This is a genomic window from Nocardia sp. NPDC041819, assembly GCF_055590505.1.
Map to the genome: position 1 here is coordinate 168,191 of NZ_JBVJAP010000012.1, position 55,229 is coordinate 223,419.

General features: G+C 69.4%; 57 protein-coding genes (2 of these 57 running past the window's edge). 25 read left to right on the forward strand and 32 right to left on the reverse strand.

Going from position 1 to position 55,229, the window contains the following annotated elements; all coding sequences use genetic code 11:
* Nucleotides 1–1,075, reverse strand: partial view of a flavin-containing monooxygenase gene (locus tag ACZ6DL_RS28575; protein WP_466055703.1) — the 5' portion only. Its footprint begins 431 nt before the window's first position; 1,075 of the gene's 1,506 nt are visible here — the first part of the coding sequence; it begins with the start codon at nt 1,073–1,075; its stop codon lies off the left edge, out of view.
* Between the two features lie 70 nt (nt 1,076–1,145).
* On the opposite strand from ACZ6DL_RS28575, the gene ACZ6DL_RS28580 reads away from it, so the two are divergent.
* The 4 genes from ACZ6DL_RS28580 to ACZ6DL_RS28595 all read left to right on the forward strand — a co-directional run bounded on the left by ACZ6DL_RS28580 (nt 1,146) and on the right by ACZ6DL_RS28595 (nt 5,528).
* Complete coding sequence (locus ACZ6DL_RS28580) at nt 1,146–2,183, forward strand: AraC family transcriptional regulator (protein WP_466055705.1); 1,038 nt, start codon at nt 1,146–1,148, stop codon at nt 2,181–2,183.
* Nucleotides 2,184–2,319: 136 nt separating this feature from the next.
* Nucleotides 2,320–4,260 carry a UvrD-helicase domain-containing protein gene (locus tag ACZ6DL_RS28585; RefSeq protein ID WP_466055707.1) on the forward strand — a complete coding sequence of 647 codons (1,941 nt, stop codon included), beginning with the start codon at nt 2,320–2,322 and terminating at the stop codon, nt 4,258–4,260.
* Nucleotides 4,261–4,367: 107 nt separating this feature from the next.
* Complete coding sequence (locus tag ACZ6DL_RS28590) at nt 4,368–4,742, forward strand: hypothetical protein (protein ID WP_040865226.1); 375 nt, start codon at nt 4,368–4,370, stop codon at nt 4,740–4,742.
* A 57-nt stretch (nt 4,743–4,799) separates the two neighbouring features.
* Nucleotides 4,800–5,528, forward strand: coding sequence for a VIT1/CCC1 transporter family protein (locus ACZ6DL_RS28595; RefSeq protein WP_357126099.1), 729 nt, complete (start codon nt 4,800–4,802; stop codon nt 5,526–5,528).
* Nucleotides 5,529–5,608: 80 nt separating this feature from the next.
* Here ACZ6DL_RS28595 and ACZ6DL_RS28600 read toward each other — a convergent pair whose 3' ends face one another.
* From ACZ6DL_RS28600 to ACZ6DL_RS28610, 3 genes are read right to left on the reverse strand one after another with little or no spacing between them, the layout of a single operon-like run.
* A complete protein-coding gene (locus ACZ6DL_RS28600; protein ID WP_084498963.1) occupies nt 5,609–5,782 on the reverse strand; it encodes a CsbD family protein in 174 nt (57 codons plus the stop codon).
* A gap of 9 nt (nt 5,783–5,791) precedes the next feature.
* Nucleotides 5,792–5,947, reverse strand: coding sequence for a DUF6131 family protein (locus ACZ6DL_RS28605; RefSeq protein ID WP_085994835.1), 156 nt, complete (start codon nt 5,945–5,947; stop codon nt 5,792–5,794).
* 23 nt (nt 5,948–5,970) lie between these two features.
* Nucleotides 5,971–6,411 (reverse strand): hypothetical protein, encoded by a 441-nt coding sequence (locus ACZ6DL_RS28610; RefSeq protein WP_357043031.1) that lies wholly within the window; start codon nt 6,409–6,411, stop codon nt 5,971–5,973.
* A 113-nt stretch (nt 6,412–6,524) separates the two neighbouring features.
* Between ACZ6DL_RS28610 and ACZ6DL_RS28615 the strand changes: the two genes are divergently transcribed.
* Together ACZ6DL_RS28615 and ACZ6DL_RS28620 are read left to right on the forward strand one after the other, a co-directional pair.
* Nucleotides 6,525–6,719, forward strand: a complete 195-nt coding sequence (locus ACZ6DL_RS28615) for a heavy-metal-associated domain-containing protein (RefSeq protein WP_062971665.1) — start codon at nt 6,525–6,527, stop codon at nt 6,717–6,719.
* Between the two features lie 733 nt (nt 6,720–7,452).
* The gene (locus ACZ6DL_RS28620; protein ID WP_466055710.1) at nt 7,453–7,893 is read left to right on the forward strand and encodes a hypothetical protein; all 441 of its coding nucleotides are present in this window, start codon (nt 7,453–7,455) and stop codon (nt 7,891–7,893) included.
* A 43-nt stretch (nt 7,894–7,936) separates the two neighbouring features.
* Here the strand turns inward: ACZ6DL_RS28620 and ACZ6DL_RS28625 are convergent, their stop codons facing one another.
* Nucleotides 7,937–8,941: a DUF418 domain-containing protein gene (locus tag ACZ6DL_RS28625; RefSeq protein WP_466055712.1), complete on the reverse strand. Its 1,005-nt coding sequence runs from the start codon at nt 8,939–8,941 to the stop codon at nt 7,937–7,939.
* A gap of 118 nt (nt 8,942–9,059) precedes the next feature.
* On the opposite strand from ACZ6DL_RS28625, the gene ACZ6DL_RS28630 reads away from it, so the two are divergent.
* Nucleotides 9,060–9,548 carry a MarR family winged helix-turn-helix transcriptional regulator gene (locus tag ACZ6DL_RS28630; RefSeq protein WP_466055714.1) on the forward strand — a complete coding sequence of 163 codons (489 nt, stop codon included), beginning with the start codon at nt 9,060–9,062 and terminating at the stop codon, nt 9,546–9,548.
* On the forward strand, nt 9,548–9,928 hold the full coding sequence (locus ACZ6DL_RS28635) for a DUF5313 family protein (protein WP_357126088.1): 381 nt from the start codon (nt 9,548–9,550) through the stop codon (nt 9,926–9,928). Before ACZ6DL_RS28630 ends, ACZ6DL_RS28635 begins: the two co-directional genes overlap by 1 nt.
* A gap of 41 nt (nt 9,929–9,969) precedes the next feature.
* Here ACZ6DL_RS28635 and ACZ6DL_RS28640 read toward each other — a convergent pair whose 3' ends face one another.
* Both ACZ6DL_RS28640 and ACZ6DL_RS28645 read right to left on the reverse strand, forming a co-directional pair.
* Entirely contained in the window at nt 9,970–11,061 is a 1,092-nt protein-coding gene (locus tag ACZ6DL_RS28640; RefSeq protein WP_466055716.1) for a calcium:cation antiporter, read from the reverse strand.
* A 70-nt stretch (nt 11,062–11,131) separates the two neighbouring features.
* Nucleotides 11,132–11,527 carry a nitroreductase/quinone reductase family protein gene (locus ACZ6DL_RS28645; RefSeq protein ID WP_466055718.1) on the reverse strand — a complete coding sequence of 132 codons (396 nt, stop codon included), beginning with the start codon at nt 11,525–11,527 and terminating at the stop codon, nt 11,132–11,134.
* Nucleotides 11,528–12,072: 545 nt separating this feature from the next.
* On the opposite strand from ACZ6DL_RS28645, the gene ACZ6DL_RS28650 reads away from it, so the two are divergent.
* Nucleotides 12,073–12,735 (forward strand): phosphate signaling complex PhoU family protein, encoded by a 663-nt coding sequence (locus ACZ6DL_RS28650; RefSeq protein WP_466055720.1) that lies wholly within the window; start codon nt 12,073–12,075, stop codon nt 12,733–12,735.
* 48 nt (nt 12,736–12,783) lie between these two features.
* Entirely contained in the window at nt 12,784–13,704 is a 921-nt protein-coding gene (gene mmuM, locus ACZ6DL_RS28655; protein ID WP_466055796.1) for a homocysteine S-methyltransferase, read from the forward strand.
* Nucleotides 13,705–13,737: 33 nt separating this feature from the next.
* Here mmuM and ACZ6DL_RS28660 read toward each other — a convergent pair whose 3' ends face one another.
* The gene (locus tag ACZ6DL_RS28660) at nt 13,738–14,598 is read right to left on the reverse strand and encodes an RNA polymerase sigma factor (RefSeq protein ID WP_357126076.1); all 861 of its coding nucleotides are present in this window, start codon (nt 14,596–14,598) and stop codon (nt 13,738–13,740) included.
* A 64-nt stretch (nt 14,599–14,662) separates the two neighbouring features.
* Nucleotides 14,663–15,535, reverse strand: a complete 873-nt coding sequence (locus ACZ6DL_RS28665) for a haloalkane dehalogenase (RefSeq protein ID WP_466055722.1) — start codon at nt 15,533–15,535, stop codon at nt 14,663–14,665.
* A gap of 680 nt (nt 15,536–16,215) precedes the next feature.
* On the opposite strand from ACZ6DL_RS28665, the gene ACZ6DL_RS28670 reads away from it, so the two are divergent.
* Nucleotides 16,216–16,938: an HNH endonuclease family protein gene (locus ACZ6DL_RS28670; RefSeq protein ID WP_466055724.1), complete on the forward strand. Its 723-nt coding sequence runs from the start codon at nt 16,216–16,218 to the stop codon at nt 16,936–16,938.
* Between the two features lie 3 nt (nt 16,939–16,941).
* Here the strand turns inward: ACZ6DL_RS28670 and ACZ6DL_RS28675 are convergent, their stop codons facing one another.
* Nucleotides 16,942–17,961, reverse strand: coding sequence for a zinc-dependent alcohol dehydrogenase family protein (locus ACZ6DL_RS28675; protein WP_466055725.1), 1,020 nt, complete (start codon nt 17,959–17,961; stop codon nt 16,942–16,944).
* Nucleotides 17,958–18,401, reverse strand: coding sequence for a hypothetical protein (locus tag ACZ6DL_RS28680; protein ID WP_466055727.1), 444 nt, complete (start codon nt 18,399–18,401; stop codon nt 17,958–17,960). Before ACZ6DL_RS28680 ends, ACZ6DL_RS28675 begins: the two co-directional genes overlap by 4 nt.
* Nucleotides 18,402–18,487: 86 nt before the next feature.
* Between ACZ6DL_RS28680 and ACZ6DL_RS28685 the strand changes: the two genes are divergently transcribed.
* Nucleotides 18,488–19,279 (forward strand): helix-turn-helix domain-containing protein, encoded by a 792-nt coding sequence (locus ACZ6DL_RS28685; RefSeq protein WP_466055729.1) that lies wholly within the window; start codon nt 18,488–18,490, stop codon nt 19,277–19,279.
* A 168-nt stretch (nt 19,280–19,447) separates the two neighbouring features.
* On the opposite strand, the gene ACZ6DL_RS28690 is transcribed toward ACZ6DL_RS28685, so the two are convergent.
* The 4 genes from ACZ6DL_RS28690 to ACZ6DL_RS28705 all read right to left on the reverse strand — a co-directional run bounded on the left by ACZ6DL_RS28690 (nt 19,448) and on the right by ACZ6DL_RS28705 (nt 24,288).
* Nucleotides 19,448–20,650 (reverse strand): FAD-dependent oxidoreductase, encoded by a 1,203-nt coding sequence (locus ACZ6DL_RS28690; protein WP_466055730.1) that lies wholly within the window; start codon nt 20,648–20,650, stop codon nt 19,448–19,450.
* Between the two features lie 179 nt (nt 20,651–20,829).
* Nucleotides 20,830–21,474, reverse strand: coding sequence for a PadR family transcriptional regulator (locus tag ACZ6DL_RS28695; protein ID WP_466055732.1), 645 nt, complete (start codon nt 21,472–21,474; stop codon nt 20,830–20,832).
* A gap of 62 nt (nt 21,475–21,536) precedes the next feature.
* Complete coding sequence (locus tag ACZ6DL_RS28700; RefSeq protein WP_466055734.1) at nt 21,537–23,570, reverse strand: MDR family MFS transporter; 2,034 nt, start codon at nt 23,568–23,570, stop codon at nt 21,537–21,539.
* Nucleotides 23,571–23,625: 55 nt separating this feature from the next.
* Nucleotides 23,626–24,288 carry a TetR/AcrR family transcriptional regulator gene (locus ACZ6DL_RS28705; RefSeq protein ID WP_466055736.1) on the reverse strand — a complete coding sequence of 221 codons (663 nt, stop codon included), beginning with the start codon at nt 24,286–24,288 and terminating at the stop codon, nt 23,626–23,628.
* 160 nt (nt 24,289–24,448) lie between these two features.
* On the opposite strand from ACZ6DL_RS28705, the gene ACZ6DL_RS28710 reads away from it, so the two are divergent.
* From ACZ6DL_RS28710 to ACZ6DL_RS28725, 4 genes are all read left to right on the forward strand, one after another.
* Entirely contained in the window at nt 24,449–25,861 is a 1,413-nt protein-coding gene (locus ACZ6DL_RS28710) for a lipase family protein (protein WP_466055738.1), read from the forward strand.
* A 113-nt stretch (nt 25,862–25,974) separates the two neighbouring features.
* Nucleotides 25,975–26,850, forward strand: coding sequence for an oxidoreductase (locus ACZ6DL_RS28715; protein WP_062971698.1), 876 nt, complete (start codon nt 25,975–25,977; stop codon nt 26,848–26,850).
* A gap of 253 nt (nt 26,851–27,103) precedes the next feature.
* Complete coding sequence (locus tag ACZ6DL_RS28720) at nt 27,104–27,571, forward strand: transcriptional regulator (RefSeq protein WP_466055740.1); 468 nt, start codon at nt 27,104–27,106, stop codon at nt 27,569–27,571.
* Nucleotides 27,572–27,633: 62 nt separating this feature from the next.
* Nucleotides 27,634–27,933, forward strand: coding sequence for a DUF3817 domain-containing protein (locus ACZ6DL_RS28725; protein WP_245659928.1), 300 nt, complete (start codon nt 27,634–27,636; stop codon nt 27,931–27,933).
* Nucleotides 27,934–27,954: 21 nt separating this feature from the next.
* Here ACZ6DL_RS28725 and rdgB read toward each other — a convergent pair whose 3' ends face one another.
* From rdgB to clpS, 10 genes are all read right to left on the reverse strand, one after another.
* A complete protein-coding gene (rdgB, locus tag ACZ6DL_RS28730; protein WP_466055742.1) occupies nt 27,955–28,566 on the reverse strand; it encodes an RdgB/HAM1 family non-canonical purine NTP pyrophosphatase in 612 nt (203 codons plus the stop codon).
* Entirely contained in the window at nt 28,566–29,336 is a 771-nt protein-coding gene (gene rph, locus ACZ6DL_RS28735; RefSeq protein WP_466055744.1) for a ribonuclease PH, read from the reverse strand. Before rph ends, rdgB begins: the two co-directional genes overlap by 1 nt.
* 454 nt (nt 29,337–29,790) lie before the next feature.
* Nucleotides 29,791–30,555, reverse strand: coding sequence for a cyclic nucleotide-degrading phosphodiesterase (locus ACZ6DL_RS28740; protein ID WP_391469655.1), 765 nt, complete (start codon nt 30,553–30,555; stop codon nt 29,791–29,793).
* Nucleotides 30,556–30,624: 69 nt separating this feature from the next.
* Nucleotides 30,625–31,347 (reverse strand): rhomboid family intramembrane serine protease, encoded by a 723-nt coding sequence (locus tag ACZ6DL_RS28745; protein ID WP_466055746.1) that lies wholly within the window; start codon nt 31,345–31,347, stop codon nt 30,625–30,627.
* Between the two features lie 58 nt (nt 31,348–31,405).
* Nucleotides 31,406–32,368, reverse strand: coding sequence for a cysteine synthase (locus ACZ6DL_RS28750; protein ID WP_466055748.1), 963 nt, complete (start codon nt 32,366–32,368; stop codon nt 31,406–31,408).
* Nucleotides 32,369–32,376: 8 nt separating this feature from the next.
* Entirely contained in the window at nt 32,377–32,649 is a 273-nt protein-coding gene (locus ACZ6DL_RS28755; RefSeq protein WP_063051456.1) for a MoaD/ThiS family protein, read from the reverse strand.
* 33 nt (nt 32,650–32,682) lie between these two features.
* Complete coding sequence (locus ACZ6DL_RS28760) at nt 32,683–33,102, reverse strand: M67 family metallopeptidase (protein WP_466055750.1); 420 nt, start codon at nt 33,100–33,102, stop codon at nt 32,683–32,685.
* A 110-nt stretch (nt 33,103–33,212) separates the two neighbouring features.
* A complete protein-coding gene (locus tag ACZ6DL_RS28765) occupies nt 33,213–34,277 on the reverse strand; it encodes a P1 family peptidase (protein ID WP_466055751.1) in 1,065 nt (354 codons plus the stop codon).
* Nucleotides 34,278–34,338: 61 nt separating this feature from the next.
* Nucleotides 34,339–34,908 (reverse strand): oxidative stress transcriptional regulator AosR, encoded by a 570-nt coding sequence (gene aosR, locus ACZ6DL_RS28770; protein WP_393236689.1) that lies wholly within the window; start codon nt 34,906–34,908, stop codon nt 34,339–34,341.
* A 22-nt stretch (nt 34,909–34,930) separates the two neighbouring features.
* Nucleotides 34,931–35,281 carry an ATP-dependent Clp protease adapter ClpS gene (clpS, locus tag ACZ6DL_RS28775; protein ID WP_039796380.1) on the reverse strand — a complete coding sequence of 117 codons (351 nt, stop codon included), beginning with the start codon at nt 35,279–35,281 and terminating at the stop codon, nt 34,931–34,933.
* A 123-nt stretch (nt 35,282–35,404) separates the two neighbouring features.
* Between clpS and ACZ6DL_RS28780 the strand changes: the two genes are divergently transcribed.
* The 3 genes from ACZ6DL_RS28780 (at nt 35,405) to ACZ6DL_RS28790 (ending at nt 39,516) form a co-directional block, all read left to right on the forward strand.
* Entirely contained in the window at nt 35,405–36,715 is a 1,311-nt protein-coding gene (locus tag ACZ6DL_RS28780; RefSeq protein ID WP_466055754.1) for a nicotinate phosphoribosyltransferase, read from the forward strand.
* A 128-nt stretch (nt 36,716–36,843) separates the two neighbouring features.
* On the forward strand, nt 36,844–37,410 hold the full coding sequence (locus tag ACZ6DL_RS28785) for a nicotinamidase (RefSeq protein ID WP_466055755.1): 567 nt from the start codon (nt 36,844–36,846) through the stop codon (nt 37,408–37,410).
* A gap of 57 nt (nt 37,411–37,467) precedes the next feature.
* On the forward strand, nt 37,468–39,516 hold the full coding sequence (locus ACZ6DL_RS28790; RefSeq protein WP_466055757.1) for an ATP-dependent DNA helicase: 2,049 nt from the start codon (nt 37,468–37,470) through the stop codon (nt 39,514–39,516).
* A 74-nt stretch (nt 39,517–39,590) separates the two neighbouring features.
* Here ACZ6DL_RS28790 and ACZ6DL_RS28795 read toward each other — a convergent pair whose 3' ends face one another.
* The 4 genes from ACZ6DL_RS28795 to glgP all read right to left on the reverse strand — a co-directional run bounded on the left by ACZ6DL_RS28795 (nt 39,591) and on the right by glgP (nt 44,854).
* Nucleotides 39,591–39,983, reverse strand: coding sequence for a RidA family protein (locus ACZ6DL_RS28795; RefSeq protein ID WP_466055762.1), 393 nt, complete (start codon nt 39,981–39,983; stop codon nt 39,591–39,593).
* Nucleotides 39,984–40,115: 132 nt separating this feature from the next.
* Nucleotides 40,116–40,649, reverse strand: a complete 534-nt coding sequence (locus ACZ6DL_RS28800) for a DoxX family protein (RefSeq protein ID WP_466055764.1) — start codon at nt 40,647–40,649, stop codon at nt 40,116–40,118.
* A gap of 160 nt (nt 40,650–40,809) precedes the next feature.
* Nucleotides 40,810–42,171, reverse strand: a complete 1,362-nt coding sequence (locus ACZ6DL_RS28805) for an NCS2 family permease (RefSeq protein WP_466055766.1) — start codon at nt 42,169–42,171, stop codon at nt 40,810–40,812.
* Between the two features lie 109 nt (nt 42,172–42,280).
* The gene (gene glgP, locus ACZ6DL_RS28810; RefSeq protein ID WP_466055768.1) at nt 42,281–44,854 is read right to left on the reverse strand and encodes an alpha-glucan family phosphorylase; all 2,574 of its coding nucleotides are present in this window, start codon (nt 44,852–44,854) and stop codon (nt 42,281–42,283) included.
* A gap of 292 nt (nt 44,855–45,146) precedes the next feature.
* Between glgP and ACZ6DL_RS28815 the strand changes: the two genes are divergently transcribed.
* The 4 genes from ACZ6DL_RS28815 to glgB all read left to right on the forward strand — a co-directional run bounded on the left by ACZ6DL_RS28815 (nt 45,147) and on the right by glgB (nt 50,637).
* Nucleotides 45,147–45,590, forward strand: coding sequence for a hypothetical protein (locus ACZ6DL_RS28815; protein WP_466055769.1), 444 nt, complete (start codon nt 45,147–45,149; stop codon nt 45,588–45,590).
* A 152-nt stretch (nt 45,591–45,742) separates the two neighbouring features.
* Nucleotides 45,743–46,384, forward strand: coding sequence for a LysE family translocator (locus ACZ6DL_RS28820; protein WP_466055771.1), 642 nt, complete (start codon nt 45,743–45,745; stop codon nt 46,382–46,384).
* Nucleotides 46,385–46,483: 99 nt separating this feature from the next.
* Complete coding sequence (locus tag ACZ6DL_RS28825) at nt 46,484–48,487, forward strand: alpha-1,4-glucan--maltose-1-phosphate maltosyltransferase (protein ID WP_466055773.1); 2,004 nt, start codon at nt 46,484–46,486, stop codon at nt 48,485–48,487.
* A complete protein-coding gene (glgB, locus tag ACZ6DL_RS28830) occupies nt 48,484–50,637 on the forward strand; it encodes a 1,4-alpha-glucan branching protein GlgB (RefSeq protein ID WP_466055775.1) in 2,154 nt (717 codons plus the stop codon). Before ACZ6DL_RS28825 ends, glgB begins: the two co-directional genes overlap by 4 nt.
* A gap of 54 nt (nt 50,638–50,691) precedes the next feature.
* Here glgB and ACZ6DL_RS28835 read toward each other — a convergent pair whose 3' ends face one another.
* The 3 genes from ACZ6DL_RS28835 to ACZ6DL_RS28845 all read right to left on the reverse strand — a co-directional run bounded on the left by ACZ6DL_RS28835 (nt 50,692) and on the right by ACZ6DL_RS28845 (nt 53,861).
* Nucleotides 50,692–51,540: a tetratricopeptide repeat protein gene (locus tag ACZ6DL_RS28835; protein WP_466055798.1), complete on the reverse strand. Its 849-nt coding sequence runs from the start codon at nt 51,538–51,540 to the stop codon at nt 50,692–50,694.
* A gap of 61 nt (nt 51,541–51,601) precedes the next feature.
* Nucleotides 51,602–51,970, reverse strand: coding sequence for a DUF3817 domain-containing protein (locus tag ACZ6DL_RS28840; RefSeq protein ID WP_062971737.1), 369 nt, complete (start codon nt 51,968–51,970; stop codon nt 51,602–51,604).
* 712 nt (nt 51,971–52,682) lie between these two features.
* Nucleotides 52,683–53,861 (reverse strand): acetyl-CoA C-acetyltransferase, encoded by a 1,179-nt coding sequence (locus tag ACZ6DL_RS28845; protein WP_466055777.1) that lies wholly within the window; start codon nt 53,859–53,861, stop codon nt 52,683–52,685.
* A gap of 128 nt (nt 53,862–53,989) precedes the next feature.
* Here ACZ6DL_RS28845 and mce point away from each other — a divergent pair, with 128 nt between their 5' ends.
* A complete protein-coding gene (gene mce / locus ACZ6DL_RS28850; RefSeq protein ID WP_309247347.1) occupies nt 53,990–54,463 on the forward strand; it encodes a methylmalonyl-CoA epimerase in 474 nt (157 codons plus the stop codon).
* Nucleotides 54,464–54,549: 86 nt separating this feature from the next.
* Nucleotides 54,550–55,229: the 5' portion of a coiled-coil domain-containing protein gene (locus ACZ6DL_RS28855; protein ID WP_062971743.1), read on the forward strand. 322 nt of this gene lie beyond the right edge of the window; the window shows 680 of its 1,002 coding nt (coding positions 1–680); the start codon lies at nt 54,550–54,552; its stop codon lies beyond the right edge, outside the window.

Genomic DNA, 55,229 nt, shown 5'->3' on the forward strand with positions numbered 1-55,229 from the left:
AGGCCAGCAGTTGCAGCCCGGTAGCGGTGATCACGACGTCCGCCTCGAGCACCCGGCCGGACTTCAGCCGGATGCCCTCCGGCACGAACGTGTCGATGTGGTCGGTGACGACCTCGGCCTTGCCCTTCTTCATCGCCTTGAAGAAGTCCGCGTCCGGGACGGCGCACAGCCGCTGGTCCCAGGGGTTGTAGCTGGGTGTGAAGTGCTCGGCGACGGCCTGGTCGTCTTTCAAGATGCGGGTGGTGAGACCGGTGAGCAGCTTGCGCGCCGCTTCCGGACGGCGCCGGCAGTACTGGTAAAAGCCGATGCCGAACAGGATGTTCTTGGTTCGGATCAGGCGGTGCGCAGGCCGCGGCGGCAGCAGCTCGCGGATCTTGTCGGCCACTTTGTCCCGGCCCGGAACGGCGCTGATCCAGGTCGGCGACCGTTGCAGCATCGTCACCAGGTGCGCTTGCTCCGCCATGGCCGGGACCAGCGTGACCGCGGTGGCGCCGCTGCCGATCACCACGACGCGCTTGCCGCGATAGTCGAAGTCCTCGGGCCAGAACTGCGGGTGCACCACGTCGCCCGCGAACGACGAGATGCCGGGGAACTCCGGCGCGTAGGGCCGGTCGTAGTCGTAGTACCCGGCGCAGGCGTAGAGGAAGCCACAGGTGAGCGTGCGCGTCTCGGTGGCGCCCGATTCGTCGCGCTGCTCGAGGGTCAGCGTCCAGCGCGCGGCGCCGCTGTCCCAGTCGGCGGCGATCACCTTGGTGCGGTAGCGGATGTGCCGGTCGATGCCGTGCTCGGTCGCGGTCTCGGTGATGTAGCGCAGGATCGACGGACCGTCGGCGATCGACTTGGCGTCACGCCACGGCTTGAACGGGTAGCCGAGGGTGAACATGTCCGAGTCCGATCGGATACCCGGGTACTTGAACAGGTCCCAGGTGCCGCCCAGGGTGTCGCGAGCCTCCAGGATGGCGTAGGTCTTGCCCCGGCACTCGGCCTGCAGCCGGTAGGCCGCGCCGATGCCGGATAGTCCGGCGCCGACGATCACGACATCGAGGTGGTCCGGGGCTGCGGCGGCTTCGGTCATGTCTCCAGTGTGCGAGCCGAGCGCGGCCGCATTCTTGACTTTGCGCGACAAGTATTTGATCCTCGACGACATGTCGGTGATTCGCTCCGCGGGGTTGCGCGGATTTCGCGCGACGGTCGCCGAGCTGGGCGGTGACGCGGAGGCACTGGCCACGGCATGCGGCCTGCCGGTGGCCGCCCTGGACGCCGACGACCTGCTCGTGCCCGACGAGTCCGTCGCGGCGGTGCTGGAACTGGCCGCGCACCAGCTGCGCTGTCCCGACCTCGGCTTGCGGATCTCCCATCGGCAGGACCTGGACATGCTCGGCCCGCTGGCGCTGGCCATCCGCAATTCGGCGTCGCTGGCCGACGTGCTCGAGTGTTCGTCGCGATACCTGTTCCTGCACGCGCGGTCGCTCAGCTTGACGCTGGAGCCCGACCCCTATGGCGATCGCGGCGTGATCGCGCTGCGCTACGGCATGCGGCCCGGACTTCCCACACCCGTCCAGGGCACCGACCTCGGGCTGGCATTCGTGCATCGCACCATTCAGCGCTTGGTGGACGACCGCTACGGGCTGCGCTCGGTCGAGCTGCCCTATCACCCGGCGGCGGCGGTCGCCGGTTACGAGAAGTTCTTCGGCGCGCCGGTGCGGGTCGAGCGGCCGTTCGCGGCGCTGCGGGTGCCGAGCAGCCTGGCGAGCAGGCCGCTCACCGGCGGTGACGAGAACCTGCACCGCCTGGCCATGGCGTTCCTGGCCGCGCAGTCCGGTGACGCGGCGGCGGCGATCGCCCCGCAGGCACGCGCCGCGGTGCAGCAATTGCTCGGCACCGCCGCACCCGAGATCGGTGCGGTGGCAAGGCTTCTCATGGTGCACCCACGCACCCTGCAACGACGTCTCGCCGCCGAGCACACCTCGTTCGCCGCGATCCTGGACGAGGTCCGCAGGGACGCGGCGCGCCGGTATCTGACCACGACGGACATGCCGATGAGTCAGGTGGCCTCGCTGATCGGGTTGTCCGAGCAGGCGACGTTCACCCGATGCGCCCGAAGATGGTGGGGCACAACGCCCAGCGCCGTGCGTCGTACCGGCGCGCAGGCAAGAACCCAGCCGCACAACACATTCGGGTGACGCGGCGACAACATTCCGGCGTCCGATCCGTCCGTTTCGATAACGGTTGCCCCCGAAAGCCCTCGACCCATTCCCTCCTCCACGCCGTGTCTTTACCGTCGAAGACGGGGTAGGTGTGCACCGGAAGGGGGACTCCATGAACACCTGGCTTTCGCTTGTCACCGATGCGCTGACCCGCATCCCCGGCTACCCATCACACCAGCGGACGTTCTTCGCCGAGGCGCTGGCCGAGCCGGGGCGGTACCTTCTCGTCCACCGGGATCCGGTGCCCGCCGACCATGCCCACGCGCTGCTGATCTGCCGCACAGGGCTTTTCGCGTTTCGCTTCGCCGAGGACATCCCCGCCGAACTCGACGGCATCCGCCGCCATGTCGAAGCGACGTTCGGCAGATTGCAGTTCGGGCGCGAGAAGATCGTCGCCCATGACGCGCAGATCGTTCTGCTCGTACCCGGCGAGATCCGGCGGCGCGGGGACGGCCGGTTCGCCGTCGCCGGGCCGGGTGAACTCGATCGGGTCATCCGCGCACGCCACCGGCAGTTGCGGCCCACCCGGGTACAGGCCATCGCGAACACCGTCGCCCACCAGTCGGCCCGGGAGTACGACCTGCTCGAGATCGAGGACGCGTCGCCGGACGCACCGGATCCGACCCTGCTCGATCGGTCGGAAGTGCTGTCGCCGCAGCGCGATGCGGCCCTGGAGATGCCGTTCCAGCACTGGATGACCTTCCTGGATCCCGAACAGGAGGTGCTGGTCTCGCGCACCTACACCGGCCCCGCCCGGATCGCCGGTCCCGCGGGCACCGGCAAGACGGTGGTCGCGCTGCACCGCATGGCCAGGCAGGCGAAGCGGTCCACCGGTCGTCAGCTGTACACGACGTTCGTCAAGACGCTGGCGAACTGCCAGGAGACCTATTTCCGGCGACTCGCGCCGGGGACCGAGGGGCGCGTCCAGTTCGCCGGCCTGCATTCCTGGGCCATGGATTTCCTCGGGCAGCGGATCGCGGCGCCGAAGCTCGACCCGCGGGGAGCCGACCGGGTGTTCGGCCGAGTCTGGGAGCAGGCGAGAGCCGTCTTCGAGGATATCGAGCCGCACGAAAGCTATTGGCGCGAGGAGATCGACCGGGTCATCAAGGGCCGTGAGATAGACGATCTCGACGTCTATCAGCGCGCGGAGCGTCACGGACGCAACGGCATTCGTCTCGACGACGACCGGCGTGCCGAGGTGTGGCACGAGCTCTACGTCCCGTACGTGAGCGAGATGCGCGAACGAGGGATCTCCGATTACAGCGACGTCATCGCCATCGCCCTGGCCGAGATCCGCAACGAACCGCTGCCCGAACCGTACGACGCGGTCGTCGTCGACGAAGTGCAGGACATGACGCTGGCCGGCCTGCGGCTGGCCCACGCCATCGCGGGCGGCGACGGGTCGAGCCCGCTGCTGCTGCTGGGCGACGGCCAGCAGCAGGTGTACGCCGGAGGCTGGCGCACGGCCGACGCGGGCATCGACCTGCGCGGCCGCGGCGAGGTCCTGCGGGTCAACTACCGCAACCGCCGTCGCGTCTGGGAGAACGCCGCCGGGATCGATGCGGTGAACGAGCTCGGCGATTTCGACGACGCGCCCGGCGTGCTGCTGCGCGACGCCGACGTCACCCTGCCCGACGGTGTGGTGCGGATCTGGCGCGGACCGGATCACTACCTGGAGTCGGCGCTGGTCGACGGCATACGCGAATGCGGGAAACCGTTGTCCGACATCGCGGTACTCACCCGGACGCGGCAGGAGGCCACCCGGCTCGCCGGGGCACTCGACGCCGTCGGCATCGCGACGCTGCCCTTGGAGGGCTACGACGGGACGCCGCACCCCGCCGTCAAGGTCGGCACGGTGCACCGCGCCAAGGGGCTCGACTTCGCGGCGGTCTTCCATCCGAGCTGGTCCGGTGGCGCGGGGCCCCGAACGGGCGCGAGCCGCGAACGAGCGCGGCTGTCCGAGCGCCAGAAGCTGGTCGCGATCACCAGGGCACGGGACTTCGCGTGGCTCGGCATCCGTGACGACCGTTCGGAGATCGAGCGGCCCTCGTAGTCGTCCGAGGGTGCGGCAGCGGCCCGCACGGCGTCGCCCGCTCGAATCGCCGCTGGGAAGGCACGATTCGGCCGCTAGACTCTCCGATCGACTGGGAAGGGGGCCGCATGGACGCGGTTATCAAGGAGGTCGCCGAGGAGGGCAAGCGGCTGATCGACCGGGCCTGGCTCGGCGAACTCAGCCGCGACCAGGCGGTGCACATGTTCGTCCAGGTCGGCGACGGCATGGTGCGCTACGAGACGGCGCTGACCATCATCGACGACGGTGTGCAGCGGCTGAGCGCCAACGCCAGGCGGTTGCGGATCCTGCGCTGGTGCGCGGTGCTGGAGTTCCCGGTATTCGGCGCGTTCGCCGTACTCGCGGTGCTGGCGGGGGATTTCGCCACCGCGGGGCTTTCGGTGCTGTTCCTGCTGATCCTCCAGGTCATCCACCGCACGATGCTTCCGCATCCGCTCGCGGTTCCCCGCCCGCCTCGCACGTAACCGCGCCCGGGTCGTGGTTCCCGCCCGCGCGGCGCAGGGTGATTAAGGTGCGTTTTCATGGACCGCACGACCGGCGCCTCCGGCGCACATCCGCACGAACCGCACGGCAACGGCTTCGCATCCAAGCTCAACTGGCTGCGCGCGGGGGTGCTCGGCGCGAACGACGGCATCGTGTCCACGGCGGGACTGGTCGTCGGCGTCGCGGCGGCGACCACCGACACCCAGGCCCTGTTCACCGCGGGCATCGCGGGTCTATCGGCGGGGGCGATCTCGATGGCGGTGGGCGAATACGTCTCCGTAAGCACCCAGCGCGATTCGGAGCGGGCTCTGCTGGCGAAAGAACGCAGGGAATTGCGCGACGAACCGGACTACGAGCTGGCCGAACTCACCGGGATCTACCGGGCCAAGGGCCTGACGCCCGAAACGGCGCGCAAGGTCGCCGAAGAACTCACCGCGCACGACGCGTTCACCGCGCACGCGGAGGCCGAACTGGGGTTGAATCCCGCCGAACTGACCAATCCGTGGCAGGCGGCGTTCTCCTCGGCGGTGGCCTTCACGCTCGGCGCGCTGCTGCCGTTGCTGGCCATCTTGCTACCGCCGGTTACCGCCCGCATCCCGGTGACGTTCGGGGCCGTGCTAGCCGCGCTCGCGCTCACCGGGTCGGTCAGCGCCCGGCTGGGTGGTAGCTCCCGTGGCCGGGCGGTGATCCGGGTGGTGCTCGGCGGCGCGCTGGCCATGGCCGTCACCTACGGCATCGGCCAGCTCACCGACGTCGCCGGCATCTGACTCGAACGCAGGGCACTGCTCGGAACACGCCGATGCCGGGCGAAGGCCGATGGCCTTCGCCCGGCACGGGCGGTGCGCGGTCAGCGCTTGAAAGCGTCCCGCAGTTTGTCCGCGGCGCGCTTGACGTTGCCGCGGCCCTGCTCACGCCGTCCCTCGGCCTCCAGCCGGGGGTTGCCGGTCGCTCGGCCGAGGAATTTCTTCACGCTGCCCCTGGTCGCTTGCACTCGGTGCGCGAGGCGATCTTCGAACTTCATGAGCAATCCCTAGTAATACCAGCGGCGGCCACCCACCGGACGGCCCACCGAGCCGGCCACCAGCAGCACGAGCCCGATGATCAGCACGATGATGCCCGCGGTGGTGAGCAGCGAAATTCCGAGCAGCCAGCCCAGGACCAAGAGGATGAGGCCGAGAATGATCATTGTCGTATTCCTTTTCTTCTCAATTACTTCGCGGTCACAGGTTTCGAAGTCGAGACCGTCGCGCCGCGATCGGTCCGGGCAGTACCCGAACGGGGGGTGTGCAGCCACCGCCGCCAGGCCGGCTCCTGCTGAGGAGCCCGCGCCGCCGGTGCGGAAGTGTCCGCCGTCAGATCACGCCGCACCGCCGCCATCTCGCGGCGAGACTTCGCGAGTTCACGACGCGCGACCACGCCGCGACGGGTCACCCGCCAGGCGCCGGACAGCACGAGGGCCAGTCCGAACATCCCGATCGCACCGAGGGTCACTCCGTAACCGAACAGTGCTCCGGTGGAACCGTGGAAGTGATAGTCGAATACCGCGAAATCGCTCGTCAGTTGCTGAGCGGAGCCGGTGTTGCCCACTACGGCGGCAACTCCGACGATCACGGCCGCGATCAAGGCGATGAGCCCGATAATGATGATCATGGCAATCCCTGTTGCGTCGAGTCGTTTGACAACTCCGCTATTCCCGGGCCCCCGGCAGTCAAACGCGACAAAAAGGAAAGTTTGAGCGGATCGAATCGGTCAATGCGATTTGCATGACGTACACAGTTACCCTGCACAACGTTACGCGCGAGTCCGCGTCGGCGATCGAATCGGCGCTGCGCGGCGTCAACGGCATCGACTCCGTCGACATCGACGTGTCGTCGGAGCGCGCGCTCGTGAACTCGACGACGATGACCTACGGCGAGGTTCTCGACGCGATCCGGCAGACCGGAGCCTCCGCCTCCTGATCGACGTTCGCCCGCCGCACGGCTGCCCGGGACCTCCGACCTGCGCGAAGCCCCGGTAGGCACCCCGCGGGGGCCTGGCGCCGCGGACTCCACATCCTCCGGTTTCCGCACCGGCACCGAGCGGGTGACGGACGTGGTCGAACGCCGGGTCTCCACCGCATCGGTGGCCGACACTCCAGCGCATGCGTGCGCAGGTCGTGCCTCGCATCGCCACGCCCGAAAAGGCCGTCGACACCGAGCGAGCCTCGAGGCACTGACACCGGAAGCCCTCGCGGGCAGACGATTCGACGGTGCCGCCGTCGGTGGAGCGATCACGCCCCGCGTCACCGCAAGATGATCACCGGGCGCGACCATCTCGAAACCCGCGGTCCGCCAAGGGCATCGAGCCTCGGCGTCCTCGTCTACGGCACACGCACCCGCTCATGCGACACGCGGTCCGCCCTGTCCTGCGCGCCGCTTTCGAACCCGTCCACATGCGGAGCGATAGGGCGTTCGCGGCAAATGCCTGAGAGATCGTCTGGCGCTGCGGTTCCGGTATCGCCCACGGGCGGGCCGTGCGACGCCGAGGAGATGGGGCGAGCGACGATGATCGCCCCACCTGCTACCGCTCTCGGGCGCCGAACCCTTCGCAGTCACTCACCCTTCGGGGCGACCACAACGGCGTGCGCAGGCGGAGCACGCACGAGTATGATCTACGCCACATGCCCTGTCAACCACAGGAGACAACGCTGCCATGGGGGAGGAATTACACCCGTTCACGCGGGCGCTCAACACGCTCATCGACGGAATGCACCCGCCCACCGGGAACGACGGGCGGCCGCACCGGATCACCCACCGCGCGCTGGCCGCGGACATCCACCGCGCCACCGGCGCGCGCCTATCCGCCAACTACCTCTGGAAGCTGCGCACCGGGCAGGCGGTGAACCCCTCCTACGAAACGCTGGAGGTGTTCCGCGGTTACTTCGGGCTCGCCAGCCTGGACCCGTTCACCGAACCCCGGCTGGCGGCGACGCGCGGCAGCGAACTGGCATTGATCAACGCGCTCAAGGGAAACGCCGCGCACGAGGCGCTGGAACCGGTGCTGCGCGACGGGCTGCGACAGGGCACGGTCCGCGCCGAGTCGGTGCTGGCGATGCTGAATGTCCTGCGGCGCATCGAGAACGAGCAACGCTGAACAATCCGGATAGCGCCGAGGCCCCCGTCGGCGGCGGCCGAGTTCAATACGGGCGGCTCGGCATGCGCACCCGCCGGATCGGCGCCACCGTCCACCAGGTGACGCACCGCCACACCCATTCCAGCGGACCGTATTCGAACAACCGCAACCACACCGCACTGAACACCGCCTGCACCAGGATGATCGCGACCGCCAACCCCAGCACCGGCGCGTAGTCGCCGGAGCCGTATAGACCCAGACGCGGTGCGGCGAGCAGGATCAGCGCGGTGGCGCCCACGTAATTGGTCAACGCCATGCGGCCCAGCGGCCGCAACACCTCCGCCAGGACCTGACCGGGCTCGACGCGCAGCAACAGCAGCAATCCGGTGACGTAGGCCAGCGCACCCAGCAGGCCCGCCACGGCCATGGCCGGCGTAGACCACAGCTCCAGATACGGTGTGCGGTACTCCCACATTCCCGCCACTATCGCGGCGGGCAAGGCGAGGGCGAACACGGCGCCGATCTGCCAGACCCGCTCAGCCAGGGTGTCTACGATTCCGGCGCGCGCGGTGGCCAGGCCCAGCAGGAACAACCCGGGCGCCAGGGCCAGCCCGCCGCCCAGGGCCAGCGCCACGCCGAACGTGCCCGCGAGTCCGGCCACCAGCACCACCCAGTTCGGCAACGCCGAGGCGGGCAGCAGGATCACCAGCCCGGCCAGCGCGTACGGAAGCAGCGCCTCACCCGGCTGGAACAGCTGATGGACCGCGCCGATCACCCCGAGCGCCAGCAAGCGGCGGATCAGGACCAACCGGGGGCGCTCGCCGCGCTCCGCGGCCTTGTCCAGCAGTAATGCGAAGCCGATTCCGAACAGGAACGAGAAGATCGGGAAGAACCGCCCCTCGAAAACCACCGACAGCACGTGCCGGATCGGTATCAGCACGCCCGATTCATCCGTGGCCGCCATGTCGGCGATCCGCCAGATATCCACCACCAGGATGCCGCACAGCGCGAAGCCACGAACCGCGTCCAGTTCCTGAATGCGTGGATCGGCCCCGCGTCCGTAGTGCATGGATCTCACGGTATCCAGCGGCGGCCCAGGAGCCGGGATCTCGCACCGAGATGTCGCGCACATCGATTAACGCACTAACTATTAATGCGCTAACTTGGAGCGCGGACAAGGAGGACCGATGGAGCCCGAGATCGATGATCCGCTGCGCCTGGACCGCCAGGTGTGCTTCGCGCTGGCGGTAGCCAATCGTTCCGTGCTGTCCGTCTACCGGCCGCTGCTGGAGCCGCTCGGCCTGACCCACCCGCAGTATCTGGTGATGCTGGCGCTGTGGGGTGCGGCGCCGATGTCGGTCAAAGCGATCGCCGAGGCCGTCCAGCTCGACTCTCCGACGCTGTCCCCGCTGCTCAAGCGCCTGGAAGCGGCCGGGTTGATCAGTCGCGAACGCGACAGCCGGGACGAGCGGAACCTGGTGGTGAACCTGACCTCGGACGGAGCCGCGCTGCGCGCGAAGGCCGAGCAGATCCCGCCCGCCGTCGTGCAGCGCCTCGGCGTGACCATGGCCGACCTCGAGCAGCTGCGCGACGCCCTCACCCGGGTGAACGAGGCGGCCCGCCGGTCGGTGCTCGCGGAGGCCGACGACCCGTCCCCCCACCGAGGAGCCCGGTAGTGACACGAGAACGACGGCGGCCTCACCCGATCCAGTGGATCGGCTACGCCTTCGGACGCCGCCTGCCCGATTCGATGCGCGAGTGGGTGCGCGACGACCTGACCGGCAGGTTCGCCGCCACCCGGCACGTCCTGCGCGGGCTGGTGCCGTTCACACCGCTGTTCGCGGCGTTCCTGCTGTTTCCCGGCGAACTGTGGCTGCGCGGCGCGATGGTCCTGCTTGCGCTGTTGCTGGCGCTGTTCTACACCGTCGCCTTCATGCCGATGAACCGCGCGCACCGGCTCGCGAAGCACGGATTGCCCGCCGATCTGAAGAACCCGCGACAAGCCCAGCGGGAAGCGCGGGAACGCGCCAGATACGCCGCGCAGCACCCGCACTGACCGCTGCGGCCCCCGAGTGCGCAGGCCGCGAGAAACCGACGCTAGGGGCTTGCGGCCAGGCCGACGAAAGCCGCGAACACCGCCAGGTGGACGCCCCCTTGGAGGAGGGTCGCGCGTCCGGGGACGATCGTCAGGCCGCCGACGACGACGGTCAGGGCCAGCAGCACCATCTGGGTCGCGCCGAGGCCGAGCACCAAGGGGCCGTCCAGCCAGATGCTCGCCACCGCGATCGCCGGGATGGTCAGGCCGATGCTCGCCATGGCCGAACCCAGGGCCAGATTGAGACCGATCTGCACCTGGTCGCGGCGCGCGGCCCGGATCGCGGCGAGCGTCTCGGGCAGCAGCACCAGCAACGCGATCACCACGCCGACCGCCGACTGCGGCAGTCCCGCCGACTCCACCGCCGACTCGACGGCGGGCGAGACCACCTTCGCCAGCCCCACCACGCAGATGAGAGCGACCAGCAGCAGAGCCAGGGCGGCAAGAGCGGTACGCACGCTGGGCGACTCGATGTGCTCGTCGCCGTCGGCGACGGTGCCGCCCACCTCGACCGGCAGGAAGTCGTCCGGATGACGCACCGTCTGCACGAGCACGAACAAGCCGTACAACGCGAGCGAGGCCACCGCGGCGAAAGCCAGCTGCGCGGGTGAGAACTCCGGACCCGGCTTGCTCGTGGTGAAGGTCGGCAGCACGAGACTGAGCGTGGCCAGCGTCGCCACGGTGGCCAGCGCCGCACCGGTGCCTTCCGCGTTGAACACCGCCACCCGCCGCCGCAACGCGCCCACCAGCAGGCAGAGACCGAAGATCCCGTTGCAGGTGATCATCGCCGCGGCGAAGACGGTGTCGCGGGCCAGAGTCGCGGTCTTGGCACCGCCTTGGCCCATCAGGGTGAGGATGAGCGCGACTTCGATCACGGTCACCGCGACGGCCAACACCAGCGAACCGAACGGTTCACCGACGCGGCGCGCGACAACCTCCGCGTGGTGCACCGCCGCGAGCACCGCCCCGATCAACGCCACCACCACGATCGTCACCGCGACACCGGGCAGACCGCGGCCCCAGGTGGCCGCGAGGGCGAGGACGGCCAGCAGCGGTACCACTACGGTCCAGCGGGCGAGCAATACACGGATCATGCACACCATCGTCCCAGCAAACTATTCGCATCCCGGTCGGGTGATCGGCATCCCCGCCCCGGTCGCGGGCTCAGTCGTCCAGATCGATGCGCAAGGTGAGCAGGTCGGTGCCGACGAGCCGGACGGCCGCGCTGTTGGCGCGCGGCAGGGCGGCCAGGCGGGCACGCGGGTCGTCCTCGGGCAGCAGATGGGCGGTGCCGGTGTGCCAGCGCCCGTGCAACCGCAGCCGAACCCGGTTGTCGGCCTTGATGTTCCGGACATACTGCGAACGCTCGCCGAACTCGGAGACCAGCCAGAACTCCCGCCCGACCCGCCGCCCGCCGATCGGGGTGGTCCGCGGCTGCCCGCTGACCCGGCCGGTGGTCTCCAGGAGGGTCTGCCCGGGCAGCGTGCTGAGCAGCGGATTGCCCACGCGGCGCTGGAACGCTGTCACCACCCGATGCTGGATGTCGCGCAAGTTCGGCATGCCGCGACGGTAGCACCGGTCACACCTGTCGGCAGGCCGCGCCGCGGCCGCGTTTCGGGCGTCGAACAGGGCACGAGCCCGCATACGGTGCGCTACGGCACTGTCAGGCATCGGGGCGCAAACGGCCGCACCTCGCATCGCACAGTGCCGATCCGTCGTGCCGCCGCACCGGACCGCGTGGGGCATGCGGGGAGCAATCGAGCGAGGACCCTTGCACACCAATATCTTTGTGTGATGCGGGACACAAATCAGCCGTCTCGCAATATCTCTCCCCGAATCCGCTGAGCTCCCGTCGACCAGCAGCCCGTTCCGGGCGATCGGCCCCCGGTCTCCAGATCTCGCGCGCCGGTTTCGCCGCAGCGCGATGCGGCTCCGAAAAGTCCGCTGGACCTGCGGCTTTCAGCCGCGCTCACGGCTTCGCGATGGGCGATCTCCGGTGTCGCCCTCCGCGCGGCCGACCGGCCGGTCGGCCGTGGCGATGCCGTTACCGAAGAACATCCGGCAAGGAATCGACCCCGCGCCCCTCCATGGGTGAGAATTTGGCGGTGCGCACCCAGTTCACTGCCGAGCTCATCGCGTTGACGAATGATCTGACGCTGATGTGCACGCTCGCCCACGACGCCGTCGAGCGTGTCACCGACGCGCTCGTCGACGCCGATCTCACCGCGACCTACGAGGTCTTCGCGCTCGACGAGCAGTTGCAGAAGATGTACGGCGCGTGCGAGGCGCGCACCGTGGTGCTGCTGGCATTACAGGCGCCGGTGGCCCGCGACTTGCGGCACGTGGTGACGGCGATCCAGATCGCCGGTGAACTGTCCCGCATCGGCCGGCTCGCCAGCCGCGTCGCCGACAAGGTGTACCAGAGTCATCCCGGACACGCGGCGGAGCAACCGATCCTGGACATCCTCGCCGCGATGGGCAAGCTGGCGGCCGAGCGCACGGCGCTGGCCGGGCAAGCGGTCGCGGGCCACCACCCGCTGCCGGAGGAGGAGACGCCCGCCGGTCGCCCGATGGAAACGCTGCACCGGCAGCTGCATTCCGCGCTGCGCGAACCAGCGACCCAGCCGTCCACCGAGGTAGCGATCGATATCGCCCTACTGGGGCATCACCTGGAACGCTGCGTCGACCACACGGCACGCATCGAGCGGCTCATCCGCTTCCTCGACACCGGCGTGCCACCGACCGCCCAGCCCAGCGACGACGAATAAGCCGCGTCCTACAGTGGAACCGTGCTGTACGACCCCGCGGCGGGGGCACTGATCTCGGACGGTGGATTGGCCACCGAGCTGGAGGCGCGCGGCCACGACCTGTCCGGCGCGTTGTGGTCGGCGCGCCTGCTCGTGGACGAACCCGCCGCGATCGAGGCGGTGCACGCCGCCTACTTCCGCGCGGGCGCCGACATCGCGACCACCGCGACATATCAGGCTTCCCTCGATGGTTTCGCCGCGCGCGGGCTGACCAGGACGGAATCGGTGCGGCTGTGGCAGCGCGGCGTGGCGCTGGCCCGCGCGGCGCGCGATGCCCGCGCCGGCGATGGGCGGCGCCGGTGGGTCGCCGCCTCGGTCGGCCCGTACGGCGCCGCGCGCGCCGACGGATCGGAATATCGCGGCCGCTACGGCCGCACCGTGGCCGAATTGCGAGCATGGCATCGGCCGCGTATGGAGGTGCTCGCCCAGGCGGGCGCGGACCTGCTGGCCGTGGAGACCGTTCCCGATATCGATGAGGCCGAGGCACTGGTGGAGTTGGTGAACGAGTTCGGGGTGCCCGCATGGCTCAGCTACACCATCGACGGCGACCGCACGCGTGCCGGTCAACCGCTCGCCGACGCCTTCGCGGTGGCCGCGGACTCGGCCTCGATCGTCGCGATCGGCGTGAACTGTTGCGCGCCCGCCGATGTCTCGGCCGCGGTGGAACTCGCCGCCCGCACCGGCAAGCCCGTGGTCGCCTACCCCAACAGCGGCGAAGGCTGGGATGCGGCGCGCCGTCGCTGGACCGGTCCCCCACAGTTCACGCCGGGACAAGCCCGCGACTGGTACGCGCGGGGCGCGCGGATCATCGGCGGATGCTGCCGTGTCGGCCCGGCCGACATCGCCCATCTCGCAAGGGAACTACGAGGAACTTCTCTCTTCGCCACCCGGACTGCCACCGGCTCGTCCGGCCCCGGAACGCCCGGCTGAGCGATTCGGCCGCGACGCGAGCCGCCGTTCGGGTCATGTCTGCTCGAGCATGGGAAAACGGCCGGAACCGAGCAGCCCCGCGATCGCGTCCATCTTCGCTTGCGGCGCGGCGTAGTCCGGATGAGCACGCAGCACCGACGCCGCGTCGTGCAACCGGATCATCTGCCGTTCGGCCTCGGCCGCGGTACGACCGCCCGCGCTGACCGGATGGCGCGCGTACACCGGGCGGCGCGGGTCGACCCGTCCCGAGGCGAGCGCTCGGTCCACCCGGCGCGAGCAGCGGCAGAACGCCGCGGGATCGACCAGGCCGCAGGTCGCGTTCAGGAAGTTCCCGAGCCGCTTCTTGGCTCGCTGCAAGCGCTTTCGATAGGCGGCCGGGGTGACCTCGAGGATCCAGGCGGCCTCGGCGGAACTCAGCTCGAAGACCTCACCGAGCACGAAGGCGATCCGTTCGTCGCGGGCCAGGCATTGCAACATGCCCTGGCTACAGGTGAGCCGCACCTCGGCGGTCAGCAGCACCGCTTCCGGCCCGCGGTGATCCGCCTCCGACAATCCGTCGGCCAGCCCGTCCCGGAACGAGTCCAAGCTCAGTTGCGCGGCCTCCTGCGGGGATTGCCGCCGCAGATTCAGCAGGTGATTGACGCCGATGCGATAGGCCCAGGTGAGCAGTTTCGCCTCGGCGCGCCAGCTGTGCAGATGGTCGAGGACGCGCACCATGATCTCCTGCGTCGCGTCCTCGGCCTCCGCGGGCCGCCAGACCATGCGCAGGGCCAGCCGATACAGCGGGTCCTGCAACAGGCGCACCACCTGGGCGATGGCGTCCCGGTCGCCCGCGACCGCGCGGGCGACCATGGCCTTCTCCTCCGCCGCGACCCGGTCGTGCTCGGTGCTCATCCGGCCATCATTCGGCTTGCGTCGCGGTCGGCGCAAGCACGCCCCGGTCACACCGGGCACGAGGTCACGCGCGAGCGGCCGCACCGGCCAGGGCGTGCCGGTCGAGCCACTGCGCGACCGCCCGGCCGATCTCGTCCGGCCGGTCCTCCGGCGCGTGGTGGCCCGCGGGGCCGATCGGCGCGACCTCGGCGCTCGCGAAGGTGCTCGCGGCCCAGTCGATCGCCTCCGCCGCACCCAATCCGACGCCGTTCTCCAGCGCCATCAGCAATTTCGGCACCTCGGGAGTGGCGGCCGCCCACTCGCCGTAGTTCCGCACCAGCGCGACCACGTCGGCGGGCTCGCCGTCCAGCGGGAACTCACGCGGCCACACCAGCAGCGGCTTGCGGGTGGCCGGGGTGGGGTACGGCGCCCGGTACACGTCGTGATCCTCGGCGGCCAGGTCGGCGACCCCCTTCGGCAGGTTGAACTCGATGAAGGTGTTCTCCTCCAGAATCATCCGCTCGCCCTCCGGCGAGCGGAACTTGCGGAACAACTCGGCGCCCAGCGCGGGCAGTTCGTCCCAGCGCATCGGCCGCAAGAAGGTCTCGATCAGCGCGATGCCGCGCACTCGGCCCGGATGCCGCGCGGCCCAGTCCATGCCCAGCGCGCCGCCCCAGTCGTGCCCGACCAGCACCACCCGGTCCAGGCCGAGCGCGTCGAACCAGGCGTCCAGGTAGGCGGCGTGGTCGGTGAAGCGGTAGCCGCTGTCCGGCTTGCCGGATTCCCCCATCCCGATCAGATCCGGCGCCAGCGCCCTGGTTCGATCGGCGACGTGCGGGATCACGTTGCGCCACAGGTAGGACGAGGTCGGATTGCCGTGCAGGAACACCACCGGGGTGTCCCCCACTCCGGTGTCGCGGTAGTTGATGAAGGAGTCGAGAACGTCGACGGTCGGCATGATGTGGTCCTTTCAGGTCGGGCTCGCTTGCCCACACCCGTTTCGACACACGATTCGCTTGCCTGTGACGCGAAGTGATCATCGTCACACGGGCCAGGCGGACGGTGACTCCGCACCGCACTGTCATCTCCTGTACACATCCGTACTCATGCAGTAGATGTGTGGCTGAAACTGAAGATCGGCTGAGAAATCTTTCGATCCTTCAGAACGAACTTGCCAATCGCCACGCATCCTATCTACTGTCTTGATACGTAGGACCAAGTGAGATCGAGATGGAGCGGATGCGTGCTGGCGCCCTACCCGGTAGGGACTTTCCCTGGTCACCCCCCTGATCTCGATCACCCCTGATCGTCACGAGTGAGTCCGGAGCAGGCGCGGCTCGACACCTCGGGACCTCCCCCTCATCAGCCCCGTGGTGTCGTACCAGTGCGGTTTTCGGAGTGGACAACCATCCGCACAACCGCGCGGCTCCCCAGGACTCCTCGTGATAGACCGCCCCCGAATCGGCGCCGGCACGGCGATTCGGGGGCGGGCCCACTCCTGTCCGATCGCTCTGGCGCATCGCCCGTTAACGGCCGGCTGTGCCGAATCTCATACGCGCCGTTGGGTTGGGCGAACCCTGCCACTGGATACCTTGTCGCCGGTTACAGTTTCAAGTGGGTTCGGCGTTAGGAAGTTCGATGAAGTCCACAACGCGGCGGCTGGCTCTGATCGGCATCATGGTGGCGACTTCCATCGGACTGATCTCCTGCTCCTCGGTTCACCCCAGCCAGTCGACGGCGGCGGGATGCGGTTCGGGCGGCCGGGCGTGCGCCGACGCCGCCGCCCCGATTCCCGGCCGCGACGCTCTCGCCCTGCTCAACTCCCTGCGCGTGGCGGAGCGCGCACCCAAAACCGGCTACAGCCGGGACGAATTCGGGCCGCCCTGGTCCGACAACGTCTCGGTGCCCGGCGGCGGCAACGGCTGCGACACCCGTAACGACATCCTCCAGCGCGACATGACCGACGTGACCTTCAAGTCGGGCAAGTGCATCGTCGCCACCGGGACGCTCGCCGACCCGTACACCGGCAAGACCATCGCCTTCAAGCGCGGCACGAAGTCCTCCGACGACGTGCAGATCGATCACGTCGTCGCGCTGTCGGACGCCTGGCAGAAAGGCGCACAGCGGCTTTCCGCCGAACGCCGCCGCGACCTGGCCAACGACCCGCTGAACCTGCAGGCCGTCGACGGCCCGACCAACCAGTCCAAGAGCGACTCCGACGCGGCCGAGTGGCTGCCGCCGAGCAAGGGCTACCACTGCGCCTACCTGACCAGGCAGATCCAGGTGAAGGCGGCCTACCAGCTGTGGGTCACCCCGGCCGAGAAGGACGCCATGGTGCGGATCCTGACCGCCTGCCCCTGAGCGCTAGGGAATCTCGATCACCACCTTCCCGAACGGATCACCGGTGCGGAGATACCGGTAGGCCGCCTGGGCTTCCTCGAACGCGCACACCCGGTCGATGACGGGACGCATCCGATGGACGGCGATCGCTCGGTTCATCGCCTCGAAATCCGTTCGGCTGCCCACCGCGATGCGGCGGATCGACAGATACGACGCCCCGAATGGATTGCCCGCGGGCGGGTCGGTGGCGGGCATCGCGCCGATCATCGTGATCCGCGCGTTGTACGCGCCCGACCGCACGGATTTCGCCAGTGTCGGCATGCCCACCGCGTCGAGGACGTGGTCGACGCCGGCACCGCCGGTGCGGTCCAGCACGGCGCTTTCCCAATCCGGCGTCCGGCTGCGATCGATCACCTCGTCGGCTCCGAGCGCGCGTAACCGCTCGGCTTTGCGATCGTTCGAGGTGATCGAGATGATCTCGGCGCCGTGCATTTTCGCGTGCTGTACGCCGAAAAGCGCCACCGATCCGCTGCCGACGGTCAATACGGTCTCGCCCGGCCGCACCGGCGACGGCGTGCTCAGCGCGGCCCACGCCACCACCCCGGCGCAGGTCAGCGTCGCGGCTTCCTGGTCCGTGAGGTGACCGGGCACGTGCACCACCGAATCCTCCTCCAGCACGGCATAAGTGGCGAGCATGCCGGGATAGGTGGCGCCGTACTGTTCGACGACGTGCGACTGACGCTGCGGACCGTCGACCCAGCGGACGAAGTAGGTGGCGGTCACCCGGTCGCCCACCGCGGCGCGGATCACGTCGTCACCCACGGCGATCACCTCGCCGACGCCGTCGCTGAGCGGGACGACGCCGGGGATGGCGGGCAGTGGGTACGTACCGTCCACCAGCATCAGATCGCGACGATTCAGCGACGCCGCCCGCACCCGGATCACCACCTGCCGTGGGCCGGGCACCGGCATCTCCTGCGGTGCGGCGGTCAGCGCGTCCGCGCCGCGCGAGGGGTCGAGATGGTAGGCGACGGCTTGCCTCATGCGACGCCGATGTACTGGTGATCCCACCGGATCCGGCCGTCGTCGTCGAGGGCGATGACGTCGTATCCGCCGCCCACGACGGCGCCGTCGGCCTTCGTCACCATGTGCCAGGTCAGGCCGATCAGGTTCACCGAGAGGCGCACCGCCTGCCCCTCGGCCACGAACACGTGCTCGCCGGGAGCGACGAACTCGTCGTACGCCCGGTCGACGCGGCGGTCCAGCGCTTCATAGCCACGGATCTCCACGGTCGGGATCGGGAAGGACAGCGCGGCCAACGCTTCCCGCATACCCTGCGGCGGATCCACCAGGACCTGGGCGCCGTCCTCGGACCACAGCTGCCTGATCCGCTTGCGCCTGGCTTCGGCGTCGGGCTCGTTCCACAACGCGATGTACCGTTCGGCGAATCGCGAGAGTTCTTGCTCATCCACTTTGTTGCTCATGCGGCAGAGTTTTGCCGCCGTTCGAAGTCTGTGCGATTCCCAGCAGGGTATGGCGAGCCCGCTGCCCGCCCGCCGATACTGCTGCTATGACAACGGCGATCGAGTCCACCGGGTTCGCCCGGCAGCTCAAGCATTGGCGGACGCTGCGCCGGGTCAGCCAGCTCGACCTCGCGATCCGCGCCGACACCACGCAACGTCATCTGAGCTTCCTGGAGCAGGGCCGCTCCCGCCCCGGCCGCACCATGGTGGTGCGGCTGGCCGAATCACTGGAGCTGTCGCTGCGTGAACGCAACGGACTGCTGCTGGCCGCGGGATACGCGCCGATCTTCCCCGAATCGGAACTCGACACCGGGGAACTGGCGCCGGTGCTGGAGGCGTTACGCGCCATTCTGGACGGCCATCTGCCCTACCCGGCACTGGTCGTGCGGCCCTACGGCATCCTGGTCGCCGCCAACGCCGCCTTCGACGTGCTCACCGAGGGCGCCGCGCCGTGGCTGGTGGAACCACCGGTCAACGTGCTGCGGCTCGCGCTGCATCCGGACGGCTTGGCCGCCCGCGTGGTCAACCTGCCCGAATGGGGAAGGCACGTCACCGAAGCGCTGCGCAACCGGATCGCCCGCAGCCCCGATCCCGTCCTGGACGAGCTGATCGACGAGCTGGAGACCTATCTGCCGTCCACCGAGCCGGGGCCGGAGCACCTGGGTTTCGCGGTGCCGTTGCGCCTGCGCTGCGCCGAAGGGGAATTGCGTTTGATCACCACGCTCACCTCGTTCGCCACCGCGGTGGACGTCACGCTCGCCGAGCTGCAACTGGAGGCGTTTCTGCCCGGCGACGAGCAGACCACGCGAATTCTGCGTGACCGCGCGGCACGACGCTGATCGGGGCTCTCGCGCCCGCCACGACCAGCCGATGCTGGACCGGCTCGCCATGCGGGCGGGGCGACGATCAGGAACCGTGTCGATCCGGCGGTCCGATCGCCGCCGCCGAATCGCCGCTCGCCCGAGGATCAGTCCCGCAGGTCGGCCCTGCGGGACTTCACCATCGACTCACACCGCCGCGAGTTCGCGCTCGGCCGGTGCCTCCCAATCGATCCGGTAGCGCTGTTCGGGTCCCATGGTCTTCTCCGGTTTCATCACGGTCTTGGCCATCAGCGGCATGAGCAGCTGCATGAACTTGCGTCCCACCGGCCCCGGCGTCTTGCTGTGGTTGATCTTCGCCGCGCGGGCCGCGACGCCTTCCACGCGCTCGCGCCGCAGCCGCTCGTAGACCGCGAACGCCTCCGGAGCGGGCAGATCGCGCAGGCACCTGGCCAGCTGCACACCGCTCTCGATCGCCAGCGACGCGCCCTGGCCGGAACTGTTGGAGGGGGCGTGCACGGCATCGCCGATCAGCACCATGCGTCCGCGATGCCAGTGCGGCACCGGCGGCATGATGTGCAGCGCGCCCACCACTTCCAGCTGGTCCTCGGTGGTGCGGCGAGCGAGTTCGGCGCCGGGGCTGTCGTCGCGGTAGGTCTCGCGCAGGATCTTCAACCAGTGCGCGTTCGGTACCGCCCGCGCCGCGGTGAGCGACAGGTACTCCTTGTGCGGCAGGTTCGCACCCCAGGCCACCCGCCCGTCGCCGAGCGGCCAGTACAGGTAGTACGCCCGCTTGCCGAACGCGAAGGTCATGGTGTCGGCCGGGATCTCGGCGTCGCACTCGGTGGTCGCGCCGAAGCCGAGCATGCCGGTGTAGCCGGGACCGGGGGCGTTCGGGTCGATCAGCGTGCGCACCCGCGAGCGGATACCGTCCGCGCCGATCAGCACGTCGGCGGTGGCCGTGCTGCCGTCGGCGAACCGGGCGGTGATGCCGGATTCGTCCTCGTGCACGTCGACCAGGCGCTTGTCGTACTCGAACGGCACCCCCGCCGCGGTCGCGTGCCGGTGCAGCGCTCGATGCAACTCGCTGCGGTCGACCAGTTGCAGCGGCGGCACATCGGAGAGGCCCGGCAATGCCAGCACCTTGTCTCCGACTGCCATGTTCATCTTCGTGACCGGCAGCGCGATCTCGCGGACCGGATCGCCCGCTCCGATGATGTCGAGGGCGGCGATGCCGTTGGGCGCCAGCGCGAGTCCACTGCCGATGCCGTAGGAAGGGCCGGGGTAGGCCTCGTAGACGCGGGCTTCGATGCCCGCCTTGCGCAGGGCCGTCGCGACGACGGGGCCGGCGATGCCGCCACCGATCACCAGGGCGGTACGTGTTGTGGACATGGGTGTCTCCAGGATTCGTGCGATACGGGTTTCGGTTCCCGGACCGACCCACGCGCCACCCACCCGGTTATCCTGTGGTTGCCAGCCTTGTAGCCGGGTGCGCGTTCGCGGGCGCGGTTCGAGACTGTTCGATCGGGCCCGGCGGCGGTGTTGCCGCACCACGCCGGGTCCGGTTTCGGCTAGTTCTCGGTCATCCCCCTCTCCACCAGCTCGGTGACCTCCGACGGCAACGCGCCGCGCTCGTGCCACTCACGCCATTGCGCCAGTCCCGGGAAGGTGCCCTCGGTCAGCTCGTCACGCAGCGAACGTGTCCACGCCGCCTCGGCTTCCAGCATCGCCAGCCCGAACTCGGACTCGACGACGAACAGCCGCGGCAGCGCGGCCGCGAGTTCGCCGAGTTCGCGGCGAACCGTCCCGATGGTCTGTTCCAGCGCTTCGAGCCGGGTACCGAGCAGTTCGACCACCTCGGCGGGCGGGAGAACCGCGAGAATGGACAGACCCGCGACGAACCGGTGATGTTCCGGTTCCGGAGTCGACAGCAGCTCCCTGGTCCAATCGGCCATCTCGGCGCGACCCGCGTCGGTGATCCGGTAGATCACCCGCTCCGGTCGCGCGCCCGCCCTCTCGCTGCCGACCACCTCGAGGAAGCCGACCTTGGCCATGTTCTGCACGACCGTGTAGAGCGAACCCCACTTGATCGCCATGTCGTGGTCTTTGCCCCGGTCGCGCAAGGTCTGCGCGATCTCGTACCGGTGCATCGGGCGTTCGATGATCACGGAGAGCACCGCGAGCGCCAGCAGGTTGTCGACCTTGCGTTTCTTCATCGCGGGCACCTCCTTATACTCGTGTACGAATATACGTCTACGAGTAATAAGCCGCAAGCGGTTCAGGCGGGCACCGTCTGCTGCTCCCGCGCCTGCTCTTCGAGCAACTTCGTGGCGATGTTCGTCAACGCCTGATCCAGCAGCGCGCGATCGGCGGGATCGGCTTCGTTCCAGTCGTCGAGCCTGCCGTCGAGCCAGCGCCGCCAGGCCGCCTTGATCCGGTCCAGCTCGGCGGTGCCGGAGTCGGTGAGCCGCAACCGTTGCCCCTCCCGCATCAGGTACCCCTCCGCGCCCACCTGGTCGTAGATCGGCTCGATCACCTCCTCCGGCAGTCGGTGCTCGCGCGCTATCTCGGCCAGCGTGGCGTGGCCCCGCAGCCGGTCGCGCAGATACACCTGCCCGAGTGCCCATGCCTCCCCGCGGGTGAGGTCGCTGTCCGCGTCGGCGAGGATGCGCGGGCCGATCGGATCCCCCTCCCGAGCCCTGCGCATGGTGCCCGCGATGGCCCTTTCCAGCTGCACCAGCCGATCGGGTGAGTCGGGTACCGAGAACCCCTCGCCGACATCGCCCGCGCCCGCCCGCGCGCTGTCGCGCAGCGGCACCTCGGGCAGGAACCACGCGATCACGAATCCGGCCAGCGCGACCGGCACGACCCAGAAGAACACGTGGTCGATGGAGTCCGCGTACGCGTCGATGATGGGCGCCGACTGTTCGGCGGGCAGCGCGCGCAGCGATTGCGGGTCCGCCGCCACAGCCGGTGTCACCACACCCACGCGGACCAGCGCGGCGGCGAGGTCGGGGCCGATCTCGTTGCTGTAGAGGGTGCCGAAGATCGCCGTGCCGAAGGCGCTGCCCAGCGTGCGGAAGAAGGTGACGCCGGAGGTCGCCGTGCCCAGCTGCGCGTAGGGCACGGTGTTCTGCACGACGATGGTGAGCACCTGCATGGCCAGTCCGATGCCCAGGCCGAGGATCAGCATGTACAGCGACTCCAGCCACGTGCCGGTGGTCCGGCCCATCGTCGACATCAGGTACAGGCCGAGGGCCATGACCAGCGTGCCCGCGATCGGGAAGTACCGATAGCGCCCGGTCTTGCCGACCACCTGCCCGGACAGGATCGAGGTGGTGAACAGGCCTGCCACCAGCGGCAGGGTGCGCACGCCCGACATGGTGGCCGAGACCCCGTCCACGTATTGCAGATACGCGGGTAGATAGGTCATCGAGCCGAGCATCGCGAAACCGACGATGAAACTGAGGATCGAGCACACCGTGAACACCCGGCTGCGGAACAGCCCCATCGGCAGCATCGGTTCCGCGGCTCGCGACTCCACCGCGACGAACGCCGCGAGCAGCAGCACCGCCCCGGCGAACAGGCCGATGATCGTCGGCGACCCCCACGCGTATTGCTGCCCGCCCCATTCCAGGCCGAGAATCAGGCAGGAGACGCCCAGCGCCACCAGGCCGATTCCGGCGTAGTCGATGATCGGCTTGGCGGCGGCCCGCACCCGCGGGATCGTCCGCGCCGCCAACACGATCATCACCACGGCGACCGGCACGTTCACGTAGAAGCACCAGCGCCAGCTGGCATGGTCGGTGAACAGGCCGCCCAGCGTCGGACCGATCACCGTGGTCACGCCGAACACCGCTCCCAGCGCACCCTGGTACTTGCCACGCTGCCGCAGCGGGATGATGTCGGCGATCAGCGCCATCGAGGTGACCATCAGTCCACCCGCGCCGAAGCCCTGGATGCCTCGGGCGAGCACCAGCAGCAGCATGCCGTTCGCCAGGCCCGCCACCATCGAGCCCACGATGAAGATCACGGCACTGACCTGGAATATCAGCTTGCGGCCGAACAGGTCGCCGAGTTTGCCCGCCAGCGCCGTCGCCACCGCCTCGGCGAGCAGGTACGAGGTGACCACCCACGCCATGTGCCCCGCCCCGCCGAGGTCGGCGACGATGGTGGGCAGCGCGGTGGACACGATGGTCTGGTCCAGCGCCGCCATCAGCATGCCGAGCACGATGGTGCCGAACACGATGTTGGTCTTGGCCCTGCCCATCGGGGCACCGGGGTCCGCGGCGACAGCAACCGAACCGGCCATCAGCCCAGTATGGGACTTCGCCACTTGGATGGATATCCAGCGACACGACAGCGAATCAGCCGGGCAGGTCCTCGGACGCCGTCTCGTCCGCCCGCTCGATCAGCGACATCGCGATCGGGACCAGCAGATCCACGAGCTCGGCCACCGTCGGACGCGGGTCGGCGAGCACCCACTCGTGCGCCAGCCCGTTGATCGCGCCGATCAAGGCGCTCGCACCCCACCCCGGCGCGCCACGCACCCGCGAACCCGGAGCGACCACCGGCACCACGTGCGACTCCAGCATGGACGCCCACCTGTGTCGTCGTTCGCGACGGTGCCGCTCCATCCGGTCGCTCACCCCGACCACTTCGATGAACGCGACCTTCGCGCGGTAGGGATCGGAGCCGATCGAGGCCAGGTAGGCCGTCACGACGGCGGTCATCGCGGCGGGCAGGTCGAAGCGGGGGTCGAGATCACCCAGCCGCCCCAGCACGGCGGCCGCGGCCTCGTCCTGGATCCGGTCATAGGCGGCGACCAGCACGTCCTCTCGGGCCTGGAACTCCTCGTAGAACTGCCGCTTGGACAAGCCCGCGGCGGCGCACACGTCGGCCAGCGAACAATCGGCGTAGCCGCGCTCGGCGAAGATCCGGGTGGCCGCGTCGAGGAACCGCTGACGCCGCTCGGCTTTCCGCTCCACGACGGCACGCCCGCCGTATTGCCTGCCCACTGTCGCCGTCACATCTCTCACCGTAGCGAAATCGCGGCGACCGCGAACCATGCTTCCCACCGGGGCCGGAGATATCCGTTCTTGTGATCCGCGCCATGACACCGCATACTCGAGCGCAGTCTGAAACCGATGGGGCTCACATATGTGGCTCGCCGAACGAAGAGGTTCTCGCATGGCCCTTTCCCGCAAGCACGCACCGAAGCTGCTCGCGGCACTCGCCGCGGTGGCCGTGGGGCTGCCCGTCCTACCGGCGGGGCCCGCGGCCGCGGAGCCGCCGCCCGACAACCAGGTGATCCAGCCCGCGCTGCCGTTCCCGGTTCCGCCGCTACCGCCGGGTTTCGACCCGGCGTTCTATCGGCCGCCCCTGGAGACCTACGCCGATCTGGCTCCCGGCCGGATCATCGCCGCACGCCAGGTCAATCTGGCCAACTTGTCGCTGATCCCGCTGAACGTGGACGCCTGGCAGCTGTCCTACCGCTCCACCAACTCCCGTGGCGAGGCCATCCCCGCCGTGGCCACGGTGATCAAGCCGCGCGGCTACGCCGCCGACCGGCCGCTGTTCTCCTATCAGATCGCCGAGGACTCGACCGGCAACTACTGCATGCCGTCGTATCAGCTCCAGATGGGCAGCATCCCCGCGACCTTGACCGGATCCACCCTGGTGGCCGCGCAGTTCCTCGAGGTGCAGGCGGCGCTGGCCCAGGGCTGGGCCGCGGTGATCCCGGATCACCAGGGACCGGACTCGGCATACGCCGCAGGGCCTTTGGCCGGCCGCATCACTCTCGACGGCATCCGCGCCGCGGAGAACTTCGCGCCGATGCAACTGCCCGGGACCCGGACCAGGGTCGGGATGATGGGCTACTCCGGCGGCGCGATCGCCACCGGCTGGGCCGCCGAGCTCAAGCGCGACTACGCGCCCGAACTGAACGTGGTGGGCGCCGCCGAGGGCGGCATCCCCGCCGACCTGTCGGCCGCACTGCGGATGGCCAACGGGAATCTCTCCGCGGGGCTGATCTTCGCGGGCGCGCTCGGCGTCTCGCGGGAGTATCCGGAGCTGCGGAAATTCCTCGACGACAACGCGAACGGCCTGGGCAGACTCATGATCGCGGGCAAGGAGCAACTCTGCGCGAGCTACCAGGCCGCGCTGTTCCCGTTCGCGGACAACCTGGGGATGCTGGCGAAGAACCCGTTCACCGACCCCGCCGTCGTCGAGGTGCTGAACAAGACGAAGCTGGGCCGAGCCGTGCCGGACATGCCGATGCTGATGTACCAAGCCAACGCCGACTGGCTGATCCCGGTCGGGCCCGTCAACGAGCTGGTCGGAACCTACGCCCAGGACCCGGGCGCGCGGGTCGAGTACATCCGCGACCATTTCAGTGAGCACCTCACCCTCGACCCGATCGCGGCGCCGCGCGCGCTGTTGTGGCTGAGGGACCGGTTCGCGGGTGCGCCGGTGGCCGAGGGGGTCACGATCACCGATGTGGGCTCGATGACGCTGGATCCCGCCACCTGGCAGGTGTGGGGCGATACGGTGGGCGCCGTCCTCGCGGCCGCATTCCAGCAACCCATCGGCAGTGGCCGCTGAAAAATCGGGTGAGAGCTCGTGTCGCGGGTATGTTCCGCGACACGAGCATCCGCGTCTGAGACGATCGATCCGAAACCCTTCCCCCGGAACTTACTCCAAAGTAAGGTTGACGCATGGCGTGGAAACCAACTGAGATCCCGGACCAGACGGGACGCACCTTTGTCATCACCGGCGCGAACGGCGGTCTCGGTGCCGTCGCCACGAAGGTCTTGGCGGCCAAGGGCGCGACCGTGATCATGGCCTGCCGCAACGCGGTCAAGGCGAAAGAGGTCGCCGGCGGCATCGACGGCGACGTCCGCGTGGCCGAACTCGACCTCGCCGATCTGGCCTCGGTGCGCAAGTTCGCCGACGCAGGCGGCGAGTTCGACGTCCTGGTCAACAACGCGGGCCTGATGAACATCCCGTTCTCGCGGACCAAGGACGGGTTCGAAACCCAGTGGGGCGTCAACCACCTCGGGCACTTCGCGCTCACCGGCCTGCTGCTGGACCGGATCAAGGACCGGGTGGTCACCCTCTCCAGCATCGCGCACAAGCAGACTCCGAAGCTGTGGATCGACGACCTCGACTACGAGAACCGTCGCTACCAGCGCAATCTCGCCTACGCGCAATCCAAGCTGTGCAATCTGATGTTCGCCCGCGAATTGCAGCGCAGGCTGCGGGAATCCGGCTCGGACAAGCGCTCCTACGGTGTGCATCCCGGTGTCTCGGCCACCGACCTCTTCGCCCACACCGAGACGCCGCTCGATTACGTCTCGAAGCCGTTCATCCGCCTGATCGGGCACTCACCGGCCAAGGCCGCGCACTCGACTCTGTTCGCCGCGACCATGCCCGACGCCGATCCCGAGATCTACTGGGGGCCGACCCGCCTCTTCGGTAGCCAGGGACCGGTGCGGCCCTCCTCGTCCACCCGTTTGTCGCAGAACCGGGAGCTGTGGCAGCGGCTGTGGGCCGAGTCCGAGCGCAAGACCGGCGTCATCTACCCCTTCTGAGCCGGGCACAGTCCGGGGGCCGGTCACGCGCGAAGCGGGCGGCTCATCGCGGGGGCACCGGCGGACCGCTCGCTCGCAACGGCTCATCCGTGGCGAGCGGTCCTTACATGCCCAAGAGCCGACCGCCCGGGTCGAGCGGCCGCGCACCCGGCCGACAGCCGCCCCGACGTTGGACCGGAGCACAGTCCCAGCCTGCGTAGGACGGCGCACCTGGCTCTACGGCCCGCGTAGTAGAACGGGTACCGTAGAAGCCGTGTCCGCCTCTCCCCGCCGCTCGGCACACAACCGCCCGGCCCTCATCGCGCTGGTGATCGTCGCCGCGCTGGGCTGCCTGGCGCTGGCCTGGTGGCAGTGGGAGCGGTACGAGTCCGCGAGCGGCACCGCCCAGAACCTCGGATACGCGCTGCAATGGCCCCTGTTCGCGGGGTTCGCCGTCTTCGCGTACTTCCGGTTCGTCCGGCTCGAGCGCGAGGCCGGCGCGGAGAAGAACGAGTCCACCGCGGCGGCGCGGCGCGCTTCCACCGCGGCCGGGCACGCCGCGAAACCGGTCGCGCCCACGGAGCTGCCGGCCGGTCTGCTACCCGAGCGCCCGAAGGCCGTCCGGGACGAGGATCCCGTGCTCGCCGAGTACAACCGGTACCTGGCCGCTCTGCACGCCCACGACATCGATGACCAGGTCCGCGCGGCAGGCCTGCACACCAGCGAGAGGAGCGCCGGTTGACCACCAGCGAGAATTCCACCGAGACCACCGCCGTCCCGGCCCCGGCGGGCAACGCCGCCAAGATCCGCCCGGCGCTGCTGCGCTACCGGGCGCTGGCCTGGATCACCGGTCTCTGGCTGCTGCTGCTCACCGGCGAGATGATCGCCAAGTACGGCTTCGACGTGCACACCCCCAGTTGGATCGCCGTCGTGCACGGCTGGGTGTACTTCGTCTACCTGCTGGTCACCGCCGACCTCGCGGTCAAGGTCCGCTGGCCGGCCCTGCGCACCGTCGGCACCCTGCTCGCCGGCACCATCCCGCTGCTGTCGTTCTTCGTCGAGCACGTCAACGCCAAGCAGGTCAAGCAGGACTTCGGCGTCTGAACCGACCGATCGCCGCTCGCGTCAGCCTTCGGCGAGCGCCGCCAGGGCGGGCGTCAACCGAGCCAGCGCCCGCCCGCGATGCGACACCGCGTCCTTCTGGGCGGGCGTCAACTGAGCGGCCGTGACATCGCCCCCCGCCGGGATGAACAGCGGGTCGTAGCCGAAACCGCCGTCGCCCACCGGCTTGCGCCCGATCGAGCCGGGCCATTCGCCGCGCACCACGGTCTCCGCGCCGCCGGGCACCACCAACGCGCAGGTCGACACGAACCGGCCGCCGCGACGCTCGTCCGGCACGTCCGACAGTTGCGCCAGCAACAGCGCGTTGTTGGCCGCGTCGTCACCGTGCCTGCCGGACCAGCGCGCCGACAGCACACCGGGCATCCCGTTCAGCGCGTCCACCTCGATGCCGGAATCGTCGGCGACACAGGCCAACCCGGTGGCAGCGGCGCCGTCGCGGGCCTTGGCCAGCGCGTTCTCCTCGAATGTCGCGCCGGTCTCGGGCGCCTCGTCGTACGGGGGAACGTCGTCCAATCCGAGGATCTCGATCCCGGCGATACCCGCCTCGTCGAGGATGCGGCGCAGTTCGTTCAGTTTTTTGGCGTTGCGGCTGGCCACCAGCAGACGGCGGGTCATCACTTCTTCTTCGCCTCGGCGGGCTCCGGCAGCACGCCGGGATACGGCAGCGCCAGCGCCTCCTTCTGCACGACGAACAACTGCTCGCAGCCCGCCAGCGCGGCGTCCAGCAGCTTGTCCAGCGTCGAGCGGGGGAAAGTGGCGCCCTCGCCGGTGCCTTGGATCTCCACCAGCGTTCCGGTGTCGGTGGCCACGACGTTCATGTCCACCTCGGCGCGCGAATCCTCCTCGTACGGCAGATCCAGGCGCACCCGGCCGTCGACCACGCCGACGCTCACCGCCGCGATCGCGCACGAGATCGGCTGCGGGTCGGCCAGCGCGCCCGCCGCGCCGAGATAGTTCACGGCATCCGACAGCGCCACATAGGCGCCGGTGATGGCGGCCGTCCTGGTACCGCCGTCGGCCTGGAGCACATCGCAGTCGATCGCGATGGTGTTCTCGCCGATCGCGGCGAGGTCGATGCAGGCGCGCAGCGACCGGCCGATCAAGCGGCTGATCTCCTGGGTGCGTCCGCCGATCCGGCCCTTCACCGATTCCCGCCCACTGCGGGTATGCGTCGCGGCGGGCAGCATCGCGTATTCGGCGGTGAGCCAGCCCAATCCGGAGTCGCGTCGCCACGGCGGCACCCCCTCGGTGACGCTCGCGGTGCACATCACCCGCGTCTGCCCGAACTCCACCAGCACCGAACCAGCTGGGTGCGTGGTGAAACCACGGGTGATCCGGACCTCGCGGAGCTCATCGTCCGCCCTGCCATCGGCTCGTCTCGACACGGCCACAGCCTACTGTGTTTGTTTTGCCGCGCCTTCGGCGCGGCGTGTTCGCGGCCCCCTTATGGCTCGCGTTCGCGCGACCGCCGCTTGCTCCTTCGTCGCGTACGCGGCGGTCGCGCGAACGCGAGCCGGGCCGCGAACGGCGCATGCTCGATCTCGCTGCGCTCGAAACCGGGAGTAGAGGTTCGGCTGGGCGCGTCCGGACGCGGACTCTGGACATCGTGCACACGGCTCGCAGTGGCCGGTGGTCGTCCTGATGACCGGCGCTCAGTGGCGGCCACGCGAACGCGAGCCGGGTGCTGCTTGTTGTGCTCGTCGATGGTTTCGGGACTGCTACGGGCACACTCCGATGCGGGCTTATCACCCGCATAGCCGAGCGGATCTACGGCCTTCAGCGGCAGTTATCTGCGTCGAGGAGACCTATGGTCTGGCCCTCGCCCTGAAACGGGTTCGGTCAGATATCGAAGGTTTCGCCGGGGGCAACCGCGTGTACGGGGCCGGTGAACTGGGCTTTCGCCTCGGCGATCACGTCCTCGCGTGAGGTCCACGGGGGGATGTGGGTGAGCAGGAGTTCCTTCACGCCTGCCTCGGCGGCAATCTGGCCTGCCTCGGTACCCGAAAGGTGAATGCCGGGGGGACGATTCGCCGGGTCGTGGGTCCAGGAGGCCTCCGCCATCAGGACGTCGGCGCCCTGCGCGAGTTCGTGGACCTGGGGGCACAGTGCGGTGTCGCCGGTGTAGACGAAGGTGCGTCCGCTCGCGGTGACGATCCGCAGGCCGTAGGACTCCGGAGGGTGGAACATCCGGCGCGCGGTCACGGTGTGGCCAGGGCCGAACGTGATCGGCTCGCCTTCCACCCAGGGCCGCATGTCGATCACGTCGGACCAGTCGTCGCATTCTCCGCCGACTTCCGCGGAGGCGTTGCCGATGCGCACCGAGGTGTCCGACGGGCCGCGCACGATCGCCTTCCCCTCCGGCGGAGTGGGATGGTAACGACGCCATACCAGCAAACCGGGCAGGTCCAGGCAGTGGTCGGCGTGCAGATGGGTCAGGAAGATGTCGACTTCACCGGGATCGGCGTGACGCTGCAACGCGCCGAGCACTCCCGGGCCGAAATCGATGACCGTCGGCCGCATGTCCGGGCCGGTCAGCAGGTAACCCGACGCAGGAGAGTCCGGGCCGGACACACTGCCCGAGCACCCGAGGACGGTTAGGCGCATTCCCCCATGCTGCCACGCGGATTTCTCACTCAAGAAAGGATCCCCCACATTCTCCGGCGGGCCGCGCGCTCACCGCGGCGCCGCGCCGATTCCGGCTCGGGCTCCGCGGCGGCTTCGTCGTGCATCTCCAGAGAGTACCCAGCTGGCCAGCAATCCACTCAACGCGCCGAATAGATGCCCCTGCCAAGAGATTCCGGGCTGCCCTGGCAGCACACCCCACAGCAGCGACCCGTAGAGGATAAGCACGACGAGACCGAGCACGATCTGCCCTACGTTGCGGGCGAACCAGCCGCGGGAGATGAGGAATGTCAACCAGCCGAATACCAGCGAGGACGCACCGAGGTGCACACTGCCGGTAGCTCCGGTGAGCCAGACGCCGAGCCCGGCGAGCAGCCAGATGATCGCGGTCGCGGCCAGCCCGCGCCCGAGGCCCGCCAGCAACACGAGGAAGCCGAGCACCAGCACCGGGAGCGTGTTGCCGATCAGGTGGGGCCAGCCATGGTGCAGCAACGGGGCGAAGAGGACGCCGGTCAGCCCGTCGGCACGGCGCGGCTCGATACCCGCGGAGTCGAGCCGCCCACCGAGGGCGGTATCGACGCCCTCGATCCCGTAGAGGACCCCCACGAATCCGGCGATCAGCACCCCGGCCCGCAGCCACAACTGCTTGATCGCGCCGATGCCGCCGGTCGGCGGCGCGGACGGCCCCGGCGCACCGACGGGCTCACCCAGTCGCGCGCGGATCGCCGCGATCCGATCCGGGTCGAACGACGCCCCGAGTCCCGCGCCGGCCATGGCCACCTCCTCGCCGTGGCGGGGACGTGGCCCCGCCACATCGAGGGTACCGGGGGAATCAGGCCCAGAGCTGGCCGTCGAGCCGCTCTTCCGCCTCTTCGAGCGTGCCGTCGTACGCCCCGGTCGACAGGTACTTCCATCCGCCGTCGGCAACCACGAACGCGATGTCGGCGCGGGCTCCCGTCTTCGCCGCCTTACGGGCGACGCCGAGCGCGGCGTGCAGGATGGCGCCGGTGGAGATCCCGGCGAAGATGCCTTCTTCGAGCACCAGTTCGCGGGTGCGTTTCACCGCGTCGTACGGGCCGACCGAGAAACGGCTGGTCAGCACGCTCTCGTCGTACAGCTCCGGGATGAATCCCTCATCGATGTTGCGCAGGCCGTAGACCAGTTCGCCGTAACGCGGCTCGGCGGCCACGATCTCGATGCCGGGCACCTTTTCCCGCAGGAAGCGGCCGGTCCCCATCAGCGTGCCCGTGGTGCCCAGACCCGCGACGAAGTGGGTGATCTCGGGCAGATCGGCCAGGATCTCCGGGCCGGTCGTCTCGTAGTGCGCCGACGCGTTGGCCGGGTTGCCGTACTGGTAGAGCATCACCCAGTCCGGGTTCTCCGCCGCGATCTGCTTGGCCAGTGCCACGGCCTGGTTGGAGCCGCCCGCCGCGGGGGAATCGATGATCCGCGCCCCGAACATGGTGAGCAGCTGGCGCCGCTCCACCGAGGTGTTCTCCGGCATCACACAGATCAGCCGGTAGCCCTTGAGCTTCGCGGCCATGGCCAGGGAAATGCCGGTGTTGCCGCTGGTGGGCTCCAGAATCGTGCACCCGGGCCGCAGCAGGCCGTCGGCCTCGGCCTGCTCGATCATCCGCAGGGCGGGCCGATCCTTGATCGAGCCGGTGGGGTTGCGATCCTCCAGCTTGGCCCACAGCCGCACGTGGTTGTCACCGTCCCATCGGGGAGACAGTGTGCGCAGGCCGACCAGCGGGGTGTTGCCGAGGGTCGCGATCAGCGATTCGTAACGCGCCACGGGACGGGTCAGCCTCCGGCCACGGCTGGCAGGATCGTGACGCTGGCGTCCTGCGGCACCTCGGCCGCGAGGCCGCCGGCGAAGCGCACGTCCTCGTCGTCGACGTAGATGTTGACGTAGCGGTTGAGCTTTCCGTCCTTGAGCAGGCGCTCGGCGAGCCCGGGGTGGTTGGCCTCGAGGTCGTCGATGAGCGCCGACAGCGTGGCGCCTTCGGCCTGCACGCGCTTCTCACCTCCGGTGAGGCCGCGCATGATGGTCGGAATGGACACGGTTACCGGCATGGGTACTCCTCGGTTTCGCGAACAGGCATCGGTCTAGTTCTCGTACGCGTCGACGATCCGCACCGGCTCCTCGGTGACCTCGCCGTCGACGATCCGGTAGCTGCGCAGCTCGTGCCGCTCGGGGACGCGGGTGGAGATCAGCACGTAGTGCGCGAACGGCTCGGAGGCGTAGGACACGTCGGTCCGGCTCGGATAGGCCTCGGTGGCGGTGTGCGAGTGGTAGATGACCACCGGCGTCTCGTCGGCGTCGTCCATCGCGCGCCACACCTTCAACTGCTCGCCGGAGTCGAAGCGGTAGAACGTCGGCGAACGCTCGGCGTTGACCATGGCGATGAAGCGCTCGGGACGATCCGAACCCTCCGGCCCCGCGATCACACCGCAGGCCTCGTCCGGGTGATCGGCGCGCGCGTGCGCCACCATCGCCTCCACGAGGTCGGCCCTGATCACCAGCACGAGTCGCACACCTTTCCACAACGCCGACCCATCGCAGTCGACAACGAGCCAGGATATTCGGGTATTCCCCCGGCGACGTCGCCCGGTCCCCGGTTCGAGGCATCGCCTGTTCAGACCCCTAACAGGTCACGGTAGGCCGGGATGCCCGCCACCGAACGCGCCGAGCGGATCGCGTCGACGACGGCGCGTTCGACGCAGACCGCGGCGGCCGTGCAGATCTCGTCCAGGACGAGCAGATCGGCGGGGAAAGCGGGCGGCAGCGGCAGATCCGTGCCCTCCTCCGCGGTCCCGGTGGCGATCGCGAAGAGGGTGTCGCCGTCCAGCGGCGAGTGCGCCGGACGGATCGCCCTGGCCAGCCCGTCGTGCGCGGTGGCCGCGACCCGCTTGCATCCCGCGGGATCGAGCGGGGCGTCCGTGGCCACGACGCCGATCGTGGTGTTGAGCACGGTTCCCTTCACCGGCAGCGCGTTCGCCGCCGCCAATTGCTCCGCGCTCGGTGGCCGCAGCTCGAAGAAATCGGGCCCGTCGGTGCCGCACCCCCACGGCAACCCGGTACGCGGGTCGAACACCGAGCCGACGGGATTCGCCACGATCAGCGCGGCGACGGTGATTCCCGCGGCGGCGCCTTCGCCCAGCGCGACGCTCGCGGTGCCCACCCCGCCTTTGATCGATCCCGCGCGGGCCCCGACGCCCGCGCCGACCGAACCCCGGGCGAAGTCGATGTCCGCCGCCGCCGCGGCCCGATAGCCGAATTCCGCGGTCGGGCGAATGTCCCACGCGCCGACCGGAAGATCGAAGATCACCGCGCCGGGGACGATCGGCACCACCCGGCTCGGGTCGGTCGGGTCCATCACGATGCCCGCGCCGTTCTCCTCCAGCCAGCGCATCACCCCGTCGGCCGCGGCGAGGCCGAAAGCGCTGCCGCCGGTGAGCAGGATCGCGTCGATCTGGCGAACGGTGTTCATCGGGTCGAGCAGATCGGTCTCGCGGGTACCCGGGCCGCCGCCGCGCACGTCGACCGCCGCCACCGCGCCGCCCGGCACCCGCACGACCGTGCAACCCGTCGCCGCGCCGGAGCCGAGCGTCGCGTCCCGGTCGAGGACGTGGTGGTGCCCGACCAGCACTCCGGGCACGTCGGTGATCGAATTACGTTCGCCCGGTGCGGCGTTCACCATCTCTACTCCTCGCGGCGCGGGACTTCCGGTCGCCTCGCGCCGATCTTCGCAGCACAGCCGGTCAGGGAGCCAGCGCTTGCAGCAGCGAGTCCTGCATCCAGGTCAGCCAGTGGTACACGTCCAGGTGCGGAGCGCGCGGATCGTCGGGGTCGAGATGGTCGGGCGTGTCGGCGTCGATGTCCAGCACCGTGCCGAGCGCCAGCCGGACGTCGGTGAGCGCGGTCAGCCACGCGTCGGCCTGCTCGGGGGTGAGGACGATCTTGCCGCCCGCGCTCGGCACGGTGTCCAGCACGACCGACCCCGCTGCCAGCTTGGCGTCGATGATGTCGGGCTCGTGCAATCCGCGCAGGGCGCTGTTGAGATCAGCGCGTTCGGCGTCCGGCGAGCCGGGCTCGCTGCGATGGAAGTCGGGGAGGAGTCTGCGCAGCCGCGGATCCTCCGGCGGGATGGTGTTGCCGGATCGCAGTCCGGTGAGGGCGGCCAAGTCGTCGTCGGGCGCGGACTCGGCGCGCTCGTTCAGCAGCCCGGAGACCGCACCGACCAGCGACCGAAGCACATCGGCCTCATGTGCGTCCATCTCGGATCGCAGTTTGAGACCGCTCAGCGAGTTCTTCCTGCTCCACTTGCGCACGGCGTCAGGGTAGTCGTCCAGGTCAGTCGTCCCGTTGCATGGTGGCCCAGAGCCCCGCGGCGTGCAGCCGCTGGACATCGTGCTCCATCTTGTCCCGGGAACCGGACGAGACCACCGCCTTGCCCTCGTTGTGGACCTTCAGCATCAGTTCGGTCGCCTTCGCTTTGCTGTAGCCGAACAGCTTCTGGAAGATGTAGGTCACATAGTGCATCAGATTGACCGGGTCGTCCCAGACGACGGTCACCCAGGGGCGGTCCTCCGCCTCCAGGATCTCGGTGTATTCGACCGCTTCGGGTGTCGCCTGTGCCGCCGACAATGTCGCGTTCGCGGCGTCCACAACGACGTCACCCCGGACTGTGTTGCACAAGGCCATACGGTCAAGGGTACGACTCGCCCCCGGATAAACAACACCCACGCAGCCCCGATTCGCGTTTCCACTGGTTCACCGAGCCGATGCCGGGCACCGTGAGCCGACCGTTCTGTCTACAGTGACAGCGTGGACCTGCGTGACGGCGTCGCCAGCACGGCGCTGCTGACCGACCAGTACGAACTGACCATGCTCGCCGCGGCGCTCGCCGACGGTTCAGCGCATCGGCAGTGCACTTTCGAAGTGTTTGCTAGACGTTTGCCAAATGGTCGCCGCTATGGCGTCGTCGGGGGTACCGGCCGGGTGCTCGACGCACTGCGGCAGTTCCGCTTCGACGAGGCGGAGCTGGCCGTCGCCGCCTCGTTCTCCGACCGGCGCACGCTCGACTGGCTGCGCGACTACCGGTTCACCGGCGACATCGACGGCTACGCCGAGGGCGAGCTGTACTTTCCCGGCTCCCCGATCCTGTCGGTGCGCGGCAGCTTCGCCGAATGCGTCGTCCTGGAGACGCTGATCCTGGCGATTCTCAATCACGACAGCGCGATCGCGGCCGCGGGCGCGCGGATGGTCAGCGCCGCGGGCGGCCGCAGGATGATCGAAATGGGTTCGCGGCGCGCTCACGAGTTGGCCGCCCCGGACTGCGCACGCGCCGCGTATCTGGCCGGTTTCGACGCCACCTCCAACCTGGAGGCGGTGCGTCGCTACGGGATTCCGGGCGCAGGCACCAGCGCGCACGCGTTCGTCCTGCTGCACAGCGGCCCCGACGGGGCGCACGAGGCCGAAGCGTTCCGCAGCCAGGTGCGGACGCTCGGGGTCGGGACGACGCTGCTGGTGGACACCTTCGACATCACACGGGGCGTCGCGACCGCCATCGAGGTCGCGGGCACCGAACTGGGCGGCGTGCGGATCGACTCCGGCGATCTCGGCGTCCTGGCCAGGCAGGTGCGCGACCAACTCGACGCGCTCGGGGCCACCAAGACCCGCATCGTGGTCTCCGGCGACCTCGACGAGTACGCCATCGCCGCGCTGCGCGCCGAGCCGGTCGACGTCTACGGCGTGGGCACCGCGCTGGTCACCGGCTCCGGCGCGCCGACCGCGGGCATGGTCTACAAGCTGGTCGAGGTCGAAGGGGTGCCGGTCGCCAAACGCAGCAGCCACAAGCAATCCCGCGGTGGCACCAAGAACGTGATCCGCCTGGCCCGCGACACCGGAACGATCGTCGAGGAGATCGTCTACCCGGCGGCCGGACCGGTGCCGCCCGCGAACGGCTTCGAAGCCAGGCAGCCGCTCGTCCCGCTGGTGCGCGGCGGTGAGCAGCTCGCGAGCCTGCCCACCCTCGCCGAAAGCCGGGATCTGGTCGCGCGGGGCCTGATCAGCCTGCCGTGGGAGGGCCTCAAGCTCTCGGCGGGTGAGCCCGCCGTGGTGACCACCTTCGCCTGAGGTCGGCGCCCGCGCGGGTCGACGCGGGAGACCAGAAGAGAGCAAGAATTCCCGCGAGTCGGGCGAACGAGCGTGCCACCGAGCGGCAGAATTCGAAACAGTCATTCAGCACACCGCGGGAGGTCACCATGACCCGGGCACTGATCATCGTCGACGTCCAGAACGATTTCTGCGAGGGCGGTTCACTCGCGGTCACCGGCGGAGCCGCCGTGGCGGCCCGGATCAGCGAGTACCTCACGGCGGCGAAGTACGGCGCGATCGTCGCGACCCGGGACTATCACGTCGACCCCGGCGCGCACTTCTCCGAGGCGCCCGACTACGTCGACACCTGGCCGCCGCACTGCCTGGTCGGCACGCCGGGCGCCGATTTCCACCCGGCGCTGGCCACCGGCGGCGTCCAGGCGATCTTCTCCAAGGGCGAGTACTCGGCGGCCTACTCCGGGTTCGAGGGCACGACCGAGGACGGCACCGGGCTGGCCGACTGGCTGCGCGAGCGCGGCGTCGACGCGGTCGACGTGGTCGGCATCGCGACCGACCATTGCGTGCGCGCCACCGCGCTGGACGCGCGCATCGAGGGTTTCGACACCCGCGTCCTGCTCGACCTCACCGCGGGTGTCGCCCCCGATACGGTCGCCGCCGCGCTGGACCGCATGCGCGGGGCGGGCGTCGACCTGGAGGGGAGCGTCAACCGGTAGACCGCCCGGTCTCGGCGACCGTCCTGCCCTGTCGGAGGCGACGAGTAGGCTGCTCGCGTGCCCGAACTCCCGCCCGTTTCCGACCTTTTGGCCACCGCAGTGCAGGCGCTCGGCGGCAAGGAGCGCGCCGGGCAGACGACGATGGCCGCCGCGGTCGACCACGCGATCGACACCAAGGAACACCTGGCGGTGCAGGCCGGGACGGGCACCGGCAAGTCGCTGGCGTATCTGGTGCCGAGCCTGCGCCACGCCGTGCGCACCGGCCGCACCGTGGTGGTCTCCACCGCGACGATCGCGCTGCAGCGGCAGCTGGTCGACCGCGATCTCCCCCGGCTGGCCGACGCGCTCAGCGCGCCGCTGGGGCGCACGCCGAAGTTCGCGATCCTCAAGGGGCGCAACAACTATCTGTGCTTGAACAAGATCAACAGCGCGATCCCCGACGAGCCAGCCGAGGCGGAGCTGTTCGACGCGTTCGCGATCTCCCGCCTCGGCCGCGAAGTGCAACGGCTCAACGAGTGGACCTCCGACACGGAGACCGGTGACCGCGACGAACTCGCCCCCGGGGTGAGCGATCGCGCCTGGCGGCAGGTCAGCGTGTCGTCGCGGGAATGCCTCGGCAAGTCGCGCTGCTCCTTCGGCCAGGATTGCTTCGCCGAGCGCGCCAGGACCGAGTCTGCGCAGGCCGATGTGGTGGTGACCAACCACGCGCTGCTGGCCATCGACGCGATCAGCGGCATCCAGGTGCTGCCCGAGCACGATGTGGTCGTCATCGACGAGGCGCACGAGCTGGTCGACCGGGTCACCGGCGTGGCCACCGCCGAACTGGCCTCCGCCGCGATCAGCGCGGCGGCCCGGCGCTGCGCCAAGCTCATCGATGAGCAGGAGGTGGACCGCCTGGAGGGCGCCGCGGAGGCCTGGCACACCGTGCTGGACGAGCTGCCCGCCGCCCGGTGGGACACCCTGCCCGACGGCGTCGCCCCGGTGCTGGCCCTGATCCGCGATGCCGCCTGGAACGCGCGCACCGCGCTCGCGCCACCGGGTAGCACCACCGCGCAGGGCGATCCGGAGACCTCCGCCGCCCGCACCATGGCAGTGGCCGCGCTGGACGAGGTGCACGACAGCGCGGTCCGCGCGCTGACGGCGTTCGACGAGCCCGATCCCGCCGCGCGCCGGGATGTCATCTGGCTGGCCGCCGACGAGATCCGCGGCGTGGTCCGCCGCTCGCTGCGGATGGCGCCGCTGTCGGTGGGCGGGCTGCTGCGCAGCAGGCTCTTCGGCACCGCGACCGTCGTGCTGACCTCCGCCACGTTGCAGATCGGCGGTTCCTTCGACGGCCTGGCGGTGACCTGGGGCCTGCCCGCGCAGTCGGGCAATCGCACCGATCCGGCCACCGCGAACGGGGCCCAGCCGCCATCTGACGCCGAGACCGTGCGCTGGAGCTCGCTCGATGTCGGCTCACCGTTCGACCACGCCAAGTCCGGCATCCTCTACGTCGCCAAGCATCTGCCCGCGCCGGGCCGCGACGGGCTCGCACCGGCCTACCTGGACGAGATCGAGCGGCTCATCACCGCGGCGGGCGGGCGTACCCTCGGCTTGTTCTCCTCGATGCGCGCCGCCCGCGCGGCCACCGACGCGCTGCGCCCACGGTTGCAGACCCCGGTGTTGTGCCAGGGCGACGACTCGACGGGCGCGTTGGTCCGCAAATTCGCCGACGACCCGGAGACTTCCCTGTTCGGCACGCTGTCGTTGTGGCAGGGCGTCGACGTGCCCGGACCGTCGCTGAGTCTGGTGATCCTCGACCGCATCCCCTTCCCCCGGCCGGACGATCCGCTGCTGGCGGCTCGGCAGCGTGCCGTGGAGATGCGGGGCGGAAACGGGTTCATGACGGTGGCCGCCAGCCACGCGGCTCTGCTGCTCGCGCAGGGCACCGGACGCCTGCTGCGCAGCGTCGACGATCGCGGCGTGGTCGCCATCCTCGATTCCCGCCTCGCCACCGCCCGCTATGGCGGCTACCTGCGCGCGTCGCTGCCGCCGTACTGGGAGACGGCCGACCCGGAGGTCGTGGTCAAGGCCTTGCGCCGGCTGTCCGCCGCGGCGACGGTGTGATATCGGCCGGTCCCCGCGCCAGGCTCCGCGCACGGCGCGGGGACATCACCGGATCCAGGCCCGGCAGCGGCGTTTCAGCGCACGGCCACCGCGTCGACCTCGAACAGCATGCCCGGCAACGCGAGTGCCGCCACTCCGGTCAGCGTCTGCGCGGGCGGGCGATCACCCCAGATCGCGGTGATCTTCTTGCCCAGCACCGCCAGCTTCTCCAGGTCGTGGCCGACGATGTGCGTCCGCAACTGCGCGACGTCGGCGTAGTCCACTCCCGCGGAGCGCAAGGCGATTCCGAGGTTGGCGAACGCGTTGTCCACCTGCACCGCGAAATCGGTGCTCGTGGTGTGCCCTTCGGCGTCCGAGTCGTACTGCCCGGCGATGAACACCAGCTCTCCGCGCGCCACCGCCACATGGCTGTAGCCGAATCCGGTCGGATCGTGCAGTTCACCGGGGTTGCTGATTTCCACGGCCATCGTTTCTCCTCGCTCGGTCGACAAGTGCTGCGACAACACAACGACGATCCGGCAGTCCGCGGTGTGACACGAGAAACGACCGCGGCGCGGCGACCGAGGTCACCGCGCCGCTGATCCGGCTGTGCCGGAGATTCAGAGAGCCCACTTCAGGATCAGCGTGAGCGCGCCCGTCACGACCGCGAGAATCAGCGCGCCGACTCCCCACACGAATCCGTGACGTCCCCACGGACGCCCGGCGTCCAACGAGAACTTGCCGGGCCCGGTGAAGGGGAGCGCAGCACCGACCACCGCGAACAGCAGGCCCATTTCGTAACCGCCCAGCAGACCACCGGCCCAGGTGGCGTTGATCGCGTTGATCATCGTGCCCACCACGATCGCCCCGGCCAGCGGCGTCAGCAGACCGAGCAGCAGGAGCAGGCCACCACCGAGTTCGGTCAGGCCCGCCAGGGTGCCGAACACCTTGCCCGGGTTGTATCCCATCTGCTCGAAGCCGTCGGCATTGGCCTGCAGGCCCGGGCCGCCCCACCAGCCGAAGAGTTTCTGCGCGCCGTGTGCCGCGAGCAAGCCGCCGAAGACGACTCGCACGATCAGCAGGCCGATGTCGGTGGCGACGCCGTCCAGCTCGGTGCCGGTGCCGGTTCTGTCGAGTACGGATCTCATGGTCATGCTGGTCCTCATCTCTGTGCTGTCGTTCGGGGCACGATCGTTAGGTCGGCGAATAAACGGACTACGGTCCGATTCTCGCACGAAGGAGCCAACGGCCCGGCCTTTCGGTGTATTCCACGTTCGGGCGGGAAGGACGGTTCAGCGCGCAAGCGAGCGAGGGTTACTCCGCGAGGAAGAAGAAGTAGCCGAGGAACACCAGCATCAACGCCCACATCGCCGGGTGCACGTCCTTGATCCGGCCCTTGGCCGCCATGACCACCGGATACAGCAGCATGCCCATGGCAAGGCCGTTGGCGATGGAGTACGTCAGCGGCATCATCACGACGGTGACGAACGCGGGCACCGAGTACTCGAGACGGTTCCAGTCGATCTGGCCCAGCGCCCGGGCCATGAGGATGCCGACCACGATGAGCGCGGGCGCGGTCACCTCACCCGAGCCCGCGACCACCGCGAAGATCGGATAGCAGAACATCGCGACGAGGAACCAGCCCGCGGTGGTAACGGCGGTCAGCCCGGTCCGGCCGCCCGCCGAGACGCCCGCGGTCGATTCCACATAGGCGGTCGTGGTCGAGGTGCCGATGACCGCGCCTGCCATGGTGCCCACCGAGTCCGCCGCCAGCGCGCTCGCGGCACGCGGCAGCTTGCCCTTCTCGTCCAGCAGGCCCGCCTGGTTCGCGACGCCGATCAGGGTGCCCGAGGCATCGAAGAAGTCGACGAACAGCATGGTCAGCACCACCACGGCCATCTGGCCGGTGAACGCGTCGGGCAGATGGACGATCGCCTGACCGAAGGTGTGCTCGAGCCCCTGTGGCGCGGCGAACACGCCCCTGGGCAGATCGACCAAGCCGCTCACGATGCCGACGATCGTGGTCAGCACGATGCCGTAGAGCACCGCGCCGTGCCAGCCCCGCACCAGGAACACCACGGTCACCAGCAGTCCGAACAGCGCGAGCAGCGTGGTTCCTTCGGTGAAGTCGCCCAGCGTGACCAGCGTCGCCTCGCTGTTCACCACGATCCCGGCGTTCTTCAGACCGAGGAAGGCCACGAACAACCCGATACCCGCGCCGACGGCGAGCTTCAGCTGCATCGGGATCGCGTTGAGGATGCGTTCGCGCACCTTGGTCACGGCGAGGACGAAGAAGATGACGCCGGACAGGAACGTGCCCGACAGCGCCACCTGCCACGGAATCCCCATCTCGAGCACCACCGTGTACGCGAAGAACGCGTTGAGTCCCATACCCGGTGCGAGCGCGATCGGATACCGGGCCCACAGCCCCATGACAAGCGTGCCGAACACCGCCGCGACGGCGGTGGCGGTGAACACCGCCTGCATCGGGATGCCCTTGTCGCCCAGAGCGCCCTGGTCGCCGAGCACCGCTGGATTCACCGCGAGGACATAGGACATGGCCAGGAACGTGACCGTGCCCGCCATGAGTTCGCGCTTGACGGTCGAGCCGTTCGAGCGGACGCCGAAGTACCCGTCGAGGCGTCCTCGAGTCCGGTGCAGAACGTCGGTGACCATGGGTGACTCCAGTCGAGGAACGAATCGGGGCATGCCAAGGGCACGGTAACCGACGGTTCACTACCTGGGGCAACCCGCGGTGGCGCCATCGTGACCGGCGCCACCGGGACTAGGCGCTCGGCGCGGAGACCAACCCGAGTTCGGCGTCGGAGGCCAGCAGCTCGTTGTGCGGCAGCACGCGCACGGTGTAGCCGACCGCACCGGACAGCGGCAGCGGAGTGTCGACGGTGAACAGCTCGGCGCCGGCGTCGGAGCCCGTGTGCGTCATCGGGACCGTCGTGGTGTCGGAGAGGTCGTCGGTCGCCGACACCCGGCCGAGCACCGCCTGCACCACCACGTCGGGCACGCTCAATCCGCCGAGCTCGACCCGCGCGGTCAGCGACAGCCGCGCCCCGATGACCGGCGTGTCCGGCAGCCCCGCGCTGTCGACCTGGATCACCTTGACCGAGGGCCAGGCCGACTCGACCCGGTGACGGTACTCGGCGACGGCCCGCGCGACGGCGAAATCGTCGGCCGTCGCCCGCTGATGAGCCGCGGCGGCGGGAGCGTAGTACTCCACGGCGTAGTCGCGCACCATCCGGGAAGCCAGGACCTTCGGTCCCAAGGTCTGCAAAGTGTGGCGAACCATCTCGACCCAGCGGACCGGCATCCCGGACGCGTCGCGCTCGTAGAAGCGCGGCGCCACCGCCCGCTCGAACAGGTCGTAGAGCGCGGCGGCCTCCAGATCGTCGCGGCGGTGCTCGTCCCGGACGCCCTCGGCGGTCGGAATGGACCATCCGTTCTCGCCGTCGTACATCTCGTCCCACCAGCCGTCCCGGATGGACAGATTGAGCCCGCCGTTCAGCGCGGATTTCATGCCGGAGGTGCCGCACGCCTCCAGCGGGCGCAGCGGGTTGTTCAGCCAGACGTCGCAACCCCAGTACAGGTAGCGAGCCATCGACATGTCGTAGTCCGGCAGGAAGACGATCCGGTGCCGCACCTCGGGATCGTCGGCGAAGCGGACCACCTGCTGGATGAGCGCCTTGCCGCCGTCATCGGCCGGGTGGCTCTTGCCCGCGACGACCAGCTGCATCGGCCGCCGCGGGTCCAGCAGCAGGGCACGCAGCCGCTGCGGGTCGCGCAGCATGAGGGTCAGGCGCTTGTAGGTCGGCACCCGGCGGGCGAATCCGACGGTCAGCACATTCGGGTCGAAGACCCCGTTCACCCAGCCGAGTTCGGCCTCCGCGGCGCCGCGTTCCAACCAGGACGCGCGCACCCTGCGGCGCACCTCGTCGACGAGGATGCCGCGCAGGGCGTTACGGGTGGACCACAGCTCGGTGAGATCGACGTCGCGCAGCCGTTCCCAGCCGCGCCCCTCCTCGAGCAGTTCCGCGCCGATGTGCTCGCGCGCCTTGTCCACCCATTCGCGCGCGGCCCACGTGGTCGCGTGCACGCCGTTGGTGACCGAACCGATCGGCACCTCCGCCGGGTCGAAACCCGGCCACAGCGAGGCGAACATCGACCGGCTCACCGCGCCGTGCAGCTTCGAGACACCGTTGGCGCGCTGCGCCAGTCGCAGACCCATGTGCGCCATATTGAAGACGGAGGGGTCGGCTTCCCGGCCGAGCGCCACGATGCGGTCCACCGAAAGACCGGGCAGCAGGGCGGATTCGGATTCTCCGTGCGCACCGCCGAAGTAGCGCCGCACCATCGGCATAGGGAACCGATCGATGCCCGCCGGGACCGGTGTATGCGTGGTGAACACCGTGCCCGCCCGCACGGCGGCGAGTGCGGAATCGAAATCCTGCCCCGCCGCGACGAATTCGCGGATGCGCTCCACACCGAGGAAGCCCGCGTGGCCTTCGTTCATGTGGAACACGTCGGGATCGGGCAGCCCCGCGGACGCGGTGTACGCGCGCACCGCCCGTACACCGCCGATGCCCGCGAGGATCTCCTGGCGGATGCGATGCTCCTGATCGCCGCCGTAGAGCCGGTCGGTGACCGCGCGCAACTCCGGGTCGTTCTCGGCGATGTCGGAGTCCAGCAGCAACAGCGGAACCCGGCCCACCTGGGCGATCCACACCCGCGCGCGCAGCACCCTGCGGTCGGGCATGGCCACATGGATGAGCACCGGCGAGCCGTCGGAGGTGAGCGCCCGCAACGGCAAGCCCTGCGGGTCCAGCGCCGGATAGTGCTCGGCCTGCCAGCCGTCGGTCGTCAGCGACTGCCGGAAGTAACCCGAGCGGTACAGCAATCCGACCCCGATCAGCGGCAGGCCGAGGTCGGAGGCGCCCTTCAAATGGTCGCCCGCCAGGATGCCAAGGCCGCCCGAGTAGTTCGGCAGCACCTCGGTGACGCCGAACTCCATCGAGAAGTAGGCGATGCCCTGCACCCCCTCCTCCCCCGCCCGGCGCTGGAACCAGCCCGGCGCAGCCAGATAATCGCGCAGCTCCGCCGCCGCGGCGTCGACACGCGCGACATAGCGGGCATCGGCGGCCAGCTCGTCCAGCCGCGCCGCGGGTACCTCACCCAGCATCCGGACCGGATCGTGCCCCATTTCCTGCCACCGCCGCGGGTCGAGCGCGGCGAACAGATCCTGCGTCGGCGGATGCCACGACCAGCGCAGATTCGTGGCGAGCTCACCAAGGGCCGCCAGGCGCTCGGGCAGATGGGCACGGACGGTGAAACGACGCAATGCCTTCATTCGGTAGAAACTACACGCCGCCCGGAGCGGCCGCCCCGCGTGACCACGCCCCGGAAAACCTTTCGACCAGCATGTTTCCCGGTGGGCCGCGACGAGATCAGCCCACCCGATCGTGCGTAACGCGCTCTACCGTCACAGAACGGCCACACGACGCGCACCGGCGCGCCCGCTCCCGCTACCCGATCGAGACCCGCACTCGCTTGTGAACCCGAGAACGCCGGGCAAACCCACAAGCTGTGCGGACCAACCGGCCGCACCAACCGAAATCAGTACGGGAGTGATCGAGATGTGGATGACAGCACACCCAAATCGCGCCCGCGATCGGCGCTGGTCGCGCACTGGAGCAGCGCTCACGGGGTTCGGAGCTCTCGCGGCGGCATTCGTTCTCGTCGCGCCCACCGCCGGGGCGGCGGTCACGACGGCGACGGCGAGCCCGGCCCAAGGAATGACCCTCGGTTTCGGGAACTACGGGACCAACTGCCAGTACCGGGTGACGGCCACGGTGGACAACATTCCTTCGTCCGAGACCGTCCAGTTCACCGACAACGCCGCGGGCACGTTCTCCCCGAATCCCGCGCCGGTGGTCGGCAACCAGGCGACCACCGTCTGGATGCCCGACGCGACCGGGCAACACACGATCTCCGCGGTGCAGGGCACCGGTCCCGCTTGGACCTCACCGGTGATGACGGTGGGCAACGGCGTGAATCTCGGCTTCGCCTGCATGGTCATGCCGTAAGCGCGACTCCCGGCAGTCAGGTGAGCGCCCGGGTGGCCACCAGCGCGGCGCTCTCCGGCCGCGGCCACCCGGGCACCTCGGAATTGCCGGAATGTACGCGCACACGCGGAAAATTCGTGGCCCGACGGAAGCCGAAGTGACAGCATCGGCTGATGCCGCACTGGGTCGACGTTCTTCCGCAATTCCTGACGGCCTGCCTGCTTCTCGCCGTCCTGCCGGGCCCGGCGACCGCGTTGTTCCTCCAGCGCGCGGTGCGTGACGGTCGCGCCGCGGGCCTGGCGGCGGTGGCCGGAAACGAGATCGGCGTGCTCGGCTGGACGCTGGCGGGTGGGGCCGGGCTGTCGGTCCTGCTCGTCGCGAACCGAGCCGTGAACACGGCGGTGCACGTGGTCGGCGCGCTCGTGCTGATCTGGCTCGGCGTGCAGGCGTGGCGGGGTGCGCGCGGTGGCGACGAGTTCGGCAGTGCGATGACGAAGATGCTCCCCGCCGGTCGCACACCCGCCGCCGCCTTCCGCGCCTCGCTGGTATCGATCGCGGCCAATCCCAAGGCGGCCGTCTTCGGGTTGACGATCCTTCCGCAATTCCTTCCGTCCGACGGTCCGGTGCTGCCGACCGTGGTGATCCTGGCGCTGATCCAGTTGGTGCTCGACACCGCGTGGTGCGTCGGCGTGGTCCTGGCCGCCGACCGCGCGGGCGCGTGGCTGCGCCGCACCGGGATCCGGCAGCGGGTCGAACGCGCGCTCGGCGCGGTCCTGGTCGCGCTCGGCCTCGGTCTCGCCGCCGACGCGCGCTGACCGCGACAGCCGGATCAGCCGCCGCCGCGGCGGCCGGGACGGGGCACGAAAAGATCGCCGATCCCGTCCGGAGGACCGGTTACCGGTAGGTTGGGTCCCGTGACCGGCCGCATCGCTATCGATGACACTGCACCGTCCATCCCCGGCGGCCGGCCCGCCAAGGCGGTGGTCGGCGAAGTATTCCCGGTGCGCACCGTGGTGTGGCGAGAAGGGCACGACGCCGTCGCCGCCACACTCGTCGTCCGCGGCCCCGGCGCCTCGCGGCCCTCCCGCCTCCGCATGACGCCGGACTACGAGCCCGACGTCTTCAACGCGACCTTCACCCCCAACACTCCTGGAGTGTGGACCTACCGGATCGAAGGCTGGAGCGATCCGATCGCGACCTGGCGCTCGGCGATCGAGGCGAAGCTGGCGGTCGGGCAGAGCGCCGCCGATCTGGCCAACGACCTCGAATTGGGCGCCCGCCTGTTCGATCGCGCTGCCCAGGCCGTACCCAAGAAGCAATTCCAGCGCTTACGCGCGGTCGCGGCGGCGCTGCGCGGCGACGACCAACTGCCCGCTCGGGTGGCACCGGCCTTCACCGAGGAGGTCGCCGAGATCCTGCGCGCAACGCCGCTGCGCGACCTGGTCACCCGGGGGCCGCAGCACATCGTCCAGGTCGAGCGGCACCGCGCGCTCTACGGCTCCTGGTACGAGTTCTTCCCACGCTCGACCGGCGGCCGCGACGCCACCGGCAAACCCGTGCACGGCACCTTCGCCACGGCGGCGAAGGAACTTCCGCGCATCGCGGCCATGGGTTTCGACGTGGTGTACCTGCCACCCATCCACCCCATCGGCGAAATCAACCGCAAGGGCCGCAACAACGCGCTCACCGCCGAGCCGGGCGACGTCGGCTCGCCGTGGGCCATCGGCTCCGAGCACGGCGGTCACGATGCCGTGCATCCGGATCTGGGCACCGAAGACGATTTCGCCGAATTCGTCGCGGCGGCCCGCGAACTCGGCCTCGAGGTGGCGCTCGACCTCGCCTTGCAGTGCGCGCCCGATCATCCCTGGGTGCAGGCGCACCCGGAGTGGTTCACCACGCTGCCCGACGGAACCATCGCCTACGCGGAGAACCCGCCGAAGAAGTACCAGGACATCTACCCGGTCAATTTCGACAACGATCCCGACGGCCTCTACGCCGAGGTGCTGCGGGTGGTCCGGCACTGGATCGACTTGGGCGTCAGGATCTTCCGCGTCGACAACCCGCACACCAAGCCCGCCGATTTCTGGGAGTGGCTGATCGGCAACGTGTGGCGCACCGACCCGGACGTCATCTTCCTGTCCGAGGCGTTCACCCGCCCCGCCCGGCTCTACGGACTCGCCCGGCGCGGGTTCAGCCAGTCCTACACGTATTTCACCTGGCGGGTGGCCAAGTGGGAACTCACCGAGTTCGGCAACGAATTGGCCGCGAAGGCCGACGAGGCCCGTCCGAACCTCTTCGTCAACACCCCGGACATCCTGCACGAGAGCCTCCAGCACGGCGGACCGGGGATGTTCGCCATCCGCGCCGTCCTGGCCGCCACCCTCGCCCCCACCTGGGGCGTCTACTCCGGCTTCGAACTGTTCGAGCATCAGGCGGTGCGCCCCGACAGCGAGGAGTACCTCGACTCGGAGAAGTACGAACTGCGCCCGCGCCCCTTCGCCGAGGCGCTCGCGCGCGGAGAATCACTGGAGCCGTGGCTCACCCGGCTCAACGAGATCCGCCGGGCGCACCCCGCCTTGCAACAGCTGCGCTGCCTGCATTTCCATCACGTGGACAACGACGCGCTGCTCGCCTACTCCAAGATCGACCCCGTCGGCGGCGACGCCGTGCTGGTCGTGGTGAATCTCAACCCCTACGGCGCCGAGTGGGGCATGCTCTCGCTCGATCTGCCCGCGATCGGCCGCGAGTGGCACGACCATCCGGTGGTGTACGACGAGGTCAGCGGCGAGGAATACCACTGGGCCCAGACCAATTACGTGCGGCTGGACCCAGCGCATACCGTCGCGCACATCATCGCGCTGCCCCCGGTGTCGCAGCAGGCTCGCACCGAGCTGGCCTACCGCAGGACCTTGCGATGAAACGGCGCGATCTCATGCTGCTCGCGGCGGGCACCCATCCCGACCCGCACACCGTGCTCGGCGCGCATACCCATCCCGACGGCACGGCGGTGCGGGTGCTGCGCCCGCACGCGCAGACCGTGTCGGTGCGGGTCGGCGGCGTCGATCACGCGCTGAAGTCCCTGGATCACGGCGTATTCGCCGCGGTGCTGCCGTACCCGGAGATCATGGACTATCGCGTCGTGACGACCTATCCCGGCGGCCAGACGATCATCAGCGCCGACGGCTACCGCTTCCTGCCCACACTCGGCGAACTCGACCTGCACCTGATCGGCGAAGGACGTCACGAGCGCCTGTGGGAGGTGCTCGGCGCGCACCCGCGCCGCTACACCACCCTCGACGGTGAGGTCACGGGCACGTCGTTCGCGGTGTGGGCGCCGAACGCGCGCGGCGTCACCGTGTTCGGCGACTTCGACGGCTGGAGCGGTAACACCGCGCCGATGCGCGCGCTGGGCTCGTCCGGTATCTGGGAAGTCTTCGTCCCTGGTGTCGAGCCTGGCGCCAAGTACAAATACCGCGTGCACGGCGCCGACGGGCGGACCGTCGATCACGCCGACCCGCTCGCCTTCGCCACCGAACACCCTCCGGCGACCGCGTCGGTGGTCACCGAAAGCCACCACGCGTGGCACGACCGCGCGTGGCTCGAGCGGCGCGCCGCCACCGACCCCACCCGCGCCCCGATGAGCGTCTACGAGGTGCATCTCGGCTCGTGGCGCCCTGGCCTCGGTTACCGCGAACTGGCCGAGCAGCTCGCCGAGTACGTGCGAGCGACCGGATACACCCATATCGAGTTGCTCCCCATCGCCGAGCATCCGTTCGGCGGCTCCTGGGGATATCAGGTCACCTCCTACTACGCGCCCACGGCACGTTTCGGCTCCCCCGACGACTTCCGCGCGTTCGTCGACCGCATGCACGCGGCGGATATCGGCGTCCTGCTGGACTGGGTCCCGGCGCACTTCCCGCGCGACGAATGGGCGCTGGCCCGCTTCGACGGCACACCGCTCTACGAGCACGCCGACCCGCGCCGGGGCGAGCAACTCGACTGGGGCACCTACGTGTTCGATTTCGGCAGGCACGAGGTGCGCAACTTCCTCATCGCCAACGCGCGCTACTGGATCGAGCAATTCCACATCGACGGCCTGCGCGTCGACGCGGTCGCCTCCATGCTCTACCTCGACTACTCGCGCGCCGAAGGTCAGTGGGAGCCCAACGTGCACGGCGGCCGGGAGAACCTGGAGGCCGTCGACTTCCTGCAGGACCTCAACGAAACCCTGCATCGGCACCACCCCGGCGTCGTGACGATCGCCGAGGAGTCCACCACCTGGCCCGGCGTCACCCGCGGGACCGACGTCGGTGGTCTCGGTTTCACCATGAAGTGGAACATGGGCTGGATGCACGACACCCTCGGGTTCCTCGGCCGCGACCCGGTGCACCGCTCCTGGCACCACGACGAGATCACCTTCTCGCTGGTCTACGCCTGGAGCGAGAACTACGTGCTGCCGATCAGCCATGACGAGGTGGTGCACGGCAAAGGCACGCTCTGGACCAGGATGCCCGGCGACGATTTCGCCAAGGCCGCGGGCGTGCGATCGCTGCTGGCCTATATGTGGGCCCACCCGGGTAAACAACTGCTGTTCATGGGCCAGGACTTCGGCCAGGTCCAGGAGTGGTCGCACGATCGCGGCCTGGACTGGCACGAACGGGACAACCCGCTGCACCAGGGCATCACCGCGCTGGTGCGCGACCTGAACGCGGTCTACCGCGCCGACCCCGCGCTGTGGAGCCAGGACACCGCCCCGGGCGGCTACGCCTGGATCGAGGCGAACGACCCGACGAACAACGTGCTGGCGTTCCTGCGCTACGGCTCCGACGGCTCCGTCCTCGCCTGCGTCTACAACTTCTCCGGGGCGACGCACGACGCGTACCGGGTCGGCCTGCCGCACCGGGGCCGCTGGCTGGAGATCCTCAACACCGACGCGGAGAGCTACGGCGGCTCCGGCCTCGGCAACCTGGGCGAGGTGCTGGCGACCGACGAGCCGTGGCACGACCGTCCCGCCTCGGCCGCCGTGACGCTCGCGCCGCACAGCGCGGTCTGGCTGCGTCCGGTCTAGACCGGACCGCAGGCTGCGCGGCGATCCGGTTCGCGACCACGTCGCGCGGTGAACTCAGTACAGCGCTGCGGCCAGCTTGCGGCGCGCGGCCACGACGAACGGCTCGGCCTGGTCGAACAGCTCGAACAGCTCGAGCAGGCGGGTCCGCGCCTTGGTGCGATCGTCACCGGAGGTGCGCTTGACGACGGCGATCAACCGATCGAAAGCCGCGTCGGGCCGCTGCTGGAACAACTCGAGATCGGCGGCCTGGATCGCGGCGTCGACGTTCGACGGGTCGGCGTCGGCATCCGCGATGGCCGACTCCGGCAGTTCCTGTGCCCGGGCGAGGAAGCGGAGCTGGCGCAGCGCGCCCTTGGCCTCCTCGTTCGCGGGCTCGGCGTCGATGATCGCTTGGTAGGCGGCCTCGGCGCCGGCCAGGTCACCCTGCTCCAGCGCCGCCTCGGCCGCCGCGAAACGCGGGTCCTCGGCGGGCTCCTGTGGCTGCTCGCCACCTTCCAGCTTGCCTGCGACCGCGTCGACCACCGCGTTCAGCCACTGCCGCACCTGCGGCTCCGGTTGCGCGCCCTCGAAATCGGCCAGCGGCTGCCCGGCCGCGATCGCGATGACCGTCGGGATGCCCTGCACCCGCAGCGCCTGCGCGATCCGCATATTGGCCTCGGCTTCGACTGTGGCCAGGTCCCAGGTACCGCCGTCGGCGGCCACCAGATGCTCCAGCGTCCGCACCAGTTCGACGCTGCCCGGACTGCGCTGCGAATACAGCACGACCACCACGGGCACCTGCATGGAACGGCGCAGGACCTTGGTCTCGAAATCCGCCTCCGACACCGCGTGGTCGCCGCCTGTCGCACCGCCCGCGCTTGCCGCGGGCTGCTTCAGGCTGGACAGATCGACCGCGCCGGACATGGCGGCGGCGACAGCGGGCGAAGGACGGCGTGCGGCTGGTCGATTCACGACTTCCAGTTTGTCACGACGTGGCGGATGCGGGTGCCCCGGACTCGGCCGAACCGGCGTTGCTCAGCTCACCCAACTGCCCCGAGCGCACCGCCCACACCTCGAACAGCACCGTGCAGAACGGCGGGATGCTCGACAGCAGCGCGAGAACGGTCGTCTTGGCACTCCAGCCCAGCTCGCGCGCGGCGACGATCGCGGTGATCACGAACAGCACGAACACGATGCCGTGCGTCATGCCGAACACCTTGACCGGCCACAGCACCGGCTCGGGGATCCGCTTGAACACCATCCCGATGATCAGCAGAAACCAGGAGATCGCCTCCAGCACCGCGACGAATCGAAACCGCTTGGCCACCGTGCTCAGGTCGAAGACATTGCCCATGCGCCCATTGTGCCGGATGCACTACACACTGTCGTAGTGAGCTGTGTCTAATTTCCAGCGCCTGCGGCGCTGGGTGTTCGCGGCCCCTTTGTGGCTCGCGTCCGAGCGACCGCCGCTGGCGACTGCGTCGCGGACGCGGCGGCCGCTCGGACGCGAGCCGGGCCGCGAACGGAACATGCTCGGTCTCGCTTCGCTCGAAACCCGGGGTTGAGGTGAGCCGGGCGCGTCGGCATGCGAACGCACGACACACAGCCCGCGAACCGGCGGCTCTCCATCGCCCCTCGCGTGTTCATGGCCAGCGCACACTGCATGTTGCGGCCTCGGCTGCTTGCTCCTTCATCGCCACGCAGCGTCAGCGCGAATGCGAGCCGGCCGCGAACGGAACGTGCTCCTCGCTTCGCGAGAAGAACTTGTTCGCTGGGCCGGTATCGGGGCGTCGAGCGATGGCCCTCGGAACCGCGGGCCAACTGCGCGTGAGATGGGGCAACCACCGCCGGCCGGCTTCTCCTTGCCGACTCGGTCGCCAATCGGCACGAGCCAGGCCACGAACCGACATGCGGGGATCTCGCTTCGCACGAAATTTGAACCGATCCGCCACAGCTGTGCGCCGCTCGCGAATCTCGCCGTATGCGAATCGGCGCAACGACCGATGGCCGCCCACTCGGGACGGCCATCGGTCGATTCCTCCGCGCGGGGTGTCACCCCGCGAACATCAGACGCGGACGATCAGCGCGTCACCTTGCCCGCCGCCGCCGCAGAGCGCGGCCGCGCCGACGCCACCGCCGCGGCGCTTCAGCTCGAGCACCAGGTGCAGCAGGATGCGGGCGCCGGACATGCCCAGCGGGTGGCCGATGGCGATCGCACCACCGTTGACGTTCACCTTCTCGGGATCGATGCCCAGCTTGCGGGTGGACGCGACACCGACCGCGGCGAACGCCTCGTTGATCTCCACCAGGTCCAGGTCGGCGGGCGAGATGCCCTCGCGAGCGCAGGCTTTGGCGATCGCGTTGGCGGGCTGGTCCTGCAGGGTCGAGTCCGGACCGGCGACCACGCCGGCGGCGCCGATCTCGGCGATCCAGCTCAGCCCCAGCGACTGCGCCTTCTCCTTGCTCATCACCACGACCGCGGCGGCGCCGTCGGAGATCTGCGACGCGGTGCCCGCGGTGATGGTGCCGTCCTTGCGGAACGCCGGACGCAGCTTGGCCAGCGACTCCACGGTGGTGTCGGCGCGAACGCCCTCGTCGGTGGTCACCAGCACGGGGTCGCCCTTGCGCTGCGGCACCGCGACCGGGACCACCTCGTCGTCGAAGACGCCGTTCTTCCACGCCGCCGCCGCCCGCTGGTGCGAAGCCGCCGCGAACGCGTCCTGGTCCTCCCGGCTGATCCGGTCGGTCTCGTTGCGCTGCTCGGTGAGCGCGCCCATGGCCTGATCGGTGAAGATGTCGTGCAGGCCGTCGTAGGCCATGTGGTCGCGCAGGGTCACATCGCCGTACTTGAAGCCCTCCCTGCTCTTCTCCAACAGGTGCGGCGCCTGGCTCATGGACTCCTGGCCGCCCGCGACGACGATCTCGTACTCGCCCGCGCGGATCAGCTGGTCGGCGAGGGCGATCGCGTTGATGCCGGAAAGGCAGACCTTGTTCAGCGTCACGGCTGGCACGTCCATCGGGATGCCCGCGGCCACCGCCGCCTGCCGGGCCGGGATCTGCCCCGCGCCCGCGGTGAGCACCTGGCCCATGATGACGTAGTCGACCTGGTCGGGCGCGACACCGCCCTTCTCCAGCGCCGCCTTGATCGCGAACCCGCCCAGATCGGAACCGCTGAAGTCCTTCAGACCTCCGAGCAGCTTGCCGACCGGGGTACGCGCACCGGAGACGATCACGGAAGTGGTCACGACGAGCCTCGCATTCGTAGATCGGACCTGCTCGCGCCCGCACCGGGGCGCCACGAGAGCAGGTGTTCTACTCAACGGTAGCGGGTGCGCCCCGCGCGGCCCGTGCCAGGTCGCGCTACTTTCGAATGGTGAGCAACGTTATCGAACAGTCGTCTTTCATCCCAGCGGACTACGTCACCGCGGTCGACCACGTCGGCATCGCGGTGCCCGACCTGGACACCGCGGTCGCCTGGTACGCCGAGAACCTCGGCATGATCGAGACCCACCGTGAGGTCAACGAGGCCCAGGGCGTGCACGAGGCGATGCTGTCGCTGCCGGGCGCACCGGACCGGGCCACTGCCCTGCAGTTGCTGGCTCCGCTCAACGCGGAGTCGACCATCGCGAAGTTCATCGACCGTAACGGCCCCGGCTTGCAGCAACTGGCCTACCGGGTCACCGACATCGAGGCCGTCTCCGCGCACCTGCGCGCCAAGGGTCTGCGTTTGCTGTACGAGGCCCCACGGCACGGAACGGCTGATTCCCGCATCAATTTCATCCACCCGAAGGATGCTGGAGGTGTGCTGATCGAGTTGGTCGAACCGAACGCGAATGTTACGCACTAGTATCGCCGTCAGGTCGGGAAAACTCGTTGGAATGACATTCGCAGTCGAGTCACCATCGGCTGTCTTCAGGCTGTAGTTTGTGTGCCATGTCGTCACCCGAGTCCGATCGCAATCGCTTCGTTGCACTGCCCTTCACCGTTGTGCGCAAGGGTTATGCGCAAGACGAGGTGCGTAATTACTTCGACCGCTTCGACGCGGAACTGAGAGTCACCGCCACCGACCGCGATGCGGCTGCGGCACAAGCACGTAACCTCGCCAGCCAGCTGGAAGACGCGCGCGACGAGATCGACGAACTCCGTAAGGAGGTCGACCGACTCTCGGTGCCGCCGACCACCGCGGAAGGTATGTCCGACCGCATTTCCCGAATGCTGCGGCTCGCCTCCGACGAGGCGTCCGAGGTCCGTGCGCTGGCCCAGGCCGAGGCCGCGGAGATGGTGTCGATCGCCGAGCAGCAGGCCACCGAGATGCGTGGCAAGTACGAGTCGCTGCTCGCGGAGACCAAGGAGAAGCGCGAGGCGCTCGAAATCGAATTCGAGCAGACCCTCGCGAACGCACGCACCGAGTCCGCCAAGATCATCGAGGCCGCCCAGGCCGAGGCCGACCGCATCGCGAAGGAAGCCGACGCGAAGCGCAAGGCCACCCAGCAGGACTTCGAGGCCACCATGGCCGAGCGTCGCACCAAGCTCACTCGCGCCATGGAGGAGCTGGAAGCCACCAGCCGCGCCGAGGCCGCCCAGCGGATCAAGGACGCGACCGACGAGGCCAA

Excerpts from the sequence above, each read along its gene's own strand:
- ACZ6DL_RS28580 (WP_466055705.1), top strand. The coding sequence starts at position 1,146 with ATGTCGGTGATTCGCTCCGCGGGGTTGCGCGGATTTCGCGCGACGGTC.
- ACZ6DL_RS28585 (WP_466055707.1), top strand. The coding sequence starts at position 2,320 with ATGAACACCTGGCTTTCGCTTGTCACCGATGCGCTGACCCGCATCCCC.
- ACZ6DL_RS28590 (WP_040865226.1), top strand. The coding sequence starts at position 4,368 with ATGGACGCGGTTATCAAGGAGGTCGCCGAGGAGGGCAAGCGGCTGATC.
- ACZ6DL_RS28595 (WP_357126099.1), top strand. The coding sequence starts at position 4,800 with ATGGACCGCACGACCGGCGCCTCCGGCGCACATCCGCACGAACCGCAC.
- ACZ6DL_RS28600 (WP_084498963.1), bottom strand. The coding sequence starts at position 5,782 with ATGAAGTTCGAAGATCGCCTCGCGCACCGAGTGCAAGCGACCAGGGGC.
- ACZ6DL_RS28605 (WP_085994835.1), bottom strand. The coding sequence starts at position 5,947 with ATGATCATTCTCGGCCTCATCCTCTTGGTCCTGGGCTGGCTGCTCGGA.
- ACZ6DL_RS28610 (WP_357043031.1), bottom strand. The coding sequence starts at position 6,411 with ATGATCATCATTATCGGGCTCATCGCCTTGATCGCGGCCGTGATCGTC.
- ACZ6DL_RS28615 (WP_062971665.1), top strand. The coding sequence starts at position 6,525 with ATGACGTACACAGTTACCCTGCACAACGTTACGCGCGAGTCCGCGTCG.
- ACZ6DL_RS28620 (WP_466055710.1), top strand. The coding sequence starts at position 7,453 with ATGGGGGAGGAATTACACCCGTTCACGCGGGCGCTCAACACGCTCATC.
- ACZ6DL_RS28625 (WP_466055712.1), bottom strand. The coding sequence starts at position 8,941 with ATGCACTACGGACGCGGGGCCGATCCACGCATTCAGGAACTGGACGCG.
- ACZ6DL_RS28630 (WP_466055714.1), top strand. The coding sequence starts at position 9,060 with ATGGAGCCCGAGATCGATGATCCGCTGCGCCTGGACCGCCAGGTGTGC.
- ACZ6DL_RS28640 (WP_466055716.1), bottom strand. The coding sequence starts at position 11,061 with ATGATCCGTGTATTGCTCGCCCGCTGGACCGTAGTGGTACCGCTGCTG.
- ACZ6DL_RS28645 (WP_466055718.1), bottom strand. The coding sequence starts at position 11,527 with ATGCCGAACTTGCGCGACATCCAGCATCGGGTGGTGACAGCGTTCCAG.
- ACZ6DL_RS28660 (WP_357126076.1), bottom strand. The coding sequence starts at position 14,598 with ATGAGCACCGAGCACGACCGGGTCGCGGCGGAGGAGAAGGCCATGGTC.
- ACZ6DL_RS28665 (WP_466055722.1), bottom strand. The coding sequence starts at position 15,535 with ATGCCGACCGTCGACGTTCTCGACTCCTTCATCAACTACCGCGACACC.
- ACZ6DL_RS28670 (WP_466055724.1), top strand. The coding sequence starts at position 16,216 with ATGAAGTCCACAACGCGGCGGCTGGCTCTGATCGGCATCATGGTGGCG.
- ACZ6DL_RS28675 (WP_466055725.1), bottom strand. The coding sequence starts at position 17,961 with ATGAGGCAAGCCGTCGCCTACCATCTCGACCCCTCGCGCGGCGCGGAC.
- ACZ6DL_RS28680 (WP_466055727.1), bottom strand. The coding sequence starts at position 18,401 with ATGAGCAACAAAGTGGATGAGCAAGAACTCTCGCGATTCGCCGAACGG.
- ACZ6DL_RS28685 (WP_466055729.1), top strand. The coding sequence starts at position 18,488 with ATGACAACGGCGATCGAGTCCACCGGGTTCGCCCGGCAGCTCAAGCAT.
- ACZ6DL_RS28690 (WP_466055730.1), bottom strand. The coding sequence starts at position 20,650 with ATGTCCACAACACGTACCGCCCTGGTGATCGGTGGCGGCATCGCCGGC.
- ACZ6DL_RS28695 (WP_466055732.1), bottom strand. The coding sequence starts at position 21,474 with ATGAAGAAACGCAAGGTCGACAACCTGCTGGCGCTCGCGGTGCTCTCC.
- ACZ6DL_RS28700 (WP_466055734.1), bottom strand. The coding sequence starts at position 23,570 with ATGGCCGGTTCGGTTGCTGTCGCCGCGGACCCCGGTGCCCCGATGGGC.
- ACZ6DL_RS28710 (WP_466055738.1), top strand. The coding sequence starts at position 24,449 with ATGGCCCTTTCCCGCAAGCACGCACCGAAGCTGCTCGCGGCACTCGCC.
- ACZ6DL_RS28715 (WP_062971698.1), top strand. The coding sequence starts at position 25,975 with ATGGCGTGGAAACCAACTGAGATCCCGGACCAGACGGGACGCACCTTT.
- rdgB (WP_466055742.1), bottom strand. The coding sequence starts at position 28,566 with ATGACCCGCCGTCTGCTGGTGGCCAGCCGCAACGCCAAAAAACTGAAC.
- ACZ6DL_RS28740 (WP_391469655.1), bottom strand. The coding sequence starts at position 30,555 with ATGCGCCTAACCGTCCTCGGGTGCTCGGGCAGTGTGTCCGGCCCGGAC.
- ACZ6DL_RS28745 (WP_466055746.1), bottom strand. The coding sequence starts at position 31,347 with ATGGCCGGCGCGGGACTCGGGGCGTCGTTCGACCCGGATCGGATCGCG.
- ACZ6DL_RS28755 (WP_063051456.1), bottom strand. The coding sequence starts at position 32,649 with ATGCCGGTAACCGTGTCCATTCCGACCATCATGCGCGGCCTCACCGGA.
- ACZ6DL_RS28765 (WP_466055751.1), bottom strand. The coding sequence starts at position 34,277 with ATGGTGAACGCCGCACCGGGCGAACGTAATTCGATCACCGACGTGCCC.
- clpS (WP_039796380.1), bottom strand. The coding sequence starts at position 35,281 with ATGGCCTTGTGCAACACAGTCCGGGGTGACGTCGTTGTGGACGCCGCG.
- ACZ6DL_RS28785 (WP_466055755.1), top strand. The coding sequence starts at position 36,844 with ATGACCCGGGCACTGATCATCGTCGACGTCCAGAACGATTTCTGCGAG.
- ACZ6DL_RS28795 (WP_466055762.1), bottom strand. The coding sequence starts at position 39,983 with ATGGCCGTGGAAATCAGCAACCCCGGTGAACTGCACGATCCGACCGGA.
- ACZ6DL_RS28800 (WP_466055764.1), bottom strand. The coding sequence starts at position 40,649 with ATGACCATGAGATCCGTACTCGACAGAACCGGCACCGGCACCGAGCTG.
- ACZ6DL_RS28805 (WP_466055766.1), bottom strand. The coding sequence starts at position 42,171 with ATGGTCACCGACGTTCTGCACCGGACTCGAGGACGCCTCGACGGGTAC.
- glgP (WP_466055768.1), bottom strand. The coding sequence starts at position 44,854 with ATGAAGGCATTGCGTCGTTTCACCGTCCGTGCCCATCTGCCCGAGCGC.
- ACZ6DL_RS28815 (WP_466055769.1), top strand. The coding sequence starts at position 45,147 with ATGACAGCACACCCAAATCGCGCCCGCGATCGGCGCTGGTCGCGCACT.
- ACZ6DL_RS28820 (WP_466055771.1), top strand. The coding sequence starts at position 45,743 with ATGCCGCACTGGGTCGACGTTCTTCCGCAATTCCTGACGGCCTGCCTG.
- glgB (WP_466055775.1), top strand. The coding sequence starts at position 48,484 with ATGAAACGGCGCGATCTCATGCTGCTCGCGGCGGGCACCCATCCCGAC.
- ACZ6DL_RS28835 (WP_466055798.1), bottom strand. The coding sequence starts at position 51,540 with ATGTCCGGCGCGGTCGATCTGTCCAGCCTGAAGCAGCCCGCGGCAAGC.
- ACZ6DL_RS28840 (WP_062971737.1), bottom strand. The coding sequence starts at position 51,970 with ATGGGCAATGTCTTCGACCTGAGCACGGTGGCCAAGCGGTTTCGATTC.